The sequence below is a fragment of the Uliginosibacterium aquaticum genome, assembly GCF_012972705.2.
GTDB classification, from domain to species: Bacteria; Pseudomonadota; Gammaproteobacteria; order Burkholderiales; family Rhodocyclaceae; genus Uliginosibacterium; species Uliginosibacterium aquaticum.
This window is the reverse complement of record NZ_JABCSC020000005.1, coordinates 57226-111211: the sequence shown is the minus strand read 5'-3', so window position 1 is coordinate 111211 and position 53986 is coordinate 57226. Positions and strand designations below refer to the sequence as shown.

Annotated in this window: 63 protein-coding genes, 2 tRNA genes and 1 riboswitch (2 of these 66 running past the window's edge); of the genes, 35 read left to right on the top strand and 30 right to left on the bottom strand. The window is 62.1% G+C overall.

All coding sequences use genetic code 11. The annotated features are described in order from the left end of the window. The 3 genes from HJ583_RS17305 to HJ583_RS17295 form a co-directional block, all read left to right on the top strand. Window positions 1-171, top strand: the final stretch of a protein-coding gene (locus HJ583_RS17305) for a methyltransferase domain-containing protein (protein ID WP_170023084.1). It extends 582 nt beyond the left edge of the window; the window shows 171 of its 753 coding nt (coding positions 583-753); its start codon lies beyond the left edge, outside the window; it ends in the stop codon at window positions 169-171. Beyond that, window positions 168-836, top strand: coding sequence for a dethiobiotin synthase (gene bioD, locus HJ583_RS17300; protein WP_170023083.1), 669 nt, complete (start codon window positions 168-170; stop codon window positions 834-836). Before HJ583_RS17305 ends, bioD begins: the two co-directional genes overlap by 4 nt. A 122-nt stretch (window positions 837-958) precedes the next feature. Next, the gene (locus HJ583_RS17295; protein ID WP_170023082.1) at window positions 959-2122 is read left to right on the top strand and encodes a DUF2863 family protein; all 1164 of its coding nucleotides are present in this window, start codon (window positions 959-961) and stop codon (window positions 2120-2122) included. Window positions 2123-2158: 36 nt separating this feature from the next. Here HJ583_RS17295 and HJ583_RS17290 read toward each other — a convergent pair whose 3' ends face one another. Then, a complete protein-coding gene (locus tag HJ583_RS17290) occupies window positions 2159-2755 on the bottom strand; it encodes a hypothetical protein (protein ID WP_170023081.1) in 597 nt (198 codons plus the stop codon). Between the two features lie 115 nt (window positions 2756-2870). Between HJ583_RS17290 and HJ583_RS17285 the strand changes: the two genes are divergently transcribed. After that, window positions 2871-3224 (top strand): ArsC family reductase, encoded by a 354-nt coding sequence (locus HJ583_RS17285; protein WP_170023080.1) that lies wholly within the window; start codon window positions 2871-2873, stop codon window positions 3222-3224. Beyond that, window positions 3221-4078 carry an Hsp33 family molecular chaperone HslO gene (gene hslO / locus HJ583_RS17280; protein ID WP_170023079.1) on the top strand — a complete coding sequence of 286 codons (858 nt, stop codon included), beginning with the start codon at window positions 3221-3223 and terminating at the stop codon, window positions 4076-4078. Before HJ583_RS17285 ends, hslO begins: the two co-directional genes overlap by 4 nt. Window positions 4079-4125: 47 nt before the next feature. Here the strand turns inward: hslO and HJ583_RS17275 are convergent, their stop codons facing one another. Genes HJ583_RS17275 through gpmA form a run of 4 tightly spaced genes read right to left on the bottom strand, consistent with a single transcriptional unit; the run spans window position 4126 to window position 8052 of the window. Then, window positions 4126-4578, bottom strand: coding sequence for a hypothetical protein (locus tag HJ583_RS17275; protein WP_235943912.1), 453 nt, complete (start codon window positions 4576-4578; stop codon window positions 4126-4128). A gap of 49 nt (window positions 4579-4627) precedes the next feature. Then, a complete protein-coding gene (locus HJ583_RS17270) occupies window positions 4628-6061 on the bottom strand; it encodes a S41 family peptidase (RefSeq protein ID WP_170023155.1) in 1434 nt (477 codons plus the stop codon). A gap of 12 nt (window positions 6062-6073) precedes the next feature. Further along, the gene (locus tag HJ583_RS17265; protein WP_170023078.1) at window positions 6074-7252 is read right to left on the bottom strand and encodes a murein hydrolase activator EnvC family protein; all 1179 of its coding nucleotides are present in this window, start codon (window positions 7250-7252) and stop codon (window positions 6074-6076) included. 50 nt (window positions 7253-7302) lie between these two features. After that, window positions 7303-8052: a 2,3-diphosphoglycerate-dependent phosphoglycerate mutase gene (gene gpmA / locus HJ583_RS17260; protein ID WP_101943874.1), complete on the bottom strand. Its 750-nt coding sequence runs from the start codon at window positions 8050-8052 to the stop codon at window positions 7303-7305. On the opposite strand from gpmA, the gene HJ583_RS17255 reads away from it, so the two are divergent. From HJ583_RS17255 to HJ583_RS17235, 5 genes are read left to right on the top strand one after another with little or no spacing between them, the layout of a single operon-like run. Then, window positions 8026-8649, top strand: a complete 624-nt coding sequence (locus HJ583_RS17255) for a rhodanese-like domain-containing protein (RefSeq protein ID WP_328824940.1) — start codon at window positions 8026-8028, stop codon at window positions 8647-8649. The two genes, gpmA and HJ583_RS17255, sit on opposite strands and share 27 nt — an antisense overlap. Next, window positions 8646-8906 (top strand): glutaredoxin 3, encoded by a 261-nt coding sequence (gene grxC / locus HJ583_RS17250; protein WP_170023077.1) that lies wholly within the window; start codon window positions 8646-8648, stop codon window positions 8904-8906. The genes HJ583_RS17255 and grxC overlap by 4 nt, the downstream gene beginning before the upstream one ends. Before the next feature lie 39 nt (window positions 8907-8945). Continuing rightward, complete coding sequence (secB, locus tag HJ583_RS17245) at window positions 8946-9416, top strand: protein-export chaperone SecB (protein ID WP_101943879.1); 471 nt, start codon at window positions 8946-8948, stop codon at window positions 9414-9416. Between the two features lie 15 nt (window positions 9417-9431). Then, the gene (locus HJ583_RS17240; protein WP_170023076.1) at window positions 9432-9878 is read left to right on the top strand and encodes an SH3 domain-containing protein; all 447 of its coding nucleotides are present in this window, start codon (window positions 9432-9434) and stop codon (window positions 9876-9878) included. After that, window positions 9875-10882 (top strand): NAD(P)H-dependent glycerol-3-phosphate dehydrogenase, encoded by a 1008-nt coding sequence (locus HJ583_RS17235; RefSeq protein ID WP_170023153.1) that lies wholly within the window; start codon window positions 9875-9877, stop codon window positions 10880-10882. Before HJ583_RS17240 ends, HJ583_RS17235 begins: the two co-directional genes overlap by 4 nt. A gap of 65 nt (window positions 10883-10947) precedes the next feature. Here the strand turns inward: HJ583_RS17235 and HJ583_RS17230 are convergent, their stop codons facing one another. Next, window positions 10948-11616: a GntR family transcriptional regulator gene (locus HJ583_RS17230; protein ID WP_170023075.1), complete on the bottom strand. Its 669-nt coding sequence runs from the start codon at window positions 11614-11616 to the stop codon at window positions 10948-10950. Window positions 11617-11686: 70 nt separating this feature from the next. Between HJ583_RS17230 and uxuA the strand changes: the two genes are divergently transcribed. The 7 genes from uxuA (at window position 11687) to HJ583_RS17195 (ending at window position 18534) form a co-directional block, all read left to right on the top strand. Continuing rightward, complete coding sequence (gene uxuA / locus HJ583_RS17225) at window positions 11687-12757, top strand: mannonate dehydratase (RefSeq protein ID WP_170023074.1); 1071 nt, start codon at window positions 11687-11689, stop codon at window positions 12755-12757. After that, the gene (locus HJ583_RS17220) at window positions 12754-13608 is read left to right on the top strand and encodes an SDR family oxidoreductase (RefSeq protein WP_170023073.1); all 855 of its coding nucleotides are present in this window, start codon (window positions 12754-12756) and stop codon (window positions 13606-13608) included. Before uxuA ends, HJ583_RS17220 begins: the two co-directional genes overlap by 4 nt. 22 nt (window positions 13609-13630) lie before the next feature. Continuing rightward, window positions 13631-13900 carry a DUF2164 domain-containing protein gene (locus HJ583_RS17215; RefSeq protein WP_170023072.1) on the top strand — a complete coding sequence of 90 codons (270 nt, stop codon included), beginning with the start codon at window positions 13631-13633 and terminating at the stop codon, window positions 13898-13900. Between the two features lie 118 nt (window positions 13901-14018). Further along, the gene (gene uxaC / locus HJ583_RS17210) at window positions 14019-15419 is read left to right on the top strand and encodes a glucuronate isomerase (RefSeq protein WP_170023071.1); all 1401 of its coding nucleotides are present in this window, start codon (window positions 14019-14021) and stop codon (window positions 15417-15419) included. Window positions 15420-15560: 141 nt separating this feature from the next. Beyond that, window positions 15561-17471, top strand: a complete 1911-nt coding sequence (gene mnmC / locus HJ583_RS17205) for a bifunctional tRNA (5-methylaminomethyl-2-thiouridine)(34)-methyltransferase MnmD/FAD-dependent 5-carboxymethylaminomethyl-2-thiouridine(34) oxidoreductase MnmC (RefSeq protein ID WP_170023070.1) — start codon at window positions 15561-15563, stop codon at window positions 17469-17471. A gap of 8 nt (window positions 17472-17479) precedes the next feature. After that, a complete protein-coding gene (locus HJ583_RS17200; RefSeq protein WP_170023069.1) occupies window positions 17480-18025 on the top strand; it encodes an acyltransferase in 546 nt (181 codons plus the stop codon). Further along, window positions 18025-18534: a DNA-deoxyinosine glycosylase gene (locus HJ583_RS17195; RefSeq protein ID WP_170023068.1), complete on the top strand. Its 510-nt coding sequence runs from the start codon at window positions 18025-18027 to the stop codon at window positions 18532-18534. Before HJ583_RS17200 ends, HJ583_RS17195 begins: the two co-directional genes overlap by 1 nt. Before the next feature lie 47 nt (window positions 18535-18581). Here HJ583_RS17195 and HJ583_RS17190 read toward each other — a convergent pair whose 3' ends face one another. The 4 genes from HJ583_RS17190 to yjgA all read right to left on the bottom strand — a co-directional run bounded on the left by HJ583_RS17190 (window position 18582) and on the right by yjgA (window position 22307). Further along, a complete protein-coding gene (locus HJ583_RS17190; RefSeq protein WP_170023067.1) occupies window positions 18582-18842 on the bottom strand; it encodes a hypothetical protein in 261 nt (86 codons plus the stop codon). Between the two features lie 110 nt (window positions 18843-18952). After that, a complete protein-coding gene (locus HJ583_RS17185) occupies window positions 18953-21124 on the bottom strand; it encodes a patatin-like phospholipase family protein (RefSeq protein ID WP_170023066.1) in 2172 nt (723 codons plus the stop codon). Window positions 21125-21139: 15 nt separating this feature from the next. Continuing rightward, a complete protein-coding gene (gene mog, locus HJ583_RS17180; protein ID WP_170023152.1) occupies window positions 21140-21739 on the bottom strand; it encodes a molybdopterin adenylyltransferase in 600 nt (199 codons plus the stop codon). After that, on the bottom strand, window positions 21732-22307 hold the full coding sequence (yjgA, locus tag HJ583_RS17175; protein ID WP_170023065.1) for a ribosome biogenesis factor YjgA: 576 nt from the start codon (window positions 22305-22307) through the stop codon (window positions 21732-21734). The genes mog and yjgA overlap by 8 nt, the downstream gene beginning before the upstream one ends. Before the next feature lie 117 nt (window positions 22308-22424). Here yjgA and pmbA point away from each other — a divergent pair, with 117 nt between their 5' ends. After that, a complete protein-coding gene (pmbA, locus tag HJ583_RS17170) occupies window positions 22425-23774 on the top strand; it encodes a metalloprotease PmbA (RefSeq protein WP_170023064.1) in 1350 nt (449 codons plus the stop codon). A gap of 117 nt (window positions 23775-23891) precedes the next feature. On the opposite strand, the gene HJ583_RS17165 is transcribed toward pmbA, so the two are convergent. After that, complete coding sequence (locus tag HJ583_RS17165) at window positions 23892-24776, bottom strand: TraB/GumN family protein (protein ID WP_170023063.1); 885 nt, start codon at window positions 24774-24776, stop codon at window positions 23892-23894. A gap of 18 nt (window positions 24777-24794) precedes the next feature. Here HJ583_RS17165 and miaA point away from each other — a divergent pair, with 18 nt between their 5' ends. Beyond that, on the top strand, window positions 24795-25748 hold the full coding sequence (miaA, locus tag HJ583_RS17160; RefSeq protein WP_170023062.1) for a tRNA (adenosine(37)-N6)-dimethylallyltransferase MiaA: 954 nt from the start codon (window positions 24795-24797) through the stop codon (window positions 25746-25748). On the opposite strand, the gene HJ583_RS17155 is transcribed toward miaA, so the two are convergent. From HJ583_RS17155 to HJ583_RS17145, 3 genes are all read right to left on the bottom strand, one after another. Then, entirely contained in the window at window positions 25749-26672 is a 924-nt protein-coding gene (locus HJ583_RS17155) for a CobD/CbiB family protein (protein WP_170023061.1), read from the bottom strand. It lies immediately after the preceding gene. 75 nt (window positions 26673-26747) lie between these two features. Then, window positions 26748-27359: a CoA pyrophosphatase gene (locus tag HJ583_RS17150; protein ID WP_170023060.1), complete on the bottom strand. Its 612-nt coding sequence runs from the start codon at window positions 27357-27359 to the stop codon at window positions 26748-26750. A 4-nt stretch (window positions 27360-27363) separates the two neighbouring features. Further along, complete coding sequence (locus tag HJ583_RS17145; RefSeq protein WP_235943910.1) at window positions 27364-27978, bottom strand: retropepsin-like aspartic protease family protein; 615 nt, start codon at window positions 27976-27978, stop codon at window positions 27364-27366. A gap of 31 nt (window positions 27979-28009) precedes the next feature. Here HJ583_RS17145 and HJ583_RS17140 point away from each other — a divergent pair, with 31 nt between their 5' ends. From HJ583_RS17140 to HJ583_RS17125, 4 genes are all read left to right on the top strand, one after another. Continuing rightward, a complete protein-coding gene (locus tag HJ583_RS17140) occupies window positions 28010-28723 on the top strand; it encodes a type 1 glutamine amidotransferase (protein ID WP_170023058.1) in 714 nt (237 codons plus the stop codon). A gap of 51 nt (window positions 28724-28774) precedes the next feature. After that, a complete protein-coding gene (locus HJ583_RS17135) occupies window positions 28775-29236 on the top strand; it encodes an OmpA family protein (RefSeq protein ID WP_170023057.1) in 462 nt (153 codons plus the stop codon). A 48-nt stretch (window positions 29237-29284) separates the two neighbouring features. Then, complete coding sequence (gene pbpC / locus HJ583_RS17130; protein WP_170023056.1) at window positions 29285-31627, top strand: penicillin-binding protein 1C; 2343 nt, start codon at window positions 29285-29287, stop codon at window positions 31625-31627. Window positions 31628-31700: 73 nt separating this feature from the next. After that, a complete protein-coding gene (locus tag HJ583_RS17125; RefSeq protein WP_170023055.1) occupies window positions 31701-33221 on the top strand; it encodes a YiiX/YebB-like N1pC/P60 family cysteine hydrolase in 1521 nt (506 codons plus the stop codon). Between the two features lie 46 nt (window positions 33222-33267). Here HJ583_RS17125 and rnhA read toward each other — a convergent pair whose 3' ends face one another. After that, window positions 33268-33729, bottom strand: coding sequence for a ribonuclease HI (rnhA, locus tag HJ583_RS17120; protein ID WP_101943917.1), 462 nt, complete (start codon window positions 33727-33729; stop codon window positions 33268-33270). After that, the gene (locus tag HJ583_RS17115; protein ID WP_170023054.1) at window positions 33717-34463 is read right to left on the bottom strand and encodes a class I SAM-dependent methyltransferase; all 747 of its coding nucleotides are present in this window, start codon (window positions 34461-34463) and stop codon (window positions 33717-33719) included. The genes rnhA and HJ583_RS17115 overlap by 13 nt, the downstream gene beginning before the upstream one ends. Window positions 34464-34488: 25 nt before the next feature. Between HJ583_RS17115 and gloB the strand changes: the two genes are divergently transcribed. Beyond that, on the top strand, window positions 34489-35265 hold the full coding sequence (gloB, locus tag HJ583_RS17110) for a hydroxyacylglutathione hydrolase (RefSeq protein WP_217423491.1): 777 nt from the start codon (window positions 34489-34491) through the stop codon (window positions 35263-35265). On the opposite strand, the gene HJ583_RS17105 is transcribed toward gloB, so the two are convergent. After that, window positions 35266-35664, bottom strand: a complete 399-nt coding sequence (locus HJ583_RS17105; protein ID WP_170023053.1) for a response regulator transcription factor — start codon at window positions 35662-35664, stop codon at window positions 35266-35268. It abuts the gene before it with no gap. Beyond that, on the bottom strand, window positions 35661-36611 hold the full coding sequence (locus tag HJ583_RS17100; protein WP_170023052.1) for a diguanylate cyclase: 951 nt from the start codon (window positions 36609-36611) through the stop codon (window positions 35661-35663). The genes HJ583_RS17105 and HJ583_RS17100 overlap by 4 nt, the downstream gene beginning before the upstream one ends. Before the next feature lie 262 nt (window positions 36612-36873). Between HJ583_RS17100 and fliO the strand changes: the two genes are divergently transcribed. The 9 genes from fliO (at window position 36874) to HJ583_RS17055 (ending at window position 41900) form a co-directional block, all read left to right on the top strand. After that, entirely contained in the window at window positions 36874-37281 is a 408-nt protein-coding gene (gene fliO / locus HJ583_RS17095; protein ID WP_170023051.1) for a flagellar biosynthetic protein FliO, read from the top strand. Next, window positions 37271-38005, top strand: a complete 735-nt coding sequence (gene fliP / locus HJ583_RS17090) for a flagellar type III secretion system pore protein FliP (RefSeq protein WP_170023050.1) — start codon at window positions 37271-37273, stop codon at window positions 38003-38005. The genes fliO and fliP overlap by 11 nt, the downstream gene beginning before the upstream one ends. A 15-nt stretch (window positions 38006-38020) precedes the next feature. Further along, the gene (gene fliQ, locus HJ583_RS17085; protein ID WP_101943928.1) at window positions 38021-38290 is read left to right on the top strand and encodes a flagellar biosynthesis protein FliQ; all 270 of its coding nucleotides are present in this window, start codon (window positions 38021-38023) and stop codon (window positions 38288-38290) included. Window positions 38291-38300: 10 nt separating this feature from the next. Continuing rightward, a complete protein-coding gene (gene fliR / locus HJ583_RS17080; protein ID WP_170023049.1) occupies window positions 38301-39086 on the top strand; it encodes a flagellar biosynthetic protein FliR in 786 nt (261 codons plus the stop codon). 100 nt (window positions 39087-39186) lie between these two features. Then, entirely contained in the window at window positions 39187-39969 is a 783-nt protein-coding gene (gene minC / locus HJ583_RS17075) for a septum site-determining protein MinC (RefSeq protein WP_170023048.1), read from the top strand. A 29-nt stretch (window positions 39970-39998) separates the two neighbouring features. After that, window positions 39999-40817: a septum site-determining protein MinD gene (gene minD, locus HJ583_RS17070; protein WP_101943931.1), complete on the top strand. Its 819-nt coding sequence runs from the start codon at window positions 39999-40001 to the stop codon at window positions 40815-40817. A 1-nt stretch (window position 40818) separates the two neighbouring features. After that, window positions 40819-41079, top strand: a complete 261-nt coding sequence (gene minE / locus HJ583_RS17065; RefSeq protein WP_101943932.1) for a cell division topological specificity factor MinE — start codon at window positions 40819-40821, stop codon at window positions 41077-41079. 64 nt (window positions 41080-41143) lie between these two features. Further along, complete coding sequence (locus HJ583_RS17060) at window positions 41144-41764, top strand: trimeric intracellular cation channel family protein (RefSeq protein WP_170023047.1); 621 nt, start codon at window positions 41144-41146, stop codon at window positions 41762-41764. A gap of 51 nt (window positions 41765-41815) precedes the next feature. Continuing rightward, window positions 41816-41900: transfer RNA gene (locus HJ583_RS17055), tRNA-Leu, on the top strand. 91 nt (window positions 41901-41991) lie between these two features. Here the strand turns inward: HJ583_RS17055 and HJ583_RS17050 are convergent. The 12 genes from HJ583_RS17050 to HJ583_RS16990 form a co-directional block, all read right to left on the bottom strand. Beyond that, complete coding sequence (locus HJ583_RS17050) at window positions 41992-42378, bottom strand: (2Fe-2S) ferredoxin domain-containing protein (RefSeq protein ID WP_170023046.1); 387 nt, start codon at window positions 42376-42378, stop codon at window positions 41992-41994. Further along, window positions 42375-43379 (bottom strand): precorrin-3B C(17)-methyltransferase, encoded by a 1005-nt coding sequence (cobJ, locus tag HJ583_RS17045; protein WP_235943909.1) that lies wholly within the window; start codon window positions 43377-43379, stop codon window positions 42375-42377. Before cobJ ends, HJ583_RS17050 begins: the two co-directional genes overlap by 4 nt. Before the next feature lie 2 nt (window positions 43380-43381). Continuing rightward, window positions 43382-44476: a 5,6-dimethylbenzimidazole synthase gene (bluB, locus tag HJ583_RS19375; RefSeq protein ID WP_217423490.1), complete on the bottom strand. Its 1095-nt coding sequence runs from the start codon at window positions 44474-44476 to the stop codon at window positions 43382-43384. Beyond that, window positions 44473-45234, bottom strand: a complete 762-nt coding sequence (locus HJ583_RS17030) for a cobalamin biosynthesis central domain-containing protein (RefSeq protein WP_170023045.1) — start codon at window positions 45232-45234, stop codon at window positions 44473-44475. The genes bluB and HJ583_RS17030 overlap by 4 nt, the downstream gene beginning before the upstream one ends. Then, on the bottom strand, window positions 45231-46043 hold the full coding sequence (cobI, locus tag HJ583_RS17025) for a precorrin-2 C(20)-methyltransferase (RefSeq protein WP_170023044.1): 813 nt from the start codon (window positions 46041-46043) through the stop codon (window positions 45231-45233). The genes HJ583_RS17030 and cobI overlap by 4 nt, the downstream gene beginning before the upstream one ends. Beyond that, complete coding sequence (gene cbiE, locus HJ583_RS17020; RefSeq protein ID WP_170023043.1) at window positions 46033-47376, bottom strand: precorrin-6y C5,15-methyltransferase (decarboxylating) subunit CbiE; 1344 nt, start codon at window positions 47374-47376, stop codon at window positions 46033-46035. Before cbiE ends, cobI begins: the two co-directional genes overlap by 11 nt. Before the next feature lie 4 nt (window positions 47377-47380). Continuing rightward, complete coding sequence (locus HJ583_RS17015) at window positions 47381-48607, bottom strand: cobalt-precorrin-5B (C(1))-methyltransferase (protein WP_170023042.1); 1227 nt, start codon at window positions 48605-48607, stop codon at window positions 47381-47383. Next, on the bottom strand, window positions 48600-49280 hold the full coding sequence (locus HJ583_RS17010) for a precorrin-8X methylmutase (RefSeq protein WP_170023041.1): 681 nt from the start codon (window positions 49278-49280) through the stop codon (window positions 48600-48602). Before HJ583_RS17010 ends, HJ583_RS17015 begins: the two co-directional genes overlap by 8 nt. Continuing rightward, complete coding sequence (locus tag HJ583_RS17005; protein WP_170023040.1) at window positions 49277-50185, bottom strand: sirohydrochlorin chelatase; 909 nt, start codon at window positions 50183-50185, stop codon at window positions 49277-49279. The genes HJ583_RS17010 and HJ583_RS17005 overlap by 4 nt, the downstream gene beginning before the upstream one ends. Beyond that, window positions 50182-50991, bottom strand: a complete 810-nt coding sequence (cobM, locus tag HJ583_RS17000) for a precorrin-4 C(11)-methyltransferase (protein ID WP_170023039.1) — start codon at window positions 50989-50991, stop codon at window positions 50182-50184. The genes HJ583_RS17005 and cobM overlap by 4 nt, the downstream gene beginning before the upstream one ends. A gap of 2 nt (window positions 50992-50993) precedes the next feature. After that, window positions 50994-51659, bottom strand: a complete 666-nt coding sequence (locus HJ583_RS16995; protein WP_170023038.1) for an energy-coupling factor ABC transporter permease — start codon at window positions 51657-51659, stop codon at window positions 50994-50996. A 187-nt stretch (window positions 51660-51846) separates the two neighbouring features. After that, window positions 51847-52102, bottom strand: a riboswitch (cobalamin riboswitch). Between the two features lie 305 nt (window positions 52103-52407). Then, window positions 52408-52492: transfer RNA gene (locus HJ583_RS16990), tRNA-Leu, on the bottom strand. 91 nt (window positions 52493-52583) lie between these two features. On the opposite strand from HJ583_RS16990, the gene hpnC reads away from it, so the two are divergent. Together hpnC and hpnD are read left to right on the top strand one after the other, a co-directional pair. Beyond that, window positions 52584-53396, top strand: a complete 813-nt coding sequence (gene hpnC, locus HJ583_RS16985; RefSeq protein WP_170023037.1) for a squalene synthase HpnC — start codon at window positions 52584-52586, stop codon at window positions 53394-53396. A gap of 1 nt (window position 53397) precedes the next feature. Beyond that, window positions 53398-53986, top strand: the 5' portion of a protein-coding gene (gene hpnD, locus HJ583_RS16980; protein WP_170023036.1) for a presqualene diphosphate synthase HpnD. Its footprint extends 245 nt past the window's final position; 589 of the gene's 834 nt are visible here — the first part of the coding sequence; its start codon is at window positions 53398-53400; the stop codon falls past the right edge of the window.

Below are 53986 nucleotides of genomic sequence, written 5' to 3'. Positions count from 1 at the left end.
CTGCGGGACTTGCGCCAGCTCGGCGCCCACGCCCTGGGGTCTGCCCGCCGTCGCGGCATGCTCGGGCGCCAGGCCTGGCAGCGTCTTGAAACCGCCTACGAAGCACACCGCAACCCAGCCGGCTTGCCCGTGAGTTACGACGTGATTTATCTCGCTGCGAGCAAAGCATGAGCGCCTTCTTTCTTACCGGAACGGATACCGAGATCGGCAAAACCTTCTCGGCCTGCGCCCTGCTTCACGCCTGGCGCAACCAGGGATTCAGTGCTGTGGCTTACAAACCGGTTGCCGCTGGCGCAGAACTGATAGGTGGCCATTGGAGCAACGAGGATGCGCGCCGCTTGCTGGCCGCCTCCAGCCCAGGCTTCGTGCTTGAAGAGATCAACCCGCTGTGCCTGCGTGCCGCCATCGCACCGCACCTGGCGGCTGCCGAGGAAGGACGCGAACTCGCACTGAACGACATGCTTGCGGGATTCCACTCCCTGCAGGCACGCGCCCAGCGCGTACTGGTCGAAGGCGTGGGCGGCTTTCGCGTACCGCTCGGGCGAGACTTTGACAGCGCCGACCTGGCCGTGGCGCTGGGCCTGCCCGTGATTCTTGTGATCGGTCTACGTCTGGGCTGCCTGAACCACGCCCTACTGACAACGGAAGCGATCCAGGCACGCGGCCTGAGGCTCGCTGGCTGGATCGGCAACACCCTGGATCCGACGATGAACCGCCTCGACGCCAATATCAGCACGCTACATGAGCACCTGCGTGCCCCCTGCCTAGGCATCCTGCCTCACGCAGCCGACGGTGAGGCCGGCAGCGTGGCGCAGCATCTCCTTCCGCCCGCCTGAACCCAGGGTCTGTTGGCAATCACTCGCCGGATCGGCGGATGATTGTCAACAGACCCTGGGCACATGGCCAAACGGGGGGAATGCTAGACTTCAAGACTTTCCCTGCCCCGCATACCTCCTCCATGAAACGCTCACGCCTTGGCCGCCGCAGCGGCCTGCCCCGCGAAGCTGAAGAAATCCTCTGGCTGGCTAATGGCCTGGCCGAATCCGGCAGCCGCGCCGAAGACGCCGGCTGGGAGAACCCACTCCTGAGAGCCCTCGAAGCCCTGCTGCAAGCGGGCGATGAAGAAGTGCTCACGAGCACCCTGGACCACCTCTACAACACCAACCAGCGCGCTTACGATGTGCTCGCCGACTGCATCGAAACCAGCGCCGAGCAACTGCTCACGCCAGCCGGTGAAGTGCTGTTGCTGGCCGTTCCGGTACTGGCTTGGTCACGCTTCTCGATTCCGGCCAGTGCCATTCCGGCCAAGGTGTTGAACAATCTGCGGGTACATCTGCAAGCCCATGTACTGGCTCAGGGCGTGAAGCTCGGGCTGGCTGACGCGCTCTTCAGCCCGGATCAATTGCCTCAGGGTTATTGCGAAACCGCGCGCTTTACTGCGGCCATGATCGAAACGACCCTGGCTGAAGGCGTGCTGCAGATTGATCAGGAAACCCTGCCGGAAACCACTCGTTTCCTGTCGGATGTTCGTTACATTCTGGCCGCCGTTGAGGTACGCCCGGGTCAGCCTGTGTTCCGCTGGCAGGAAAAGGATGGCAGCAAGGAACAGGCTGGCGAACAGTGGCGCGCCCAGGGCGGTGCCTGCCTATTACCCCTTCTGGCCGGCTGCGCGATGGAACTGGTGCTACCCGATGCCTATTTCTCGGCCTGCCGACAGGCCGATCGCGCCTCACGCCCCTATTCGGTACGCGCTTCCGCAGCATTTTTGAGCACCACGCTGGATGTCGCACCAGGGGAATTGCGTGCGGTGGTAGCGCCGTTCTACGATCGTCAGATCGAGGAGTACCGCATCGGTTTTACCACCACCAAGGGCAAGAACGTAGTGCATGGCGTGGTATGGCCGCTGCTCGGACCAGAGGACGACTCGGCGGATGTACCTGGGCAGATCGATGCTGCGCTGAAAGATAGCGGCATCACTCGCATCGAGCACCTCGACAACCGCTTCTCGCTGGAATACTGCGATGACTGCGGAGCCCCGATGTATCCCTCGCCGGACGGCGATGCCGTGCACGCCGAGCTGCCTGAAGACAAGGCAGAGCAGATGCCCAGACACCTGCACTGAGCCCTGCCGGGTCCGCCCCAGGGCGGACCCTTGTGTTTATTCCATCCGGTCGGCGAGGTTACGACCGTTGATCCGCACCGTGGCAGTAGACAGGCCGCTGGCGTCAGTGCTGAGCGGGTCGATCATCAAGCTGCCAGATTCAAGCTGCTTTTGCAGACGCTGCTTGGCCATATCACTGCTATCCCCCTGCAAGCCAGCCACTTTGTATTTGCGACCCTGGTAGAAAAAGGTGTCTCCATCTACTGCGTAGGCACGGTCCGGGGCGCTCCGGGCCTTTACTTCAGTCTCTGGCCCGTCTGCTGCCGGTTTATCCAGCGCGTCCCGAGCGATCGGGCTGCTGAGCGTTTTTTCGACCGGCACGTTGCAAACCTTCCTGCTGGTCCAGCCCTTGGCCGTCCTGACCCTCTGCATTTTGCAGCCTTCAAGTGCAGCGCTCGTTCCAGCCGTTTTTCCGGCGGGCTTCCTGGCCCCAGCCTTCTTGCCCGTAGTCTTACCCGCGGGTTTGGCTGGCACCGGTTTGCTGGCGCTTTGCTTGCTGACCGGCTTTTTGCTGCTGGTTGTTGCTGCCGCAGCAGTCTGGGCAAACCCCGTGCACAGCAGGCCGGCAAACAGGACACAAAGCACTCGCTTCATCGTTTCTCCACTTCAGGCACATTCATCGTTTCCGGCATTTTCGCACTGATCACGTGCGAACATGGCGCACAGGTGAGAAAATCCATCCCCCGCAAAGTTCCCTTCCGCCTCTCCCATGCTCCGGATTTACGGCATCAAACAGTGCAGCAGCATGCAGAAAGCCTTCTCTTGGCTGGATGCACACAGCCTTCAGTATGACTTCCACGACTACAAGAAAAACGGCATCGACGCCGTCACCTTGCAAACCTGGTGTGCCCAGGCGGGTTGGCAAGTTTTGCTCAACACGCGCGGCACCACCTGGCGAAAACTCAGCGAGGACGAACGTCAGGATGTCGATGAAGCCAAGGCCATTCGCCTGATGCAAGCCAACCCCAGCCTCATCAAGCGGCCTGTCATCACCGGCGGCACACAACTGGTTGTAGGTTTCGACGAAGCCCGCCTTGCCGCAGCCCTGGAGCCTCAAGCATGACCAATGCCGTTACCCGTTTCATGCTCGATGCGCTGGATATCCGTGGTGCGGTCGTGCAGCTAGGAAGCACCTGGCAGCAAGTGTGCGCCGGTCGCCACTATCCACCGGCGGTGCAATCACTGCTCGGCCAGATGTGCGCGGTGACTGCAGTCATCGCTGCCAATCTCAAACAGGCAGCCCGGATCACCTTTCAGCTCAGCGGCCACGGCCCGGTTTCGCTGCTGGTGATTGACTGTAATGAACGCCTGAACCTGCGCGGCTACGCCCGCCACGAAGCGGCGCCTGTCGGGCCTGCCGGCCTACAGGAACTGCTCGGTGACGGCCGCCTGCTGATGTCACTCGACATGGAGGGGGCACGCCAGCCCTGGCAAAGTTATGTACCGGTCGAAGGTGAATCAATCGCAGCGGTTTTTGAGCACTACCTGGCACAATCCGAACAGCAACCCGCACTACTCGTGCTGTTCGCCAACCAAGAACAGGCTACCGGCCTGTTCCTGCAGAAGCTGCCCGGTGCAGATCTCAAAGATGCAGACGGCTGGAATCGCATTGTGCACCTTGCTTCAACCGTAAAAGCGGAAGAGTTGATGGAGCTTTCAGCTGAGGAAGTGTTGCTGCGCCTGTTTTTCGAAGAAGAGGTGCGTATGTTTGAAGCACGCCCGGTGACCCATGACTTCCCACCGGATCGCGACAAGATCGCTACCATGCTGCGCAGCCTCGGTCATGAAGAAATCGAACGCATCCTGGCCGAGCATGGCGAAGTACGTATCCATGATGATCTTTCCAATCATGAGTACATATTCAGCAGCGAAGAAGCACTGGCGCTGTTTAGTCCGGGCCGACCGACCCTGCACTGAGTGGCTTCAAACAACAATGAAAAAGGCCGTCACAAGACGGCCCTTTTTTATTTGAACTCGCGTAATTCAGGCGGTGTTTCGTCCCGATCTCCGTGTGGATGATGCTCCCAGGCTTTGACGTAGACCTGATTGGATTGCTTGATCAGACGCTGCGGCGCGGTTGCATTGCGGCTGCGCGTTTCTTCACAGAAATGGGTCAGCGAACGCTTGATCCGCGAAATCAGGCTGTCGTCGAGACGAAAGCCCTCAGCCTCCAGAGCCTGCTCAATACCACGCAGGGAGTAGTGCGCAAGGTCGTAACAAACATGCAGGCTCTCCGCGTGCACTCCAGGCTCCACATGCAGCCAAGGTTGGTTCTGCAGGAACAGCAAAGCCCTGGCGCTCTGGGCTTCCGGATACTGCGCAAAGCGTAGCTCGTGCTCGCACAGTGCCTCAGCCAGCGCGTTTTCGTGCAGATGCTTGCGTCCGGCAAGCTTGTAGGCAGTTTCGCGACGCATCATGCCCTCCGCCTTCAAATGCGGGCCAACCGACGGCTGACCCGGTATTCACTTACTTGGGCTGCGAGGCCTCAGCTACCGGCTCCGCGACTTCGGATTTCACCACAGCAACCGGTTTGCCCTTGAGCAGATTCATGGCCTGCTCAAATTGATAGTCCCCCGCGCCAGCAGGCTCAAAACGTGCGGGCGGTTCATCAGCGTCAGGCTTGCGACCATTCTTGGGCTTTGCTGCCGGGGCAGACCCAGCCGCAGCAGGGGCCGATTGCTCGGTGGGATTGGCAAGATGGCGCGTCAGATCGGCTTCACGATAGAAGGGCTCCGAAGAACCATTCGGCGTCTCATCGACCTGGAAGTCGGGATCGATACCCTTTGCCTGAATAGAACGGCCAAGCGGTGTGAAGTACTTGGCGATGGTCAGCTTGACGCCAGTCTGCCCCTGGATGATCGGAAAAATGGATTGCACAGACCCCTTGCCAAAGGAACGAATTCCCAGCACTTTGACGCGCTTGTAGTCCTGCAAGGCCCCAGCCACGATCTCCGAGGCCGAAGCGGAACCACCATTGACGATCACCACCATCGGCACGGTCTTCACACCCTTGGGCAGACTCTTGAGTGCATCCTCGCTGCCACGCGAATACTCGCTGGCCTCTGCGTGATACTTACGCCGCGCATCGGGGATACGCCCCTCCGAATACACCACCAGACTCTTGGCTGGCAGGAATGCGGCGGAGACTCCTACCGCCGCATCGATCAGACCACCTGGGTTGTTTCGCAGATCAAGCACCAGCCCCTTGAGCGGGCCATCCTTGTAAAGCTTATCCAGATGGCGAGCCAAGTCAGCCGTCGTCTGTTCCTGGAACTGGGCCACACGAACATAGCCATAGCCCGGCTCAATCAATTTGGACTTGACGCTTTGCACCTGGATTTCTTCACGCACCAGCGTGAACTCGAGCGGTTTTGTTTCACCCTTGCGCACAATGGTGATGTTGATCGAGGTGCCAGGCTTTCCACGCATGCGCTTGACGGCATCGGTCAAGGTCAGGCCGCGCACAGGGGTGTCATCGAGCTTGAAAATCAGATCACCAGACTTGATACCGGCACGGAAAGCCGGCGTATCTTCGATCGGGCTGACGACCTTGACCAGACCGTCCTCCATCGAGACCTCGATACCCAGGCCACCAAACTTTCCCTTGATCGAGATCTGCATGTCCTTGAAGGCTTCTTCATCAAGGAACTGCGAATGTGGGTCCAGACCCGCCACCATGCCGCTGATCGCATCGTTGATGAGTTTCTTGTCTTCGACCGGCTCTACGTAAAGCTGTTTGATGTGGTTGAACACATCAGCGAGGCTGCGCACCTCATCCACCGGGAGCTGCGGCGTTGCGCTGCCTTCGCGATTGGCGTTGGCCGCGAACTGCAGGCTCACCAGCACCCCCAGGCACATGCCGCACAGCACCAACCCCAACTGCTTGAATCTGCTCATCAGCTCTCCGTCAGACTATTTTGCCGCCATCCATTTGGCGGGATCTTGCGGTTGCCCGCGATGTCGTATTTCAAAGTATAAACCCGATTCTTCGAGGCCACCGCTGCTGCCCGCACTAGCCAGCACCTCTCCTGCCCGTACGTCGTCTCCCGGGTTCTTGAAGAGCGACTCATTGTTGCCATACACGCTCATGTAACCATTGCCGTGATCAACGATCACAAGGTTGCCGAAACCGCGCAACCAGTCTGCAAAAGCTATCTTGCCGGAGGCGATGGCGCGCACATCGGCACCACCGGCAGTCTTGATGAAAACCCCACGCCAGCTCGTGCCGCCCTCTGCACGCGGGCTGCCGAAACGCGCCTTGATGGTACCTGCCACGGGCCACGCCAGCGTCCCCTTACGCGCAGCAAATTCACCGCCCTCAACATCGCTGCCGGCCACGCGGGGAATCAGCTCTTCCTTGCCTGAAGGCTTGTTTGGAGCAGACTGAACGCTTCTGGGCGCAGGCGACGGACGGCTGCGGGAAATTTTCTCCAGTCCGCGCAGCAGCTTTTCCATGCGAACCTCATCGCGCTGCAAAGTCTGCATCTGCTTGCGCTGACCACGCAACTGACTGGCGATCTGCTCCAGCACCTCGCGCTGCTTGCGTCGCTCGCTCTGCAAGCCCTCCTGCTCGCCGCGACGCTGCTGTTCAAGACGCAGCAGTTCAGTGCGTCTGGTCTCGGCCTGGGCCACCACGCCAGCCAACTCCTGCATCATGGAGCGGGCGCGCTCGATCGCCACGATACGCTGCCGCGCAATCTGCTCGAGGTAATAGGCATCACGGGACAACTGATTTGGGCTATCGCCAGAAAGAAAGCGGCGAGCCCCTCCCTGGCCACCTTCAACATACATGCGGAACACGGCATCGCCCAATTGCTTGCGCAATACGGCAATCTCGTTTTCGAGCGCGAGCTGCTGCTCCCGCAGGCCTTGAATTTCGGCTTCAGCAGCCTGACGTAACAGGGATATTTCACGCAGGCGGCGCTGCGCGGCAGAAATGGCCTTGTCCGAGCCAGCCAGCTCGTCAGCCACCTCTTCCTTGTTCTCTTCACTGCGGGCAATTTCGTCCTGCAGGCTATGGATCTTCTCGCGCAGGGCGGAGAGCTCACTGCGCTTGCTGTCAGCCGGGGCCGCACGGACTCCGGCTGACATCAGGCAGGCGCCTGCCAGGCATACAGCGGCAAGGCCTGCTCGCCAAGTCATCAGGCCTTGGCCTTGCCCTGATTGGCAACTGCGTTCATTGCCGCCTCGATCACCGACGGATCAGCCAAGTAATAGCTCTTGATCGGCTTCAGATCAGCATCCAGCTCATACACCAGCGGCTGTGCAGTCGGGATATTGAGCTTGAGGATGGCCTCCTCGCTCATGTTGTCCAGGTACTTGACCAAGGCACGCAGGCTGTTGCCATGGGCTGCGATGACCACGCGTTTGCCGGACTTCACTACCGGTGCAATGGTCTCCAGCCAGTACGGAATGAAGCGCTCGACCGTATCCTTCAGACACTCGGTGCGCGGAAATTCGCCCGGCTTCATATCAGCGTAGCGCGGAGCCTTGTCTTCCATGCGCGGATCGTCCAAATCCAGTGCGGGCGGCGGCACATCATAGGAACGGCGCCACACCAGCACCTGCTCTTCGCCGAACTTGGCTGCGGTTTCAGACTTGTTGAGGCCTTGCAGCGCACCGTAGTGACGCTCATTCAGACGCCAGCTGTGTTCGACCGGAATCCACAGCTGATCCATCTGTTCCAGTACGCCATTCAGGGTCTTGTTGGCACGCTTGAGCATCGAGGTGTAGGCGATGTCGAATTCAAAGCCCTTTTCCTTGAGCAGCTTGCCGGCGGTAATGGCTTCTTCGACACCACGCGGAGTGAGATCCACATCGGTCCAGCCGGTAAAGCGATTTTCAAGGTTCCAGGTGGATTCACCGTGACGCATCAATACGATCTTGTACATGACGTTAGCCTATCAGAGGGAAGTGAAAACGGTCTCTCCGCCGCCCATAAAACGCGGGTTGCGGCAAAAGTGGTATTGTATCGGATCACTTGGCCCGCGACGCATTACCGCACGAGCGGATCGCGCGTGTTTTTGATCGCAGGCACGTTTTCCGGAATTTTGCAGAAAAGAACCATGGATTTCGTTTCACAAAACATCTTCCTGATCACCCTCGCCGTCATCAGCGGCCTGGCTCTCTTCATCCCCGTACTGCGCGACGCCCAGGCCAGCACCAGTCAGGTTTCGCCGGCTCAGGCCGTCATGCTGCTGAACCGCCAGAATGCGGTCATCGTTGACGTGCGCGAAACCGCAGAACTTGCGACAGGCAAGATCGAAGGTGCCCGCCACATCCCGGCTGGCGAGATCAAGGCCCGCAGTGGCGAACTGGATAAATTCAAGAACCGTCCGCTGATTCTCGTGTGCGAGAGCGGCGCGCGCTCTGGCCGAGCGCTGGCCGATCTTCGCAAAGCCGGCTTTGCCCAAGCCTACAATCTGGCCGGTGGCATCAAAGCCTGGAAGGAAGCAGGCCAGCCTCTTGCTGGTGGCAAACAGGCATGAGCAAGGTCGTCATGTATTCCACGGGCGTCTGTCCGTATTGCGTACGTGCCGAGCAACTGCTGCTGCGCAAAGGCGTCACTGATCTTGAAAAAATCAGGATTGATCTGGATCCGCAGCTGCGCGATCACATGATCGAGATCACCGGCCGCCGCACCGTCCCCCAGATTTTTATCGGTGCTACGCATGTAGGCGGCTGTGACGACCTGTATGCGCTTGAGCACGAGGGCAAGCTTGAAGCCCTGCTCAAGGACGCCTGACACTTACCCGTTTTAACTTCCACGCGGAAACTCCACATCATGGATCAGAACCAGCAACCCGTTTTCAAGATTGAAAAGCTCTACGTCAAGGACCTCTCGCTGGAAGTACCGAACGCTCCGGCCATCTACCTCGACCCGAATTCGCCTTCCGTAAATGTTGACCTCACCACCCAGGCGGCTGCCGTGGGTGAAGGCTTCTTCGAAGTGTCGATCACGGTAACCGTGACGGCCAAGATGGAAGAGGAAGAGAAGGTCGTCTTCCTGGTCGAAGCAACCCAGGCCGGCATTTTCCAGGTGCGCAACATCCCCGCTACAGACATCGAGCCTCTACTGATGATTGGCTGCGCCAACATCCTGTTCCCGTATGCCCGCGAAACCGTGTCGGACGCGGTCACCCGCGCAGGCTTCCAACCGGTGCTGCTGGCGCCGGTTAACTTCGAAGGCATGTACGAAGCTCGCCAGCAGGAACTCGCCGCTCAGCAGCCGAAGATCGAAGTGCCGATTCAGTAAGCAGGCTTTCAAAGCATGAAGCACGGATTCCTCAGACTGATCCTGGCCTGCAGCGCTGCCACCGTTTCCTTCACGGCGCCGGCGCTTGAGTACAAGTCCCTGGCCGACAATGCCATCTTGTATGACGCCGGCTCCACCAAGGCGCAGCCGCAGTTCATCCTGCTCAAGGGCACACCGGTCGAAGTGATCGTGACGGTGGACAAGTGGCTCAAGGTGCGTGAGCAAGGCGGTGGCATGGGCTGGGTCGAGCGCGGCAGCATCAGCGACAGCCAGCAAGTCATCGTCAGTGCAGCTACGGCGGAGGTACGCCAGCGCGCCGAGGAATCCGCACCGCTGGTCTTTCAGGGCAGCAAGGGCTTGTTGCTGGAAGTACTTGAAAAACCTGTCGGGGCCTGGCTAAAAGTCCGGCACCGCGACGGGCAGAGCGGTTACGTGTCGCTCAAATCTGTCTGGGGAATCTGAACGTGTCCCGTATTGCCGTACTCGGCGCAGGTGCCTGGGGCACTGCGCTGGCGAATTCCTATTGCTCTTCCAATCACAGCGTCACGCTGTGGAGCATCGAGGCCGATCATGTCGCCGAGATGCAGGCCGAGCGCGTCAATCGTCGTTACCTGCCGGACATCGCGCTGAATGAAACGCTCGCCATTACGGGCGACTTCGCTACAGCCTGCAAAGATGCCGATCTGGCCCTGATTGCCACGCCGGTGGCGGGGCTACGCCCTACGCTGAAACGTATCGCTGCCGAGTTTCCGGCCCTGCCGGTGCTGTGGGTGTGCAAGGGCTTTGAAGCGGGCAGCGGCAAATTGCCACATGAAGTGGCCGCCGAGTTTCTGGCACCAAGTACTGGCCGCGGTGCACTGACCGGGCCCAGCTTTGCGCAGGAAGTGGCCATCGGCCTGCCTTGCGCGATCACCCTAGCCTCGAACGATCTGGCTTTTGCACGCCATTGGGCTGGTGAGTTGATGCACCCTCGCCTGCGCCTCTACGCCAACGACGACATCGTCGGAGCCGAGATCGGCGCGGCGGTCAAAAACGTGCTGGCGATTGCCGCCGGCATCTCAGACGGGCTCGGCTTCGGTTTCAACGCTCGCGCCGCCCTGCTGACGCGCGGCCTGGCCGAAATTGCCCGACTCAGCACCGCGCTAGGCGGGCGCAGCGAGACCCTGATGGGCCTCGCCGGCATGGGCGATCTGATCCTCACCGCGACCGGCGACCTCTCGCGCAATCGCCGCGTGGGTCTGGCACTGGCCGAAGGCAAGCTGCTGCCGCAGATCCTGCAGGAACTCGGGCATGTCGCGGAAGGAGTGCTGACCACGGCCACCGTCGTGCAGCGTGCGCGCAGCCTGGGCGTTGAAATGCCGATCACCGAGGCTGTGCATGCCGTGCTTGAAGGGCGCCTGAATCCACGTGACGCCGTTGAGCAACTGATGACCCGCGAAGCCAGGCTGGAGAACGGCGCGGGCTGAGACTCGCCCAAACCATAAACGCAAAGCCCGGCCTCGGCCGGGCTTTGTTTTTGTGCGCCAAACTTTCAGAATTCAAACATCTCCGGATACTGCGCCGCCAGTTGCGGCAACTGCAGCAGGATCTCGGCCATGTGGGTGCGCACGGCCGCTTCGGCCGCATCTGCGTCATGCGCGGCGATCGCTTCGACTATCTCCCCGTGCTGGGCAATCAGGCGCTCTGCCGGACTCACATTGGTGTAGCTCAGATAGCGCACCCGGTCCATCTGAGCCTTGACCTGATCCACCACTCGCCAGGCGGCCTCGCGCCCTGCAATCAGGGCAATCTCATGGTGCATAGCTTCGTCGGCGGCGAGAAATTCGGCATTGCCGGAAGCTGCTCCCTGCGCCCGCAGCGTTGCACGCAGCCGCTCGATGGCCGGCTCATCGGCTTTCAGCGCTGCCTCACGCGCCACCGCCACTTCGATCGCCTCGCGCACAAAGCGCGCGTCCAGCACGTCTGCCATCACGATGCGTTTCACATAGGTGCCACGCTGCGGGCGAATTTCGACCAGATCTTCCTGCGCCAGACGAATGAAGGCCTCGCGCACCGGCTGGCGGCTGACGGTGTAGCGCACCGCAATCTCGGCTTCAGACAAGGCCGTACCCGGCTTCAGTTCGGCGCGCACGATGGCGTCTCGCAAGGCCTGGTGAAGCTGGGCGCCGATCGATGCGGCACGTTGCGGAATGCTTTTCATGATTTCGTTGACCCTCAAAAACTCGCTGCTATACTACCATACAAGTTAGTTGAGCCACAGGAGATACGCAATGAAGATGACCTTCCGCTGGTATGGTGAAACCGACCCGGTCAAGCTGGAATACATTCGCCAGATCCCCGGCATGTACGGCATCGTGTCGGCCATTTACGACGTGCCGGTCGGTGAAGTGTGGCCACTGGAGAGTCTGCACAAGCTCAAGGCGCGCATCGAGGGCGTGGGCCTGAAATTCGAGGTGGTCGAGAGTGTGCCAGTGCATGAAGACATCAAGCTTGGCAAACCCACGCGCGATCGCTTGATTGCCAACTACCAGCAGAACATCCGCAATTGCGCTGCCGTTGGTGTGAAGGTGATCTGCTATAACTTTATGCCGGTCTTCGACTGGACCCGGACCGAGCTCGCCAAAGAACTACCGGACGGTTCCACGACGCTTTCCTTTGACGCTGCGGCCATCGAAAAGCTGGACATTTCCAAGGGCATCTCCCTGCCCGGCTGGGACAGCAGCTATCAAGCCGACCAGCTACGCGCACTGCTCGATGAGTATGCTGCTGTCGGCGAAGAGCAGCTGTGGGCCAATCTGGAATACTTCCTGAAGGCCATCATCCCGATCGCCGAAGAAGTCGGCGTGAAGATGGCCATGCATCCGGATGACCCCCCGCGCCCGATTTTCGGCCTGCCGCGCATCGTCAAGAATCGTGACGATCTGGCCCGCCTGGTGAAGATCGTGGATTCGCCCGCCAATGGCATCACCCTCTGCTCCGGTTCACTCGGCGCGGATCTGTGCAACAACATCGAATCGCTGGTGCGCGAGTTCGGCGGCATGGGCCGCATCCACTTCGGCCACCTGCGCAATGTGGCAGTCGAGGCCGACGGCAGCTTCTTTGAGGCGCCGCACCTGTCCTGCACCGGTTCGCTTGATATGGCTCGCATCCTGCGGGCCTACCATGAGATAGGCTTTGAAGGTTATGTGCGCCCGGACCACGGTCGCATGATCTGGGGCGAAACCGGCAAGCCCGGCTACGGTCTGTATGACCGCGCACTAGGTGCCGTCTACCTCAACGGGCTGTGGGAAGCCATCACCAAGTTCGTTCCCGCCAATACTGAACAGAAAGATGCCGCATGAGCGCCGCTGATAATGCCCTACCCTTCTCGATTGACCTGAACAACAAAGTCGCCGTCGTCACCGGCGGTGCCGGCGTGCTCGGCGCGGCGATGTGCCGTGCGTTGGCTACCTGTGGAGCCAAAGTCGTGATCATCGGTCGCGATCTGGCCAAGGCCGAGGCACTGGCCAGCGAGATCGAAGCCACGGGGGGTATCGCCCAAGGCCTATCCTGCAATGTGCTGGACCGCACTGCGCTCGAAAACGCCGCAGCACACATCGCCAGTAGCTTCGGCCCTTGCGACATCCTGATCAATGGCGCGGGCGGCAACCATCCGAAGGGCATCACCGATCAGGAGTACCTGGACACCGAAGGCAGCGGCAGCAGCTTCTTCGATCTGGACATGGAAGGCTTCAAGTTCGTGTTCGATCTGAACCTGATGGGCACTTTGCTGCCCAGTCAGGTTTTCGCCAAACAGATGCTGGGCCGCGCGGGCTGCTCGATCATCAACATCTCCTCGATGTCGGCCCTAAAGCCCCTAACCAAGGTCGCGGCCTACAGCGGCGCCAAAGCGGCAGTGAGCAACTTCACCCAGTGGCTGGCGGTGCATCTGGGCCAGAGTGGTGTGCGGGTGAATGCCATTGCGCCGGGCTTCTTCATCACCGAACAGAACCGCAAGCTGATGCTGCAGGACGACGGCAACTACACCCCGCGCGCGCAGAAAGTGATCGCCCAGACGCCGATGCGTCGCTTTGGCGAAGCCAATGAGCTGATCGGTGCGCTGCTGTGGCTGGTGGAGCCCAAGGCCTCCGGCTTCGTCACCGGTTCGATCATCGCTGTGGATGGCGGTTTCTCGGCTTACGCCGGGGTTTGAACCCTCGCCTGCAGAGAGCCCCATGAGCATTGAGATTTCAAAGGAGGCCCGCCAGCAGGCGATTGCTTCGATCGAACGCTATTTCATGACCCACATGGAAGAGCCGATCAGCAATCTGGCTGCCGGAGGGCTGCTCGGTTTCTTCCTGGAAGAGATTGGCCCCCTCATCTACAACAAGGCGGTCAGCGATGTACAGGCGCAGATTCAGGCCCGGGTGGCGGAAGTCGACATCGAAGTGCATGAGGAAGCATTCGGCTACTGGCAGAAATCGGGCCACTCACGCAAAACTTAGTCAGACAACTTAGGGTAAATCCGGGCTTATGGCATAATTGGTCAGACAACATAATCAGCTTTTCGCTTGCGGCCCCGGTAGATCACAGCGGCCCTCGCGCACTTCAGGAGATCAAAGCATGGCCAAAACTTTCATGGACGAGAACTTCCTGCTCGAGTCCGCCACCGCACAGAAGCTCTACCACGAGTTCGCCGCGCCGCAACCGATCATCGACTACCACTGCCACCTGCCTCCCGAGCAGATCTCCGGCAACAAGCAGTTCAAGAACATCACCGAAATCTGGCTCGGCGGCGACCACTACAAGTGGCGCTTCATGCGCTCGTCTGGCGTCACCGAGGATTTCATGACCGGCAATCAGCCGGATGAGGCCAAATTCCGCAAGTTCTGTGAAGTGCTGCCGATGGGGGTGGGCAACCCGCTCTATCATTGGAGCCACCTGGAGCTGCAACGCTATTTCGGCACCAAGACCCTGGTTTCCGCCGCCAGCGCTGACGAACTGTGGAAGCACTGCAACAGCCTGATCGGCACGCCGGAGCTCTCCGCGCGTGGTCTGATGCTGCGCTCCAAGGTGCGCGTGGTGTGCACCACCGATGATCCTGTCGATACGCTGGAACATCACAAGGCCATCGCCGCCGACGGCTTCGAAGTGAAGGTGCTGCCCACCTTCCGCCCTGACAAGGCTTTCAACATCGACCGCGTTGGCTTCCAGGACTACATCCGTAAGCTCGCCACCGTGTCTGGTGTGGCGATCAACAGCTTTGCCGACGTAACCCGTGCGCTGGATGCCCGTCTGGACTACTTCGCCGCCCACGGCTGCAAGGTCTCGGACCATGCCATCGACGTCGCCTTCTTTGCCGAAGCGTCGGAGGCCTCGCTGTCCGGCATCCTCGCCAAAGCCATGAACAATGAGGCAGTGAGCCGTGATGAGGCCGACGCCTACAAGACCGGCATCATGCTGCATCTGGGCCGCCGCTACGCCCAACGAGGCTGGGCCATGCAACTGCACATCGGCGCGCAGCGCAACAACAGCGCCCGCCAGTTCCGCAACCTTGGCCCGGACACCGGCTTCGACTCGATCGCCGATGACATCATCGCCGCCAAGCTCTCACGCTTCCTCGATGCGCTGGATGGCGATGATCAACTGCCGAAGACCATCCTCTACAACCTGAACCCGATGCACAACGAAGTGCTGGCCACCATGATCGGCAACTTCCAGGACGGCAAGGTCGTCGGCAAGATGCAGTTCGGCTCGGGCTGGTGGTTCCTAGACCAGAAGGACGGCATGACGCGCCAGCTGACCGCGCTGTCGCAACTCGGCAACCTCGGCGCCTTCATCGGCATGCTGACGGATTCGCGCAGCTTCCTGTCCTACACCCGCCACGAATACTTCCGCCGCATCCTCTGCAACATGATTGGCGGCTGGGTCGAAAACGGCGAATACCCGCAGGACTGGGCACAGCTGCAAAAGATCATCGAAGGCATTTGCTACAAGAACGCCGAGGCCTACTTCCAGTTCTGATTCCTGTTCCGGACCGAAGCCATCTTTGGCAACATCTTGAGTCTGGCAATGGACAAACGTTTCATCCAAGCCCCGCCGTGTGCGGGGCTTTTTACTGTCCGCGCCTGCTAAACTTCCGCGACTTCCGAATCCCTCAAATCTGTGACACCGCTCCAGCCCGCCTCCCTGCAGTTCTCCGCCGAAGGCGTCCCGTTCTCCAGCGAGTATGGCGACGTCTACCATTCGGCCAGTGGCGCGCTGGCCCAGGCTGAGCACGTCTTCCTGGCCGGCAACGGCCTGCCCCTCCGCTGGCAGGGACGCGAAACTTTCGTCATCGTTGAAACCGGCTTCGGCCTTGGCAACAATTTTCTCGCCACCTGGCAAGCTTGGCGCGCCGACGCGCAAGCCTGTAAGCGCCTGCATTTCATCTCGGTCGAAAAACACCCCTTCACCGCAACGGACCTTACCAGCGGACTGGCGTGCTCCGGGGCCCCCACCGAACTGGCTGAACAGCTCTGCTCACGCTGGCCTTTGCCACTTCCGGGCATGCACCGGATCGAATTCGACGGCGGCCGTGTGATCCTGAGCCTGCTTTTCGGCGAGGCCGAGCAAGCCTTGCAGCAGATTGCTGGGCGCGCAAACGCCATCTTTCTGGACGGCTTCGCGCCGGCGAAGAATCCACAAATGTGGTCAGATGGGGTATTCCGGGCACTAGCCAGTCTGGCCGACAGCGACACCACCCTGGCAACCTGGTCCGTTTCCTCTGCCGTGCGTGAAGGTCTCACCCAAGCGGGATTTGTAGTCGAAAAGACTCAAGGCTTCTCCGGCAAACGCGAAATGCTGCGCGGTCATTATCGTGCGAACCGGCCGCCCTTGGCCGCAATCTCAGAACGTCGCGTACTGGTGATCGGAGCGGGGCTCGCAGGCTCGGCAATTGCCGAACGCCTCGCGGCACGTGGCTTCAGCGTCGACATTCTGGAAGCCCAGGAAGACATCGCGCAGGGCGCCTCTGGCAATCTGGCAGGAGCTTTTCGCCCGCTGCCGAGCAAGGACGACAATCTGCTCTCGCGTATCACCCGAGCCGGCTTTTTCTACGGTCTGCAGCATCTGGCCAGCTTGCAGGCGCGGGGCCATGAAGTTCTATGGGAACCCTGCGGCGTGCTGCATCTGGCCCGCAGTGCTGATCAGGAGCGTAAGCAACAAACTGTGTGCGAAAGCCTGGCCTTCCCGAGCGCTTATCTGGGCTGGGTGAATGCCGCCGAAGCCACCCTCAAGGCAGGCCATACCGCCTCATTCGGTGGCTGGTGGTTTCCACGGGGAGGCTGGATCCAGCCACGCAGTCTGGTCGCTGCAAATATCGCGGCAGGTAGTGCGCGCATCCGTCTACACGCGGGCCTGTCTGTCGCCAGACTGCGTCGCGAAGCTGGAGCGTGGCAAGCACTGGCCAGCGATGGCGCTGTCCTCGCTGCGGCACCGCAGGTGGTCCTCGCCAACGCCCACGATGTGCGCCGCCTGGCAGAAGCTGACTGGTTGCCGCTGCGCGCCGCACGTGGCCAGGTCAGTCATCTGCCGATGGCTCAGCTCGCACCGCTGGGTGTGGTGGTGTGCGGTCAGGGCTATATCACGCCAGGCATCGGCGGCCATGCCGCACTCGGCGCGAGTTTTGTCGTCGATGATTTCGACCTGGCCTTGCGTGAAGACGAACATGCCGAAAACCTCGCCAAGCTCGGCCGCATGCTGCCGGGCATGGCGGGCGAACTCGGCAGCACGGAGCTGGAAGGCAGAGTCAGCCTGCGCCCGGTGTCGCTGGACCGTTTGCCGATGGTCGGCCAGTTGCCCGCCGTGACCCATGGCGATGGCTTCAATCTGGATAGCCTGCCGCGCACCGAAGGCTTGTGGATGCTGACCGGCTTCGGCGCTCGCGGCCTAGTCTGGAGCAGTTTGTGCGGCGAATTGCTGGCCGCCCGCATGTGTGGTGAGCCTCTGCCGATCGAAAGCGAGCTGGCTGAAGCCATGGACCCGGCCCGTTTCGTGATCCGCCCGCCCACTCGACTCGCCTTCGGCACGGAATAGTCGCCAGCATGATCGCCCTTTTGCGCCGCTTCTATCGCCGTATCACTGGTCGTGATCCCTTGGCCCGCCTGATCGCGCGCGGGCTGAAGGTCGGCCGCAACTTCTACATGCAGGACGGCTGCACCATCGATGCCAGCCACTGCTGGCACATCCGCATCGGCGACGACGTCACCCTCGGCCCCAACGTCACCTTGCTGGCGCATGACGCCAGCACCAAACGTGCGCTGGGCCATGTACGGCTCGGCAAGCTCGAGATCGGCAGCCGGGTGTTCATTGGCGCCGGCAGCATCGTCCTTCCCGGCGTGAAGATCGGCGATGATGTGATCATCGGTGCGGGCAGTGTGGTGACGCACAACATCCCCTCGGGGCAACTGGCAGCCGGCAATCCCGCCCGGGTTCTGGGCAGCAGCGCCGATTATCTGGAGCGCCAACGCCAGTTGATGAGAAGCGCGCCGAATTTTGGCGAGGCCTACACCCTTCGCGGTGGGGTGAGTGCAGAGATGAAGGCCGAGATGAACCGTCGCATGGGAGACGGGCCAGGCTATATCGTGTGATGACCCGCCTGGAAGCGTTTCCTCCAATCGCCACACCAGAGGCGAAAATCCTGATCCTCGGCAGCATGCCGGGCGCGGCTTCCCTTGGCGCACAGCGCTACTACGCGCATCCGCACAACCAGTTCTGGCCGATCATGGCCAGCCTCCTCGGCTTTGACCCCACGCTCGACTACGCCAGCCGCTGCGACAGACTCAACGCAGCCGGCATCGCCGTGTGGGATGTGCTGAAGAGCTGCAACCGGCAAGGCAGCCTAGACTCTGCGATCGAGCGCGACAGTATCGTGGTGAACGATTTCAGCCACTTTTTCACGACGCATCCTAAGCTACAAGAGATCTTCTTCAACGGTTCGGCCGCAGAGCAGTTGTTCCGCAAACATGTGGCTATAAGCATATTGCCTGGGAGGCTACGCCTGCAGCGCCTGCCCTCGACCTCTCCCGCACACGCCAGCCTGCGACCGGAAGCCAAGCTGCAACACTGGCGCCAAGCCCTTCAGGCCGTCCGCCAATGAAAACGGGCAGCCGCAGCTGCCCGAATACACCTTGGCTGAAACCGGCCTTACTTGGCCGTATTCCAGGAAGCCCCCTTACCATCGCTGGTGAGCTTGCACTGCACCTTCACGCCAGACACGCTGGCCACCGTTCCCACGGCCTGGAAGTTGCCCAGATCGCCGTTGTAGCACTGGGGCGCGGCCACTGCGGGTGCGGCAGCGGCCACCGGCGCGGGCGCTACTGCAGCAACCGGAGCCGGTTGGGTTTCGGGGCTGCTGGCACAGGCAGCGGTCAACAGGAACAGCGAAGCAACAAGAATCGAACGCATGAAGAACTCCAGTGGTCATCGGACGGTGAATGCCCTGCGCTTGCCGGGCCAACCGTGATGATCCGCCTTGAGTATTACGGTTTCATGAAGCGTCACATGACTGGACTGTTTCAGGGCGTGCCGATGAACAGGTACCAGTGCGAAGGAGCATTGCGCACATGCCCCCAGCCAAGATACATCAGGCCGAAAGGTGTTTCGCCGCCGAAATAGACGGCATTGGCTTGCTGCCAGCCCGCGCGCTGAGTTTCGGTATAGCGGTAACCCATCCGGCCCATTTCCATGGTGGCCCCGAAACGTAGATCGCCGCGCATACCCAGTGGCATGCGCCCGACGATGCGCTCCACACCAATCAGACCAAAACGCAAGGAATCGCCCAGCATCTGATCGTTGTAAAACCCGGAGAGGTTCTTGAAGCCTCCCAGCTTGGCTGCATCGTACAAGGGCAGCTGCCCACTTGGAGAGTCCACCAAGCGCACCTGGCCATTCAGAACGAAATCATTCCACGTGTGAGCGGCTTTCGCCTCACCGGCGACCTTGCTGTAATTCTCGTTCAGCGATTCGAAATAACTGGCACTGAATGCCCAGCCCCGCTGCGGGAAATACAGGCGGTCGAACTGGTCCATGTCGGCGCGCAGCTCCCCGCCACTGGTCCAGGTGCGCGTGTTCGGCATGAGCGGGATGCCGGTATCAAACTCGTATTCGCTCATCCTGGTCAGCCAGCCCGCACGTAACTGACCGACGGATCCGAGAGCAAGCCCGCCTGCCACCCGCCCCTCAAAAGTACGCAGCTGATACTCGGAATAGCGTTTGTCGTTCTGGTAGATATCCTGACGTGTACGCCGGAACATCATCGCCGGCTCCACGAAGAAGCGCTGCAGGGGTTCGACAGGTTGATACCAATCCACACCAACGGCTGCGGTATGCCCCACCTCGCCAGTGAACAGCAGTTCTCCGCCCAGCGAATTCAACCAGGTCTTGTGATAGGCACCACGCAAGCTGAAGGTAGCATCGCTCCCCAGCACGCTATCCAGCCTCATGCCGAAACGCATGTAATCCGGACCCCAGGACTTCTCGACCGGCATCACTTTCAGGATGTTTTTATCTCGCTCGCTCTGCACACTGTAATCGACCGATTCGTAAGCCCCGTCGCCATAGACACGCAACAGGTCTTTCTCGATCATGCTCGGCTCCAGCTCCTTGCCATTTTTCTGTTTGAGATGGCGCGTAACCGCTTCCGGATGCACATATTTCAGTTCAGCGACCTGCACCTCGCTGATCGGCGCGCGCTCAGTGGGGCGCGCCTCAAACTGCGTCCGCCAGGCCACATAAGCGTCCTCAGATACAGCCAGGCGGCGCAGTTGCGGCACGATGGACTCGGCGGCTTTGCGGCCACGATCCGCGATTTCTGAATTACGTGGGAAATCCCCCGCACCGAGACCTTCAAGATCCGGCCGCAGATAGATATCGCGCTCCTTGTCGATGCTCGCGATGGAACGTGCCACGTTCTGTTCGGTGAGGATGTTGATCATCTGCGCCGACACACTGATCAAGGAGCCGACATCCTCAGCCTTGAGCAAGGGCGAGCCGACATTAATGGCGATCACGGTGTCCGCATTGCACAACGTGCGAGCCTCCTGCACCGGCAGGTTGTCCACCAGGCCGCCATCCACGAACTTGCGATCGCGATAAGTGACCGGCGAAAGCAGGCCCGGCACCGACATGCTGGCACGCATGGCCAGGGTCAGGCTCCCATCCCGAAACACCACCCGATCCCCGGTCCCGATATCCGTGGCGATGATGGCCAGCGGCATCGATAGCTTTTCAATCATCGGCTCGCCGTACTCGGCACGCACCACCCGGTTGAAGAACAACTTGATCTTCTGCCCGGCGACCACGCCAGGCTGATACTGCAGGCCCTTGCCGGTTACGCCGGTTTCCGAACCCGGCAGATAGCGCTGCGATACGACATGATTGCGATAACTGAGCTCCGAATAGGCCGGATTGTCCTGAAACATATCCACCCAGTCCGCCGAGGCCAGCATCTTGCGCATTTCATCCGGCTTCAGACCAACTGCAAAGGCCCCTGCAACAAGAGCACCCATGCTGGTGCCTGCCACGCAATCGATCGGAATCCGTTCGCGCTCGAGCACTTCCAGCACCCCGATATGGGCAGCGCCACGCGCCCCACCGCCACCGAGCACAAGCGCCACACGAGGACGAAGCTCGGCCGCTGATGCAACACATGAGAACAGGAGAGCAAGGGCAAGGATCAGGCTGCGCATGAGCAATTCCAGGACTTATGCTGCGCCGCTGGCGGTTGGCCGCTGCGCACTCTTCGGACGAAAAGCCTTGCAGACATCCGACCGGGTTTCGACATAGGGACCGCCGATCAGATCAAGGCAATAAGGCACTGCGGCGAAAATGCCTTCCACCAGCAATTTGCCTTCCGCGTCACGCAGACCTTCGAGCGTTTCGCGGATCGCCTTGGGCTGCCCCGGCAGATTGATGATCAGACTCTGGCCACGGATGACGGCAGTCTGCCGTGACAGAATTGCCGTCGGTACGAAATGCCGCGAGATCCGCCGCATTTCCTCACCAAAGCCCGGCATTTCCTTGTGCGCCACGGCCAGAGTGGCTTCCGGCGTTACATCACGCAGCGCCGGGCCGGTGCCGCCAGTAGTCACGATCAAATGACAGCCGGCCACATCAGCCAACTCGATCAGGGTCTGTTCGATTACAGCCTGTTCATCCGGGATCAATCGCTGTTCGGCTCGCCACGGAGAGTGCAGCGCAGCGGCAAACCACTCCAGCAGCGCCGGAATGCCCTTGTCCTCATAGACTCCGGTGGACGCCCGGTCACTGATCGACACGAGGCCGATGCGCAAACCCTCACTCACCGTGGTGACCTGCGTGATCATGCCCCTCGTCCTCACTATGGTGGTGCGGATGCTCGGTAGCGACTCCGCCCTCTTCCATCTCGCGCAGAATCTGGAAAATTTCGCGGTAGGCCTTCGGCGGCTTGTTCTCGCTGCGCTCCTTGATTGCATTACGGCGTAACTGGCGCATCCGGTGCAGATCGGCAGCCGGATAGAGGTTGCCGATTTCGGTCAGCATGGTCTCGTCTTCAAGAAAGCGCTCGCGCAATTTTTCGAGGCGATGCATGCGCGCCACTTCGGCGTGAGACTTGCCCTCGATCACATCCAGAGCGGCCTGGATCGGGCCGATTTCTTCGCTGCGCATTAACTTGCCGATGTACTGGAGCTGACGCGCGCGCGCACCGTTGGCAGTGAGGCGGGCCATCTCGACCAAGGCTTCGCGCAGGTTGTCGGACATCGGCACTTTCTTGAGGCGCGCCGGCCCGTATTCCGTGAGCTTCTTGCCCAGGTCCTGAAGGGCGTCCATATCGCGCTTCTTCTGCGACTTGGAGACGAAATAACTGTCTTCTGATTCTTCGTGCTTGTGCATATCGGGGTTTGGCGCGTCTGCTCACGCCGCCTTGCAGCAGCTGAAGTGCAGTGAGATGCGCCTGAAGAGGCCTTAAACGGTAAGATTATAGCCCCTCGCATCTGCATCCCCCTCCTCATGTCCAGGAAGAACAACAGCTTCAGCTATTCCCAGTCCGAACTTCACGACATTTCCCAGGACATCCTCGCCTACGCGGCTTCGCGTGGCGCCAGCGCCTGCGAAACCGACATTTCCGAAGGCTTTGGTCAGACGGTCACCGTCCGCTGTGGCAATCTAGAAACCATCGAGTACAACCGTGACAAAGGCATCGGCGTCACGGTCTATCAAGGACAGCAGCGCGGCCATGCCAGCTCATCGGACTTCTCGCGCGAGGCCTTACATGCCACCGTGGACGCTGCTCTGTCGATCGCCAGTTTTACCGCCCCTGATCCGGCCGCGGGCCTCGCCGACGAAGCCTTGCTGTGGCGCGGAAAGAAGATGGACCTCGATCTCTACCATCCCTGGCGGATTGACACCGACCAGGCCGCCGAAATTGCCCAGCGCTGTGAATCCGCTGCGTTTGCGGTCAGCCCTGAAATCCGTAACTCGGATGGCGCCAGCGTCTATGCCCAGCAATCCCAGTTCATGGCAGCCAACAGCCTGGGCTTCTGTGCCGGCTTCGCCACTTCCCGCCATTCTGTTTCGGTCGGCGTGATTGCCGGCGAAGGTGATTCGATGCAAACAGGTGACTGGTACAGCTCGATGCGCGATCCACAGGAGCTCGCCGATCCTGCCGCCATCGGCGACTACGCCGCGCGTCGCGCACTCTCACGCCTGGGATCGCGTCGCATCAAGACCTGTGAAGTCCCGGTGATCTTCGAAGCGCCGCAAGCCTGTGGCCTTCTGGGTAGCTTCGTGCAGGCCGTCAGCGGCGGCAGTCTCTATCGAAAGGCCAGCTTCCTGATGGATTCGCTTGGCAAACCAGTATTCTCCGCCAACGTCCATATCGACGAATTGCCGCATATCCCAAAGGCGCTCGGCAGCACCCCTTTCGACGATGAAGGCGTGGCAACGCGCGAGCGCAAACTGGTGGACGCCGGCGTGCTCAATGGCTATTTCCTCGGCAGCTATTCGGCCCGCAAGCTGGGCATGCAGACCACGGGCAATGCCGGCGGCTGTCACAACCTGATCCTGCGCGCCGGCGACAAGAGCCTTTACGAGCTGGCGCGCGAGATCGGCCGCGGCCTCTTGGTCACCGAACTGCTGGGCCAGGGCGTGAATTACGTTACAGGGGATTACTCCCGTGGCGCAGCCGGGTACTGGATTGAAAACGGAGAGATCTGCTACCCGGTGCAGGAAATCACCATTGCCGGCAATCTGCGCGATATGTTCCGCAACATCGTTGCCATCGGCAATGACACGATTGTCCGTGGTGGCAAACAATGCCCCTCGCTGGTAATCGGCAAAATGACCATCGCCGGGGAATAAGGCTGACAGGCGCTTAACAAAGCGCCTTCATCCTTCTTTTGAAACAATACGCCAAGACAGGCCTCCCGCCGCACTACAGCGCATGGCACGAAGTATTACTTCGGTGGCGGCCTGAAATCAGTCCCCGTCGCTCAGCTGGCGCAGCTTGAAGCCTTGCTGCGCCAGCAGGGCCGGCACCCCTTTGGGGCCGACCAGATGCGCTGCGCCAACCACCACAAAGAGTTTGCGTGAGGCGGGCAGGAATTGCTTCTGCAGCTTGTCGGCCATTTCAGCGTTGCGCCGATCCAGCAATTCATAAGTAATGCTCGAGCCTTTCGGCGCACCTTCTGCCGTCAAACGTTCAAGGGCGCTGGTATCGCCCCGCTGCCAAGCTTGGCGCATTTCCTCGAACATGCCGGGCAAACGGCCGGCATTCACCTGTTGCAGCAAGAGCTGCAGCGCCTCAAGCTGCTCGTGCTCACTGCCAGCAGAAGCCGCCGCAATCTGGCGTTCCACGCTTTCAAGCTCCAGCACCTTCTTGCCTTGCGCGCGAGCGCGTTCCAAGGCCCACAGATCGATCCCCTGTGAGACATCAAAACCGGCCTGCTGCGCAGCCTGCAGAGTGATGGTCAGACTCAGCATCCAGGGACGAAAGCCCGCCATCATGGGTGCTGGCAAGCCCAATTTTTCGAGACTGCGCTCCAGTACCTGCCATTGCCCGGCTGACATTTTCCGCTGCAGGCTATCGCCCGCCGGATACATGCCAGCTGTCAGCAAGCCCAGTTGGGCTTCACTGCGAGCCGGATCAAGTTCCAGCACCAGTGCATCACTGGCATCCAGGCGACGCGTCACACTGGCGCTCAAAGGAAAGCAGCTCGCCTTGCAGACGTGGATCGATCCGAACAAGTACACTGTGCCCTTCGCACTGCTGGCCTCCCACAGCATCAGGCGCTCACTTGCCAATGCGAAAGGGCTGCCTAGCAACCCGACCATCAATCCCAACACCGCCACAATCCTGTACATCCTTACGCTCCTGTCCTGATGTCCGATACCCGCCTGCAAGCTGTTCTCCTGATGGGCCCTACCGCCAGCGGCAAGACTGCCGCCGCCCTGCATCTGGCCCGTCAGTCGCCGATCGAGATCATCAGCGTGGATTCCGCCCTGGTGTTCCGCGACATGAACATCGGCACAGCCAAGCCGGACGAGGAAGAACTGGCGCAATGTCCGCATCATCTCATCGACATCATCACGCCGGAAGAAGCTTACTCAGCCGCGCGTTTTTGCAGTGATGCCCAGCGCCTCATCGGCGAGATCTGCGCCCGCGGCCAGCTGCCCGTGCTGGCTGGCGGCACCATGCTGTATTTCAAGGCATTGCTAGAAGGACTATCGGACTTGCCGCAGGCTGATGCCGCCCTGCGGCAGGAGATCGAAGAGCATGCTGCTCGTGCAGGCTGGCCAGCCCTGCACGCGGAACTCGCCCGCCTTGATGCGGCCGCTGCCAGCCGCCTGAATCCGAATGATGCCCAGCGCATTCAGCGCGCGCTGGAAGTTGTACGCCTGACCGGCCGCCCCCTGGCGGAGAGCTACGCCCAGCGTGAGAGCACGAGCCCAGCCATTGACTACCTGCCACTGGCGCTCCAGCCAGCTGAACGTAGCGTACTGCACACCCGCATCGCCCAGCGCTTCGATGCCATGCTGGATGAGGGCTTTGAAGAGGAAGTTAGGCAATTACGCACGCGCTATCGCCTGGACATCGAAATGACCTCGATGCGTTGCGTTGGCTATCGCCAGATGTGGGAATACCTCGACGGCGAAGTGGATGCCGCCACAATGCGCGAAAAAGGCATTGCCGCCACCCGCCAACTGGCCAAACGCCAGATCACCTGGCTGCGGCAATTCCGCGAAAACTGGAGCGGCTATCAGGAGTTCGACAGTCTCGATGCGCAACATCTGGCGCAACTCGAGGCGGCGCTCAGCGCCTGGCGCGAAACCTGATTAGGCAGCCAGGCGGGACAGACTCAGGAACACCAGCGCCAGCACGTTGAGCACCAGAGTGCGCCGCACGAGCCCCACAAAGCTCTGCAGATAGGCAACTTCAGCCTCGTCGCCCGCGCCCAGGAGCGGTCGATCCAGAATTTCGCCGCTCTCCTGCACCGGTTGGCCGACCTGCACACCCAGTGCCCCCGCACCCGCAGAGATGAGAATGCCTTCGTTGCGGTCCGGCCAGCTGCTTGCCTGGGTCCGCCAGCAGTGCGCGGCATCTTCAAAGTCACCCACAATGGCAAAAGCCATCGCGGTAATCCGTGCTGGCAGCCATTCGATCACCGCAAAGGCACGCCGTGCGAATGCACCGAAATCACCGATCTCCGGATCACTACGCGCGCCCCATTCGCGGTTGAAAAAATCCGCCATGCGATACAACACTGCGCCACTGGGCCCCGGCAGAAGCAGGAAACAGACAACAATCGCGAACACCTGACGATGAGCACCGACAATGCCCTTCTCGAGCGTGAGGCGCACGATTTCCTCGCTACTGCTCTGATCATGCAGATGGCCACGCCATTCACCGATCAGCTTGCGCGCATGCTGCAGATCCTGCGCTCGCAAGGCCGCATGGATGCGCGTGAAGTAGTGACTGCTGTGACGAAAACCCATCGTGCAATAGAGCAGCGCAATGTTGAAGAGCAGCGCGGCGAGCGGATGGATGGCATAGAGCAGAAAATGGATCAGGGCCGATAGCAGCACCGGCGGCAGCACCATCACACACCACGCAATCATGCCGTGGTGGGCTTTGCCATCGTTGAAGCGCCCTTCGAAGAAACGCCCTAGCGCGGCCAGCGCCGGATAGAGAAAGCGTGTCGCATTCAGCGGGCGGAACTGTTCAAGAACCAGCGTGAGGATGATCGCGAGCAGGGTCATCGGAAAACCAGCGGAAGAATCTCGGGAAAGCGCCTTGCCATCAGGGCGCAGGCGGGGAAGATAGCATAGGCCCCGTCAGCCCGCCCGGCCTTGTGGCGCTTTGGTCACATCATCGAGCAGGAAAGCCGCAAACATGGCCAGGATTCCTGCCGTGGCGCCCCAGATGAAACGCCCTCCATGCGGTACGGCATGAACACGGCGCTCGCCCTCACGCCAGCGAACGCGATGCAACTGGTAATTTTCGCGTTGCAGCAGGAATTCCAGCGGCACCTCGAAAACCTCGGCTACTTCGAAATCATCCAGGCGTAACGCGGGATCTCCGAGCAGCAGGCCAACGACCGGCGTAATGCGAAAACCACTCGGCGTCCCAAACTCCGGCAACACTCCAAGCACTTCGACGCAAGCCGGGTCGAGACCAATCTCCTCCTGCGATTCACGCAGGGCGGTCTGGATCAAGGAAGTGTCCGCCTCTTCACGACGGCCGCCCGGAAAACTGATCTGCCCCGCATGGTGATTGAGATGATCGGTACGCCGGGTCAGCAGTACCTGCAAGCCATTCTCGGCTGAGCGCACCGGCAACAATACGGCCGCTTCGGCCTGATGCTCGCTCAGAGGCCAGGTCTCATGCCAGGCAAACTCGGCCAGATGCGCAAACCGTGCGCGCAGGGCAAGGATGTCGTGAGCCATACCGTCAGTAACGTTGGGTCAGCACCATGGTGCTGCCATCCCGGCGCATTTCCATCCGGTTCAGAAAACTCATCCCGAGCAGCACATAAGGCATATCTACCTGCATCACGGCGCCCTCAACATCGTTGAGGAGAATGTCACCGATTCGCACATTGCGGATCCGTACCCGCCACATCGGCACCACACCATTGGCAGTACCGGCCATACCCGGCTCGCCCTTGCGAAAATCGATACCGGCAGCCATTGCGGTAGACGCCCCCATCGCGACCGAAGAGGCTCCCGTATCAACCAGGAAAGTCACATTGGCGCCATTGATGCTGCCAGAGGTGCTGAAGTGCCCCCGGACATCAGAGACCAGCGTCACCTGCTTGGCAGCACTGTTTCGCTCACCCACGCTGACGGGAGAGTCGCCCATCCGCAAGCGCGAGCGCTGGCCGCGAATCTCGATCTCGGCGGTATCGCTGCTCACACTCAGGAGCTTCACATCGCCAACGAGCTGCCCCACGGCAAGGGTACGCGGAGCACCGCCATCGATCACCAGCAAGGCCTTGCTGCCCAACACCCCCACCAAAGCCACCTCGGCTGCCACCGCATGCCCAGCCAAAATCGCTAGAATCATTGCCATTGCGCAGCGCAGCATCGTCATCATCATGAAACCCATCGCAGTATTCCAGCACAGCCCGCTGGTAGGGCCCGGCCATTTTGCCAGCTTCCTCGACGCCCGCAAGCTGCCCTGGCAGCACATTCGCATAGACCAGGGCGCAACCGTGCCGGATTCAGCTGCGCCCTTTGCAGGTTTGTGCTTCATGGGCGGCGAAATGAGCGTGAATGATGAGCTGCCATGGATCACGCAGGAGCTGGCCCTGATCCGCGAAGCCGTAGCCCTGGACATCCCGGTTATCGGACACTGCCTTGGCGGGCAGCTGATGGCCAAGGCACTCGGCGGCACGGTGACACGCAATCCGCAGCGTGAGATCGGCTGGGGCCGGGTAGAGCTTGCGGTCAACGCCACCGCTCGCCACTGGCTGGGAGAGTTGTCGGACTTTGACAGTTTTCACTGGCACAACGAGACCTTCACCCTCCCGGCTGCGGCTGTGCCACTTTTCTCCAGCGCCTTCTGCGCCAATCAGGCCTTTGCCCTGGGGCCACATCTCGGCATGCAATGCCATGTGGAGATGACCGAAAGCCTGATCACAAGCTGGGCTGCAGAATGGTCCCATGATCTAGCGGTGGAGCCCACCTCTCCCGCCCCGGTGCAGAGCCGCAGCGCCTTGCTCGCCGAGCTACCAAGCAAGCTGCCGGCGATGCGCGCCGTTGCCGAACATCTGTATGAGCGCTGGCTCCTGAATGTGCATACGAAATGAGTTGCGCGTATCCTTCGCGTCTTCAAAAAAAGAATTTTTCCCGGAGAGAACATGGAGAAAGATGAACAGATCGGGCTCGTCGTACTGATTGGCGGCCTGGTACTGGCCTGCGTGCTGGCAGTGATCAGTTTCGGTGTCTACACCACCTCACCCGGCTACCGGAATGTATCGGTCAAAACCCAAGCCGGCATACCGCAGGGCGAGCCGGTGGCACGCATCTACTTCAATCTCGGCAGCGACGAATTGCCCGAAGAGGCCGGTGGAGCCATCCAGACCCTGAAGGAAAAAATCGCGGCCAATCCGAAGGCGCAGGTGCTGATTTCCGGTTTTCACGATCCCTCCGGCGATCCAGTCAAGAACGCTGAATTGGCCAAGGAGCGCGCCATGGCAACCCAGAAAGCCCTGATCGGGGTCGGCGTGCCGGCAGAGCGCATCGTGCTGCGCAAGCCGGAGCAGCTCACCGACACCGCTGATATGCAGGAAGCACGCCGCGTGGATATCCACCTGCAATAAACCGCATCGCTCTGAAGCAAATGCCGGCTCACGCCGGCATTTCTTTTCATGCCCCACTTCCTGCACCTGCGCACCCTTCTTCGTCAAAGCCTCGCCTGGCTGCGCCGCCATCCGCTGCGCGGTGGCCTGGCCCTGCTGCTGACCCTCGGTCTCCTGGCGGATCAGCTCTTCCCTTTGCCGCTGCCACGTAACGAATCCGCTCAGGTCGTACTGGCCAGCGATGGCAGCAGTCTGCGCAGCTGGCCCGGGCGCGACGGCATCTGGCGCCACCCTGTTGCCATTGAGGCGGTCTCGCCGCTTTATCTGGAAGCCCTGCTGGGCTACGAGGATCGCTGGTTCCACTACCATCCGGGTGTAAATCCGGCCGCCCTGCTACGCGCCGCCCTGCAATGGGCAAGGCACGGCCACATCATTTCGGGTGGCTCCACGCTGAGCATGCAGGTAGCCCGCATCATCGAGCCGCCAGGTCGCAGCCTTGGCGGCAAGCTACGCCAGATCCTGCGCGCGCTGCAGCTTGAATTGCATTTCTCGAAGCGTGAGATTCTAGGCTTGTATCTGAATCGTGCTCCGATGGGCGGCATCGTTGAGGGCGTGGAAATGGCCAGCCGGATGTATCTGGGCAAGCCATCCTCACATCTAAGTGCCGCCGAGGCCGCCCTACTGGTCGTACTGCCCCAGGCTCCCTCGCGCCTGCGCCCGGACCGCTTCCCTGCAAAAGCCCAGCAAGCACGCGACAAGGTGCTCAAGCGGATGGCGGAGCTTGGCGTATGGACGCCAGCCGCGGTGGAGGACGCCCGGATCGAACGTGTCGGTGTGAATCCGCTGCGCGCGCGTTGGGTAGCGCCGCTGGCCGCCGAGCGTCTACGCCAGTTATATGCAGGCGGCCATGCCCCGCTCATCCGTTCTACGCTAGATGCAGAAACCCAGAGTACGGTCGAGCGTCTGCTGCTGGATCGCGTTGAACAACTGCCACCACGTGTGTCGATGGCGGTGCTGGTGATGGAGACGGCCAGCCTGGAGGTGCGTGCCTACGCAGGTTCGGCAGACTTCAGCGATGCCCAGCGCTTCAATCATGTGGACATGGTGCGTGGCCTGCGCTCGCCTGGCTCCACTCTGAAGCCCTTCCTGTATGCGATGGCGCTGGATGAAGGCCTAGTCCATTCCGAAAGTCTGCTCAGCGACGCACCGCAATCCTTCGCTGGCTACGAGCCGGGCAACTTCCAGGCTAACTTCTCAGGTCCGGTCAGCGTGGCCGAAGCCTTGCAACGCTCACTCAACGTGCCGGCAGTCGACCTGCTCGACCGTCTTGGCCCGCAGCGCTTCGCTGCCCTGCTCCATAACGGAGGGCTGCCACTGCGCTTGCCTGCCGGCAGCGAACCGAACCTGTCGATCATCCTGGGCGGCGCCGGCGCACGCCTGGAGGAACTCGTCGGCGCTTACCGTGCCCTGGCCGCCGGCGGGCTCAGCGGCCAGCCTCGCCTCACCCCTGAGGCACCCCGCATCGAGCGGCGCATCATGAGCGAGGGCGCGGCTTTCATCGTGCGCGACATCCTCGAAACCGGCGGCCATCCGGATCGCCCCTTTCACGAAGGCGCGACTCATCGCCTGGCCTGGAAGACCGGCACCAGCTTCGGCTTCCGCGACGCCTGGGCGATCGGGGTGAGTGATTCCCATACCGTCGGCGTATGGGTGGGACGCCCGGATGGCACACCTAATCCGGGTTTCTTCGGCGCCAACATCGCCGCCCCACTGCTGCGCGAGCTGATTGCCGCCCTGCCCGCTGGGCCTGCCACGCCGCGCCAGCGGCCCGCCAGCGTCAGCACCGCAACCATCTGCTGGCCGCTGGGCACCGCGCTTGATGCCACACCGGCGGAATACTGCCCTGAAAAGCGCACCGCCTGGATACTGGCCGGTGCCATCCCGCCGACCTTGCCGGAACGCGATGCCCGCCCGGGCCTGGTCGAAACGGCCTGGATCAACCCGCTCAACGGCCTGCGCACCAGCCCGGCCTGCCAGCCAAGTGCCCAAACCCGCGAGATCCTGCGCTGGCCCGCGCATCTCGAACCCTGGCTGAGCCCGGCCCGCCAGTCAGTCCTCGAATGGGACCCTGCTTGCCGTCAGGCACTCGGAGTCGGCCCCTTACGACTACACGGCATTGCCAGCGGCGCACGCCTGCGGGCTACTCCAGGCAGGCGCGAAGCCGAGCTGAGCCTGCATGCCAGCGGCGCAAGCGGGCGCGTGTATTGGTTGCTTGACGGTGCCTTGCTGCGCCCGGCCAGCACTGACGGCAATTTGTTGCTGCGCCTGAGCACCCCGGGCGAGCACCGCCTCAGTGTGGTCGATGATGCCGGCCGCCACGCCAGCGCGCATTTTGAATTCCGCCGCGATTGATCCGACGGGCAAGGCTTGGCGAGTCGTGTGCCAGCGGCTTATGCTTCTTCGCCCCGATGCTGGAGACCTTCTCGTGCGCCTGCCCCACCTACCCTGCCTGATCCTTGCCTGCATCAGTCTGCTCAGTCTGCCAGCCGCCGCTGCAGCGGCCGGGAGCTGCGCTGCACAGGAGATCGAAACGCTGCAGCCACTCGCTGCCGACGCCGTCCAGGCCGTATTCCGCGAGCGCATCGAAGCCTTCCAGCCCTTGGCGGAAGAGGCCCTCGCCGAGCGTGAAAAACTGATCCGCGGCGCCATCGTCCTGCGTGACAAGCGCGAACGCGGCGAGCCCCTGAGTGGCGCCAATCTCGAAAACATTCGCCTCGCCACCCTCGCCCATATCAAGTTGCGCGAGCGCCTGCTGCAGATAGCCGAGCACAACGAATGCTGGCTCGAACCGCTCGCACCTGCCTTGAGAACACGTGCGGAATTCCAGCGCGCGCGCAATGAAGGCGTAATGATGGCACTGGCCGCAGCCCTGCTGCTCTACGACAACTACCTGCTCGCCGTATCCCTCTATGAACAGGACGGCGCCCTTCGGCGCATCGTGGACCAGGCCGACCCAGGCTGGGGTCTGTCGCCCGGGCAGATGCGCGAAGCGCAGCGTGGCTACCATTCGGAAGCCAAGCGCCAGCGTGTACGGCGCGCCATCGAACATTACCAGCGCGAGATCCGCCCTCAGCGCGACAGTCTGCCCAGTAGCGAAGAGCGTTACCTTGCCGGGCTGGTCGAACAGAGCCCTTCCTTCGTCCGGATACAGGAAAGCAGCGTGGCCGGACGCGTACTCAATCGCATCGGCCTCTTCAACCAGCTCACCGGCGACCAGGTGCGCCGCCTTGGAAAAGACGGCATGGGCATGTTCTCGATGCTCTTCGGCAACGCCATTGGTGTGATCGAAACCCGCCAGGGCTATCTGCACGAAAATCAAAGCGCACGCACCCAATTACTCAGCCAGCTCAAGGCGGGTGACATCCTCCTGGAGAAGACGCCCTTCCGCCTGACCGACGCTTTGATCCCCGGCTACTGGGGGCATGTCGCAATCTGGGTCGGTAACGAAGCGGAACTGCGTGAACTGGGCGTATGGGATCACCCCGTGCTGCGCCCCCACCAGGCCTCCATCCGCAACGGGCGCTCAGTGATCGAGGCGCTGCGCCCCGGCGTGACCGCCAGCACCCTGGCGCATTTCATGAATGTGGACGATCTGCTCGCCCTGCGCGATCCAGCAGCCAGTCGCGAAGCTCAGGTCCAGCGCGTGCTGCGCGCCTTCCGCCAGATCGGCAAACCTTATGATTTCAATTTCGACGTCGAAAGCACTGATCGCATCGTCTGCTCAGAACTGGTCTATCAGGTCTTCACCGAGATGAGCTGGCCGACCTCACGCGCCATGGGGCGCGCCACCATCAGCCCGGATCAGGTAGCCGAACGCGCGCTCGATGGCCAGGGCCTGCAGGTGGTGGCCCTGTATCAGGCAGGCAAGCCAATCGAACAGGATCCGGCACGCCAGCTCCATCGTTTGATGCGCGGGCGCGAGCCCGCGAAAGTCGCACTGCGCTAGGATCTGTCGGCATACATTCGGCAGATCGAATGTATGCCGACAGCCCCTAGACCGGCTCTACGGCCTTGCCACTCTTGCGCACCGCCTCCACCCCGAGGCGGGCCAGCTCGTCGCAGCGCTCGTTTTCGGTATGCCCAGCGTGGCCTCTGACCCACACCCATTCCAGCTGGTGGCGCGCCGCCTCTGCGTCCAGCAGGCGCCACAGGTCCTCATTTTTCACCGGCTCCTTGCCAGCAGTTTTCCAGCCGCGTTTCTTCCAGCCCTGCAGCCACTCGGTCATCCCCTTTTGCACATACTGGGAGTCGGTGTGCACGCGCGCCGTCACCGGCCGCTTGAGTGCAGCCAGTGCCCGAATTACCGCCAGCATTTCCATGCGGTTATTGGTCGTGGCGGGCTCGCCACCCCACAGCTCCTTCTCGTGAGTACCCGCGCGCAGGATGGCGCCCCAGCCGCCGGGGCCGGGATTGCCCGAGCAAGCGCCATCGGTAAAGATTTCTACATGTTCCATTCTGAATCCTGGTGTGGGTTTTTCTGTGTCACCACAGCCATGCCTTTCTTGCTTGCCTTCAGCTGACGCCAGCGCGGCATGATCAGACGCAGCCCCTGCACCCGCTTCACGGCATGCAGCACATAGGCCCCGCCAGCGATCGGCCAGCAATGACGGCCAGCCGCTTCCATGAATGACCAGCGCCGCAGCCACACTTCGCTCGCCAGGGGCGGCGCGTAGCAGCCGTATTGCAGATCATGCACTTCGAGGCCCAGCAGGCTCAGCCAATCCTTCAGGCGCGACACCGACAGATACTGGCCGGTCCACGGGATTTCACCCATGTGCCCCGAGAAACTGCGCCGCAGACCCCACAGGCTCAGCGGATTGAAGCCACTGACCAGCAGGTGGCCTTCGGGCAGCAGCACCCTTTCCACTTCGCGCAAGACCTGATGCGGGTGACTAGCGAACTCCAGCACATGCGGCAGGATCACCAGATCCAGGCTTTGCGAAGCAAAAGGCAGCTCTTCGACGGCTGCCTGCAGCGCACCGGGCTCGCCCGGGTCACGACAGACATTGCAGTGCAGACGGTGCGGCATACGGTTGGCGCGCAGGAAGCCCTGCCCGCACAATCCGATCTGCACCGCATTGAAGCCGAAAATATCCGCCACACGCTGATCGAACTGGCTTTGCTCCCAGGCTTGCAGATAAAGCCCACGCGGCGTTTCGAACCATTGACCGAGATTGCTCAGCGACATGCGGCAAGCCTCGTAGAATAAAGGCATGGAGAAGATGACCCTGCGGATTGTTCCCGTTTCTGCCCTGCGCGACAACTATATCTGGGCACTGTGCAGCGGCACGTGCTGCTGGCTGGTCGACCCGGGCGAAGCAGCGCCAGCCGAGGCCTTCCTCGCCCGCGAAGGACTCGTCCTGGGCGGCATCCTGCTCACCCATCGCCATGCTGACCACCAGGGCGGCGTAGCCGAGCTGCTGACGACGAGATCCTGCCCGGTTCTGGGGCCACTCAGCCCAGCCATCCCGACAGTGACCAACCCACTGCGAGGCGGTGAAATGATTGAACTGGCTGGGCTGCCCGGCCTGGCCGAGATCTTTGCAACCCCCGGCCATACCGAGGAACACATCGCCTATCTATGGCAAGGCGCACTGTTCTGCGGTGACACGCTTTTTGCCGGCGGCTGTGGCCGTTTGCTGGGCGGTACCGCACCTCAACTCCATGCGTCACTGCAAATGCTGGCAAACCTACCCGGCGACACCCGCATCTGCTGCGCGCATGAATACACGCTGTCCAATCTGGCATTTGCGGCCGCCGTCGAACCTACCAACCTCGCAATCACCCGACGCCGCGCCCACTGCGAAACACTTCGTAGCGAAGCTCATCCAACCGTCCCGTCACACCTGCGGGACGAGCTTGAAACCAATCCATTCCTGCGCTGTGATCAGCCTGCGGTACGGCAAGCCGCTGAAGCCCGGGCAGGTCACTCCCTTGAGGAGCCACTGGAGGTGTTCTCCACCTTGCGAGGCTGGAAAGACAGTTTCTAATCACCCTCGGGGCTTGCGCCCGGTTGCACCTTCGATGGAGGCAATCACTTTGGCGCCGTTGAAGGGTTTCACGAGGTAGCCACAAGCACCGCCCTGAATAGCGGACTGAACGGTGTCGCGATCCGTCGAGCCGGTCACCATGAGCACCCGCACATCCGGCATCTCGGCCTTGATCTGGGCCAGCACCTCGATGCCCGATATGTTCGGCATCATCACGTCCAGGCACACCAGCCCCGGGCGCAGCTTGCGCACCAGCGCCACCCCCGCCTCCCCATCCTTGGCCTCCCCCACTACGTCAATACCCTCCGCGCGCAGGATGCTGCGCAACATGGCCCGAGTGGTGTCGTTGTCATCAATGATCACCACGCTCAGGCCGGCAAAACGGTTTTGCAGGCTCATTGCTCTTCTCCCGAATAAGGCATAACACGATTACGCCCCGATTGCTTGGCCTGATAGAGCGCGCTATCGGCGTCTCCCAGAAGTTGTTCGGCGGTGCCACGCTCACGACGCGGGATGGTACAAGCGACACCAATACTGATCGAGACCAGCCCCAGCTCCGCAACTCCGTGTGGAATGGCCAGCGCCTCAACGCCCAGCCTCAACTCCTCCGCAACCTGCAGCGCGCCGTCCAGCGCAGTATCCGGCAGGATCACCGCAAACTCCTCTCCGCCGTAGCGCGCAGCCATATCTGCAGGACGTCGTGCGCCCTCCTTGAGCACAGCCGCCACGCTGCGCAGGCATTCGTCTCCAGTCTGATGACCATAGAAATCGTTGTACTGCTTGAAGCTATCCACATCGCACATCAGCAAGGACAAGGGCGCAGCCGAGCGCACGCCGCGTGCCCATTCGCGTTGCAGAAATTCATCGAACTGACGGCGATTAGAGATGCCGGTCAGCCCATCCACCGAAGAGAGTCTCAGCAGTTCGCGATTGGCCTCGTCCAGGCGGCGGGTGAGCACCACCAGCGAATAGCGCATCTGGGCAATACGCTGCATGGCCCGGACCTTGGCATTGAGCACGATCTCGGAGACCGGCTTGACCAGATAATCATCGCCACCCACGGCAATGCCACGCTCAAGGTCTTCATCATTGGTACGTGCCGTGAGGAAAATGATGGGCGTCCATTCACCATCGCGCTCAAGCTGACGCATGCGTTTGGCCGTTTCGTATCCATCAATGCCGGGCATGATCACGTCCAGCAATACCAGATCTGGCCGGTGCTCCTTGAACAGCTCGATGCCCGTCGCACCATCCGCAGCCGTCAGAGCCTCGATACCCATCTTGCGCAGCTGATGGCTGATCACGGTAGAACTGGTAAGCGTGTCGTCGATAACCAGTGCTTTCATCTGCTTGAATATTCCGCCCCGAAAATTGGCTGCCGACCCGCCCGGACCTGACAGCAGGACAAGGTCGACGCCATTCGCCGGAATCCCTGCTCCCTCTCCTGTTTTCGGACAGAGACCTGACATTCTTTAGGGCTCTTTACAGCCCGAACGGCATTCGCAAGGCAAGTCGGCAGAATTTGCCGCCCTTTTCCGCGGCTTTTCCGCTGCTGACTCCAAGCCCGGCCGCCCTAAGCTGCAGACATTCCCACTTCGTCTGCACATCGTGAGCCTGCGCCTGCTCGTCCTCTTACTCCTGCCAAGCCCGGCTTTTGCCGCTGATGCGCTGCCGACACCTGCCACCAGCCTGCTGCAGATGCTGCTCGGGCTGGGCGCCACCCTACTGGTGCTGCTTGGCGCGCTGATCATGCTCAAGCGCCTGCAAGGCCGGCGGCCCGGCCAGGGCAGCCTGATGCACATCCGCAGCGCAATCTCGGTGGGCACGCGCGAGAAAGTCGTATTGCTGGAAGTCGGCAAACAGGTGCTGGTGCTGGGCGTCACGCCTGGCCGCATCAACGCCCTGCATAGTCTCGATGCCAGCGATCTTCCCCCGGCCACAACGCCAGGTCCCTTGCCCGGCAGCGAGTTTGCCGGACGCTTGCGCCAGATGCTGGAGCGTCGCCATGAAAGCTGAACGCGCGCTCGCCCTGCTGCTCCTGATCCTGCCGGCGCTGGCCCAGGCCCAGGGCATTCCGGCGCTCACCAGTACGCCTTCGGGGGGGGGCGGCACGACTTACAGCCTGCCGGTACAAACAGTCCTGATGCTCACGGCGCTGAGTTTCCTGCCGGCGGTGATCCTGATGATGACCTGCTTTACCCGCATCATCATCGTCCTATCCCTGCTACGCCACGCCATGGGCACCCAGACCACCCCCCCCACCCAGGTCCTGTTGGGTCTGGCCTTGTTTCTGAGTTTTTTCATTATGTCTCCGGTACTGGACAAGGTGTATGACGAGGCCTACCGGCCACTGGCGGAAAACCGCATCCAGTTCGACGAGGCGGTGCAACGCGCGTCCGTGCCGATGAAGGCCTTCATGCTGGCGCAGATCCGCGAACCGGACCTGTCGCTCTTCGCTCAGCTCGCCAAAGTGCCGAAAGTGGACAAGGCCGCCGACCTACCGATGCGGGTGATCGTGCCGGCCTTCGTCACGAGCGAACTCAAAACAGCCTTCCAGATCGGCTTCATCATCTTCATCCCCTTCCTGATCATCGACCTGGTCGTGGCCTCGGTGCTGATGTCGATGGGCATGATGATGATGTCGCCTGTCATCGTCAGCCTGCCCTTCAAGATCATGCTCTTCGTGCTGGTGGATGGCTGGAATCTGCTGATTTCGTCGCTGGTGCGAAGTTTCGGCTAGCGCAAGGAGACCGCCATGACCCCAGCCACCGTAATGGAAATCGGCCGCAGCGCACTCGAAGTGGCGCTGATCGTTGCTGCTCCAATGTTTGCAGCCGCCCTGATCACTGGCCTGATCATCAGCATCCTTCAGGCCGCCACCCAGATCAACGAGCAGACCCTATCCTTCGTGCCAAAGCTGATCGTGATGTTCGTCACCCTCATCCTGGCCGGCCCATGGATGATCACCATGCTCACCGACTATATCCGCCGTCTCTACGGGGCCATCCCGAGCCTGATCGGCTAGCTCCCGCATCATGCTGACGATCACCGCAGCCCAGCTCGATGCCTTGCTGCTGGCCTGGATGTACCCGCTCGCCCGGGTGCTCGGCATGGTCAGCGCAGCACCGATCTTCAACAGCCGCGCCACGCCACTACGAATCCGGCTCGCCATTGGTGTGGTTCTCACCGTTGCCATCGCCCCGATGCTCCCCCCCCCGCCGGCCATGGCTCCCGGAAGCTGGGCAGGCATCGCACTTTTTGTGCAGCAGATCCTGATCGGCAGCGCCATGGGCCTCACCATGCGCATCGTGATGGCCGCGCTGGATATCGCCGGCGAAATCATCGGCCTGCAGATGGGCCTCTCCTTTGCCACCTTCTTCGATCCGGACACTTCCGCGCAGACTGCCGTGCTCGGCGAATTCCTCGGTCTGCTGGCGATTCTGGTATTCCTCGCGCTCAATGGCCACTTGCTGCTGGTCGACGTTCTGATCCGCAGCTTCGAGCTGGCCCCCATCGGCGGAGTGAAGCTGACCGACAAGCCCTGGCTGGGACTGCTGCGCGTAGTCACCCTGGCGTTCTCGAGTGGCCTGCTGCTGGCCTTGCCGATCATCGCTGCGCTTCTCATCACCAATATCTCACTGGCCGTACTCACGCGCGCTGCGCCGCAGCTCAACATCTTCGCCATCGGCTTCCCGGTCACCTCCACAGTCGGGCTGATCGTGATGATCGTCTCGCTTGAAGCCCTAGCACCGGCCATGCAGCTGGTTTTTGAACGCGGTTTCGAGCTGGTCGGGCAATTCCTGCGGGCCCTGCCGGGATAAAGTCACAAACGCGGGTATGCCGTTTGCAGATCCGGCTTGCCGGCAAGCCCCCCAAAAAGTAGACTCGGGCGCTTGATTACAGCCGGATTTCATGCCGTTCATGGCAAAACCCATTGAATTCAAGGCCGGTACGCTCACCGCGATGAGCGCCGTGCTGCGCGAAGTCGACAACGTTCGCCTGGCCGACGCCCTGCAAGTGATGCTGGGCGGCATGGGCGAATTTTTCGCCGGCGAGCCTACGATCATCGATATCAGCCAGGCCAAGAGCCTGCCGGACCGCGTGGACTGGAGCGGCCTGCAGAGCCTGCTGCGCCGCTATGGTCTGCAGCCCGTAGCCCTGCGCGGCGCTCCCGAACATCTGCACGATGCTGCCCGCCGTGCCGGCCTCGCGGTACTCGGCGATGAAGCCGCCAAGCTCAAAGCAGCCACGACCGTCCATCCCGTTGCGGCGCCCGTGGCAGAAGTGATGGCCGAGCCGGCAGTGGGCAGCACCGGTGCAGCACCAGCACCGGCAGATTCCCTGCCCCCGTCCGTCGGCACCATGGTGGTTGACCGCACCATCCGCTCTGGCCAGCAGATCTACGCCAAGGGCGCCGATCTGGTGATCCTTGGGGCGGTCAGCAATGGCGCGGAAGTCATCGCCGACGGCAGCATCCACTGCTACGGCCCCCTGCGTGGCCGTGCCATCGCCGGCGCGGCCGGAAATCGTCAGGCACGCATTTTCACCACCAATTTCGGCCCCGAACTCATCTCGGTGGCAGGCGTATTCCGCACCTTCGAAAAAGGCATTCCCGCAGCAATCGCCGGCAAACCGACGCAGGCGCAGCTGCGCGGCGAGGACGACAAGGCCGCACTCGTGCTCGATCCGCTCAAGCTCGACTGAACACAACAAACAAACCAGGGAGAAACCCAGTGACCACCCGCATCATCGTCGTAACCTCCGGCAAGGGAGGGGTGGGCAAGACCACCACCAGCGCCAGTTTCGCCTCCGGCCTCGCGCTGCGCGGTTTCAAGACCGCCGTGATCGACTTTGACGTCGGCCTGCGCAACCTGGATCTCATCATGGGCTGCGAACGCCGCGTGGTGTATGACTTCGTGAACGTCATCCAGGGCGAAGCCAATCTGCATCAAGCCCTGATCAAGGACAAGCACTGCGAAAACCTCTTCGTGCTGCCCGCCTCGCAGACCCGCGACAAGGATGCGCTCTCCGAAGAAGGCGTCGAAAAGGTACTCAAGGAGCTCGAGCACATGGGTTTCGACTACGTCATCTGCGATTCGCCTGCCGGCATCGAACATGGCGCCATCATGGCGCTCACCTTCGCCGACGAAGCCCTGATCGTCACCAACCCGGAAGTCTCCTCGATCCGCGACTCCGACCGCATCCTCGGCATCCTGCAGAGCAAGAGCCGCCGCGCCAAGGAAGGCCGCGAGGCCGTCAAGGAGCATCTGGTCGTCACCCGCTACTCAGCGCGCCGCGTTGAAGAAGGCGAAATGCTTTCCTACAAGGACGTGCAGGAACTCCTGCGGGTTCCGCTGCTGGGCGTCATCCCGGAGTCCGAAACCGTTCTTCAGGCATCCAACTCCGGTGCTCCGGTGATCCACACCAAGGAATCCGAAGCCGCCGAAGCCTATCAGGACGTCGTTTCCCGCTTCCTCGGCGAAGAGCGCGAAATGCGCTTCGTGACCTATGAGAAGCCGGGTCTGCTCAAGCGTATTTTCGGAGGAGCCTGAGATGAGCTGGCTTGAAAAGATTTTCGGCGGCACCCAACCGAAAACGGCTCAGCTTGCCAAGGAACGCCTGACCCTGGTGATTGCCCACCAGCGCGCCGACGAAGCCGGCGCACCGGACTTCCTGCCTGAACTGCAGAAAGAACTGATCGCGGTGATCTCGAAATACGTCAAGGTCAACGCCGACGACATCAAGGTGCAGCTGGAGAAAAAAGGAAATTACGAGGTGCTCGAGGTCAACATCGTGATGCCTGAGGCACACTGATCCCTGCTCCCTGCCACACCCATGCTGCCCGGCACTGCCGGGCAGTTTCATTTACGGCCATGCCATGGACAACCTGATTTCCTTCGACTGGCTCTATCTGATCGGCACGGTCTCGTTCTCGATCTCCGGCTACCTGATCGGCGCCCACAAGCAGTTTGACATTCTCGGCATCACCATCCTGGCGCTCCTCACAGCGATTGGTGGCGGCCTCCTGCGCGACGCCCTGATCGGCCGCATGCCCCTCGTCTTCATCAACGCCAGTCCAGTCATGGCCTGCTTTGCCACCCTGAGCGTCGCCTGGCTGATCAAACTGCATCGCCACAGCCAGCTCTTCCTGCGCCGCGCCTTCATCATTGCGGACTCAATCGGCTTGGTCGCCTTCAGCATTGCCGGCGCTCAAGTCGGCATCGGGCTGGAGCTGAACCTGTTCGGCGTCGCCTTCCTCGGCTTCATCACTGCGGTGGGCGGAGGTCTCGTGCGCGACATGATGGTGAATGAAGTCCCCTTCATCCTGCATCGCGACTTCTACGGCACGGTCTCCATCCTTGTCGCAGTCATGCTCTACGGCGCGGCACATCTCGGCGCGGCAGACCGGGTCACCCACTGGGCCCTGTTCCTGTTCGGACTGGCCCTTCGCCTGATAGCACACAGCCGTGACATGAGCCTACCAAGGGCCGACAAATAATCCCCTGCAAAGCCAGCCAGACCAAGCTTTCGGGTTAGAATTCGGCGCCCTGCCCGGGTGGTGAAACTGGTAGACACAAGGGACTTAAAATCCCTCGGCGCAAGCTGTACGGGTTCGATTCCCGTCCCGGGCACCAAGCTTAAAAACGCATCGCATCAGGTCATGACTGTAAGCCCGCAAACAGCGGGCTTACAGCTTTGCTCCGGAAGACCCCAGAGGCCTCCTCTCTACTCCATGAGCTCACCACCTCCGGCAGGCGGGGAACACGGGCCTTGGTGGAACACCAGTTCGCTGACGGAGCGGCCACCCGCGAGATGCTCAGTGATGATGCGATCCATGTTCTCCGGCGTGACCTGGTAATACCAGGTGCCATCTGGCTGCACACACAGGATCGGCCCGCCTTTGCAGGCCGCAAAGCAGCTGACCCGGCTGCGCTTGACGCGCAGCGGCCCGCTATCGAGCCCGGCAGCCTTGAGTTTCTCGCCCAGGCTGTCGAACAAGGCTTGTGCTGCGCCATCCTGCGCACAGCGGGGGCCGGTGCACACCAGCAGGTGGCGTCCATAGTCAGCAATGCGCGGTTTCACCACGACCGTATCCTTCTCCTGGCTACTCATTCACCGCCCTCCTCTGAGACGGCCTCAAGCGCCTCCGGTAGCGGCTCGGCGAGCGTGTCGCGCAGGTATTCGAGTGGCAGGCGATGGCGCCGGGCCAGCTCCTCCAGTGAGATACCGTCTGCCACATCCGCCTGCAAGTTCTGCAGCCAGCCGAGCAGCCCGGTCGACAGCGAACGCCCGGCCTTCTCTCCTTCGTGTGTGCAGCCTTGCGCAAGATCGTATTTGTTGGCATAGCCGCGCGGCGTGACCATGCAGCCATGACGCACGAAGGTGCTGCTGTTGCCGATCAGCACCGTGCTGAGCATGCCGATGTCAGCGTCCACCATCTGCGCCAGGGTCGTGAAAACGATGTTTTCGCGGCGCCGGTAGGCACTCTTGACGATGGCCACCGGCGTTTCAGGCCGCCGATGGCGCAGGAACAGGCGCTGCGCCTCGGTGATCTGGCGTGTGCGTCGTCCGCTGCGGGGGTTGTACAGCGCCACCACGAAATCGGCGGCAGCGGCGGCGTCCAGGCGTCGCGCGATGACCGGCCAGGGGGTGAGCAGGTCCGACAGGGAAATGGCACAGAAATCATGGGTCAGCGGCGCCCCCACCCGGGCCGCACAACTGTTGATCGCCGACGCCCCCGGCACGATTTCGACCTCGATGCCCGAGTCCGGCGTCCATCCGGCCTGAAACAACACCTCGTAGGTGGGCCCGGCCATGCCGTAGACGCCGGCGTCTCCCGAGGACACCAGCGCCACTTTCTTGCCCGCGCGCGCACGCTCCAGCGCCTCGATGGCGCGATCGAGCTCTTCGGTCATGCTCTTGCGGATGACTTCCTTGCCTTCGATCAGATCGGCCACCAGCTTGATGTAGGTGACGTATCCAATGATCGTATCGGCCTCGGCGATCGCCGCCCGGGCACGGCCAGTCATGTGTTCCACGCTGCCAGGGCCGATACCCACCAGCATGATCTTGCCGGCGCCCGTAGCGCCCTCGGTTTGAATTGCGGACTGCATCACTACTCCTGCTTCAATGGCCCGGCAGATGCACAGGCATCCGCCGCGGAATCTTCGGAAAATGCCCAGCGGTTCTCGCCGAACAATGCGGCGGCATCGCGTGGCTGGCGCCAGTCGGCAAGGCTCAGCATCGGTGCCGGATAAAAGCTCGCCACCGGGCCGATGCACAGCAGGCCCAGAGCCTGGGCGCCCGGCGGCAACTGCAACAACCCGGCCAGCTCCGCCGGCTCGAACAGCGATACCCAGCCCAAGCCCAGGTTCTCTGCGCGGGCGGCCAGCCACAGGTTCTGCACCGCCGCGCCAACCGAACACCAGGCCATTTCCTGCGGCATCGTGCGGCGGCCGAACACGGTGCCGTCATCCGGCGCCAGCAGCACTACCCACAGCTCGGCGCACTCGCGCACGCCCTCCACCTTGAGCGCACGGAAGGCCTCTTCGCGTGCTCCCAAGGCCTGCGCAGTGCGCTCGCACTCGGCGCTCACGCAGTCAGCCAGGCGTGCGCGCAATGCATCGTCGCTGATGCGCAGCACACGCCAGGGCTGCATCAGGCCAACCGAGGGTGCCTGCATCAAGGCTGCGGCCAGGCGCTCGCGGGTTGCCGCATCGATGCTGCAGCCGCTCTGGAAATGACGCATGTCGCGCCGCGCAGCCAGCAGCGCATGTGCCGACTGGCGAGCCTGATGATCGAAGAGGATGCGCTCGGCACCTACTGCGGCCACCGAGACCGTGGCATTCCGCCCATCCGCCCCCTTCACGCGATGCTTCTCGACCCGCAGGGCTCGCGCATCGGCAGCCTGCGCCGCGAGCAAGGCCGCCGCTTCGCTCACCGAGGGTGTGCCGGTGTAATGCCGCACCGTTTCCGAGGGATTGGGCACCTCCACTTCGGCCAGCAGCGCCGGCGGATAGAAGCACAAGGGCCAACCGCGCGCCTGTGCCAAAGCCAGCAGCCCGGCTTCGTCAGCCTTGAGCGTGATGCTGGCCAGCGCCACGACTTCATCGGCCACGGCGCCGGCCATCTCGAGGGCCTCATCCACCGCACGCTCAAGTGTTGCCTGCGGCGTGCCGCGATCGCAGCCCAGACCGATGGCGACTTTCATGCGCCCCCCAGCGGCGGGCGATAGACCACCAGCCGCTCGCTGAGGGCTTCCCACTGCGCGGGCGCGATCTCGCCATGGGTCACCCACAGCACGGCGCCATAGCGCTCGAGCGGCACATCGGCAAAACGCGGATACAGATGGATGTTGGGCGGCACCGGCGTGGGCCGGGTCCACCAGTGCGGGGAGCCAGCCTCCTGCACGAAGGCCACGGGTTCCTCATTGACTACCGCTGCCGACACCCGGGTGATATTGATTTTCGGAGCCTCAACGCGCCAGCCAAGCTCGCGGCCAAGGATGTCGACCGGAATGGTCTTGCCTACGTCGGAAGCGGTGGTCAGTACCGGCGCCGCGCCCAGCAAGGCGGCGATGGTCTCGGCCATCGCGTTGGCGCCGCCCACATGGCCCGAGAGCACCGGAATCACGAACTGGCCAGCGTCATCGATCACCAGCACGCCAGGGTCTTCATCCTTGTTCTTGAGGTGCGGGGCGATCAGGCGCACCACGGCGCCGAGCGAAACAAAGAAAACGATCTGGTCGTAACCCGCAAACAGCGCTGCGATTTCGTCGCGAAACGCGCCGGTGTAGCTGTGCACGCGATTCGGCAAACCTTCCAGCGCTTCACCAAACTTTGCCGCCACGCACAGCTCGGCCAGCGGCAGGGCTGCGGCGAGCCTGGCGGCCTGGGCCGCACCATGGCGGGTGATCGCCACCAGCACCAGCCGCGGCAATACCGGAGACACAGAATCCATCGTGCTCATGCCGGCGCCCCAGCGGCTTGCGCCTGGCGAGTGTTTTTCTTCAGGCAGCCCCGGATTCGCTCGCCACGAATCCGGTGCGGGCTATGCACCAGCATCAGCGACAGATAGCTGACTGTGCTGCCACGCAAAGCGAGCATCTCCTCTCCACGCAGGATGCGTTCGTCAGGCGCCCCGCAGCGTTCGATGAGGCTGGCACCCGCGAGCAGCTCACGCGCCTCCAGCCAGTCGAGGAGATCTTCGATCAGGGGTTTGACCTTGAGCAGCACCAGCGAATCGAAATCGTCCAGCAGACGATCGATCGCGCTCACACCATAGGCGGCGGGCACGATGGCCACCGTATCGTCCTGCTCGCACAAGGGGCGAGCCAGTGCCGCACTGGCGGCGCTGAAGGAATTCACCCCCGCCACCACCTCCACCGCCAGGCCTTCCTCGCGCGCCCGCAAACTGCGCACCAGATGGCCGAAGGTCGCATAGGTACTGGCGTCCCCCTCCACCAGGAACATCACATCCTGCCCGGCCCGCAGACGCGGCAGCACGTAATCAGCCGCACGTTCCCAGCTGCGCACCAGCTTCTCGGCATCATGCGTCATCGGAAACAGCAGCGCCTGATGCTCAGCCGGCGGCAGCAGGCCAGCCCGCCCAACAATGTCGTAAGCATAGCTGGGCGACTTGCTGCTGCGCGTGGGATAGACCCATAGCGCATCGCGCCTCTCCAGCAACTGCCAGGCCCGCCGCGTGATCAGGCCAGGATCGCCCGGGCCCAGGCTGAGCCCGTATAGCGTGCCCATGCGTGAAGCTTCATTCACCATCCATCATTTCCTTGTCCATTTGCGCGTCGCCCTGCCGGGCGCACACGATCCACACCGGGTTCTCTGCCGCCATCCTGTGCATGGCGAGAATCGGTTTGCTGCGCGCCGCCTGCAGTTGCAGCACATCCCAGACGGCGCCTGCTGCCGTCAGGGTCTGGGTCGCAACAGTGAGGTTTTCCAGGGTCACGAAATTCATCACCAGCCAGCCGGCTGGGCGCAGGCGCTGCAGACACAGGCTGATCAGCGCAGCCAACTCGCCGCCGGAGCCGCCAATGAACACCGCATCCGGGTCTGGCCACTGATCGAGATACTGCGGCGCCCGCCCCTGCACCAGGCTGTGATTGCTGACCCCGAAGGCTGCCCGGTTCTGCGCCGCGATCAGGTAGTCATCCGGATTTTTCTCGATCGCCCACACATGCCCCTGCGGACACAGACGCGCAGCTTCCAGACCCACCGAGCCGCTGCCGGCGCCGATGTCCCACACCAGGCTATCGGCCCGTAACTGCATGCGAGCGAGTGATACGGCCCGCACCTCCTGCTTGGTGATCAGGCCCTTCTCCGGCTGGCGCTGGGCATAGGCCGCGTCCATCAGGCCGAAACGCACCAGCTGGCGACGCTCGCGCACTCGCCACAGCAACAGCACATTGGGGTCTGCAAACTGCATCCTGGCTGCATCTGCTGGGCGCAGATCAGCCTGTACCCGCTCGCCGGCCTGGTTCAGGCGCTCAGCCACGGCCAGCTCGAAATCCTCACCCAGTCCCTCCGCCAACAGCAGCCGGGCGACCCGATCCGGGGTATTGGCGGGGCTGGTCAGCACCAGCAAGCGATCATGCTGGCGCAAAGCCTGCGCCAGTTCATACAGGCCGTGGCCAGGTGGCGCACCCGGCAGCCACTCGCCGGCATCGCGGGCATGGATCGATACGATGCGGGCATCCGCCCAGGGCAGGCCAACACGTGCGCAGGCCAGCTGCAGAGTGGATACATTGGGCATCACCTCGATGGCCTGCAGACACAAGCGCGCCGCCAGGTAAGCCGCGATGCCATGGCACAGCGGATCGCCGGTGGCGAGCAGGACCACCGCCTGATTCGCCTCACGGGCGAGGCGAATGCGCTCCACAACCTCGGGCAAGGCGCCCAGCACATGGCGCTCGGCATCGGGCGCGATTTCGTCCTCGAACAAAGCCAGGGTTCGCGGTGCGCCAATCACCAACTGCGCGGCACGCAGGTGGGCCAGCGCGGGAGACGCCAGGCTGGCCGCGCCATCATCCAGCACCCCGATCACGCGGCACGGCAAGGGATCGCGCGCCACGGTATTACACGACACGTCATTCATGGTTTCAGTCCTGCTCCTCGTCATCGGCCGCTACTGGCTGCAGCGGCAGATTGGCCAGCTGCGGATCGGCGGCGGCGGAGCGCGCTGCGCAGATTTTCTGGCCATCGAAATCACATACCAGCACCTGCAGCGAGAAGCGGCCGGCGTAGCGCCCCACCTGCGGGTCGCACAAGGTATGCACGGTGCGTTCGGCCAGCGCCTGATGAAAGGCAAGATGCAGCCCGCGCTCGGCCATGCGCTCAGCCGCGAAACGGGCGGTCGGATTGGCTTCAATCTCCGCGCAATCCTCGGCACTGGCGCCAATCCCGGCGGCCAACCCGGCCAGCAGACGGGTGTCCACCTCGGCCCGGTTGGCGTGGGTGATGGTCTCGCCCTGGGCGATCTTGGTCAGTTTGCCCACCATGGCGGCGATCACCACCTGGCGGATGCCGCGCACAGCGGCTTCGTCCAGCGCATAGCGCAGGAAGTCCCCCATCTGCACAAAGGCGCCCGGCGCCAGATCGGCGTATTCACGCATGGCAAACTGCTCGGTGCGCCCGCCCGTCGTCAGCACCACGATCGAGCGCGCGTTTCGCTGGCCGAGGCTGGCCGCCAGTTGCACGCCCTGCACCACGCTCGCGCGCCAGGCTGCAGTGCTGTAAGGCTTGACGATGCCGGTGGTACCGAGAATCGAGATGCCGCCGAGAATGCCCAGACGCGCATTGTGTGTCTTGCGCGCCATCTCCTCGCCGCCGGGCACCGAGATGATCACGCGCAGCCCGTCCTGTGCCAGCAGGCTGCCCGCCACCTCTCGCAGATTGGCCTCGATATTGGCGCGCGGCTTGGGGTTGATCGCAGCCTCCCCCACCGGCAGCCCCAGCCCGGGCAGACTCACCACACCCACCCCTGCTCCACCGGTAATCTCGATCCAGCCGGCACGCCCGGGCAGGCGCTGCAGCTCGGCCGTGAGCCGTGCGCCATCGGTACAGTCCGGGTCATCACCCGCAAACTTCACGACGACTGCCCGCGCCAGCATGACGCGGCCATCCTCGCCGGGCGGCTGGCAGTAAGGCTCACAAACGGCGAACTCCACACGCTGCGCATTCGGCAATTGAGACTCGATGCGCGCGGGGATCACCCCCAGCATCAGCCCATGAACCGCCGCCCGCGCCGCAGCGGCAGAGCAGGCACCGGTCGTGAAACCGGTACGCGTGCCGCGCGGTTTGGGCGAGGCGCCCGTGGCCTCACTCATGCTGGGCTTTCTGCCTGGCCTCGGCCAGTGCCAGCAAGGCATGCAGTGCCGCCACCACCAGTGTGGAACCGCCTTTGCGGCCCCGGATCACGATCCACGGCACAGCATCGATTTCCGCCATCAAGGCCTTGGACTCTGCTGCGGCCACAAAGCCCACCGGCATTCCGATGACCAGCGCGGGACGCACGCCTTCTTCGCGGATCAGGCGCACCAACTCGATCAGCGCCGTGGGCGCATTACCGATGCCGACAATAGCCCCTTCCAGCAAACCCAGGCGCTGCGCCTTGCGCATGGCCTGCACGGCCCGCGTCGTATCCGCCAACTGGGCGGCGGCGATCACATCCGGATCGCTGATGAAGTGATGCGGCTGAATGCCAAAGTGCGCCAGACGCGGCCGCGAGAGTCCAGAGCAGATCATCTCGACATCCGCCACCATCGCGGCAGCACCGCCCAGCATTGCAGCGATGCCCGCCTCCACCGCCTGCGGATGGAAGGCCGTCAGGCCGTTGAACTCGAAGTCGGCATTGGCGTGAATCATGCGGCGCACGATGGGCCACTGCTCAGCGCTGTAGGCATGCGTGCCGACCTCTGCATCGATGATCGCGAAGCTATCGTGCTCAATGAGCTGACCGGCGCGCGTGAGCTGCTCGGTGACGGTATTCACACTGCTCATCCGGCGTGCTCCGCATGCAGTGGCTGCGCGCCGGGGGTCACAAAGCTCAGCGGCTGCGGCGCATGGGTATGCTCATGCGAGTGGCCATGCCCCATGTCATGCGCCAGCTCACGATAGCTGCAGCCATCGCAAGGCAAGGTGCTCTCGGCGCGCCCCGCCTTGAGATCTTCCACCCGCTGCTCAAGCAGGGCAAAGATCTCGGGCTCGAAACCGAAATGCTCGCCACAGGCAAACCGGATCTGCGGATACTGGCTGCGCAGATGCGCCACCTGGCGATGGATGCGCTGCATCAGCGTGCCAGTGTAAAGGTAGTAAGGCAGCACCACGATCTGGGTCATGCCCAGCAAGGCCTGGCGCTGCACCACCCGCTCCAGGCGGGGCCAGGTGATGCCGGTGAAAGCCAGATCCACCAGCTCGTGATCGCCCTCCTCCTGCAACCAGCGCGCCATCTTGGCCATGTCGCCATTGGCGGCGCGATCGGAAGAACCACGGCCGAGCAGGATGATGCCGGTGGTGGTCGGGTCCGGTACGTCGAGCTGCTGCATGCCGGCGCGCAGACGATTCTTGAGGATATCCAGGATCGGATCGCACGCGCTCAGATGGGGGCCATACAGGAACTCGACCCCCGGGCAATGTTCGCGTGCATGCTCGATGGCTTCCGGGATTTCCATCTTCACATGCCCGGCTGCATTGAGGATCAGCGGCAGCACGAAGACGCGCCGGCTCTGTGCTGCCGCCGCGAGCAAGCCATCATGCAGCGATGGCGGAGCAAACTCGATGAAGCAGACCTCGATCCGCCATGCCGGCTGGCGGCTGCGCCACTGGGTAACAAAATCGCGGATTTCGGCGTTGCCGGATTCCTCGCGCGAGCCGTGGCCGACGAGGAGGATAGTCGTGGTATTCATGCGCTGGCCTTTCTGAATCGATGGGTGAAGCGCGGGTCGTAAAGTTTGGAGCGTGCGAGTTCGGGCCATTCGCGTGCGCCCAGGGTGGGGCTTGCGATCACCATGGCCTGGCTCACGATGCGGGCTTCACGACACTGTTGTTTGATGGTGGCGAGCGTGCCGCGCAGGATGATTTCCTCACCCGGCCAGCTCGCCTTGTGCACGACGAGAATCGGTGCATCCTCCGCCCAGCCCGCTGCGCGCAAGCCCGCTTCGAGCTTGTGCATCAGGGTGATGGACAGGAAGATGCACAGCGTGCAGCGATGCGCCGCCAGCGCGGCGAGGTCCTCACCGGGAGGCATCGGTGTGCGCCCTTCGATACGCGTGAAAATGGTCGTCTGGGTGATCTCCGGCAGCGTGAAGCTTTCCACCGCCGCCGCCGCCGAGGCCATTGCCGACGAAACTCCGGGCACCACGCCCACCGGAATGCCCAGCGCATCCAACGGCCGCACCATCTCGATCAGCGTGCCGTAGAGCGCCGGGTCTCCCGTCTGCAAGCGCACGACCACAGCATGGCGTGAGCTCTGTTCTACGAGCCATTCGGACATCTGCTCCAGCGTCATGTCCTTGCTGTCGGTGATCACACACGCGGGCGGCGCCCAGCGCGTAGCGGCCTCGCTGACCAGCGAGCCGGCGAACAAGATCGCGCCGGCCACTTCGATCAGGCTACGGCCCTTGACGGTGATGAGCTCAGGATCGCCCGGGCCGGCACCAACAAACCAGACCGTGCCGGGCTGGCCGGCAGGCATCTTTGCGACAACTGACATCGTCAGGCCGCGCTGCGCTGAACCAGCTTCTCATCCAGGCACAGACGCGCCCAGGCCGGCGCGGCAGCCTGCCCGACACCTCGCGACAGGAGGCTGACAATGCCCCAGGTAAACACCGGCTCCAAGAGCACCAGCGTCACATAGCTCGCAGCGAAGTGAGCCCACTCCACGAGTGGCGTCACCACCAGTCCCTGGCTGAGCCAGAAACCCACCATCAAGGTGATGCCTGAGTAATAGAAACCATCCAGCTTGAGCAGGGACGCGATCTCGCCATTACGGGCTGCCTCAGTCAGGCGGCGGCCAATGCTGAAGTGCACTGCCAGCAGCGGCAGCATCAGCGAGAGCGCATTAACGCCCAGATGCAGCAGATCCTGCGGTTCGAAAATCAGCCCCTGCGCTAGCAGCCCCAAGGCGAAGCCGAACAGCGTTGGCAGGAAACCGAACAACAGGTAGATCGGCATGGCGCCAACAAAATGCAGTTCAGACGGCCCCACCGGCAGGTGATACATCTGCATGAACAGCGAGAAAAAGCCTGCCGCCAGCAGAGTGCGCAGCCACAGCGCCGGACGCCGCAGCAGGCCCGGCAACTGGCTGACCAGTAGCGCGCTGGCGACGACATTGGCACCGAGAATTGTGGAAGCGGCCAACTGGCCCGGTTCGATATGCATTACGACTCTCCTTTGCGCCCCCACCGGGCGCTGCGTAGTGGATGAAACGACGCGGGCCGGAACGGCCAGGAGAGAAAGAAGGGATGTACATCATGAGCTGCGGCCCGCGCTGAAGTACACCGGACGGGCACAGACAGGGACGCAATGAGGCCCCTCATGACATGCACCCCATCGCCCACCGCAACGGCCTGCGTCAATGCATCAGGCAGGTCTCCGGGCTTGCGAGTGGTGGCCCAAGGCACACCGGAATGAACCGCCTTCCCATACCCGACTGGATACAGTGGCCAGATCAGCAGCAGCGTGCTGACCGGTTCATTCTTGACTCGCTTACCGTTGCGGGGGCAGCGCCGGAATTGTCGCAACCCGAAGGCTGCACGCACCGGCTTCCCATTTCACCTGCACGTGCATGACGCAGAGCAGGAACCTGAAGCTGCGCCAAGTGTAACGACAAAGCGCTGCTTTCTGAAAGCACCCGATGTTGCTGCGGACCTACCGAGCCCGGCGCTAAGCCGCGGCGAGACAGATCCGTCCGCGCTCGTGGGCAAGCCGCTCGGCAGCCTGGACAGGAACTTGTCGCAGTAGAGCTCGCCGCCACGGGTCACGCCGCGGACTGGCAAAATTCTGAAGTGGGCTTCGCTCATGATGCTGGCCGCGCACACTTAGCCTTGAATGAGCACACAGCCCGCAGGCAAGCTTGAACGGCTCACAAACATCAGCCGTGAAGTACTGCACGCCGTGAAAAACCTAGTGGTGCCCAGGAAGGGACTCGAACCCCCACGTATTGCTACGCCAGAACCTAAATCTGGTGCGTCTACCAATTTCGCCACCTGGGCCTTGAGGGCGCTGCGAGCGCAGCGCACCGAAAGGAGGGGCGGATTATAGCCCGGCCGAAGCCTGCTGAGGGCAGCTATACTCGCAGCCCTCATGAGTGTTGATCATTACGAGAACTTCCCGGTTGCCTCCATCCTCCTGCCACGCCATCTGCGTGAGCCGGTGGAGGCCATTTATGCCTTCGCCCGCACAGCGGACGATATTGCTGACGAAGGCGATGCCTCACCTGCAGAGCGTCTGGCCAGCCTCGCCAGATACCAGCAACAGCTTGATCAGATAGAAGCCGGCAGCACACCGGACGAGCCGCTGTTTGCCCGTCTGGCGCTGAATGTGCGCCAATGGGCCCTGCCGGTCCAGCTTCTGCGCGATCTGCTCGATGCCTTTGCGCAGGATGTGGTCAAGAAGCGCTATGCCGACTTTCCGGATTTGCTCGACTATTGCCGCCGCTCTGCCAACCCGGTCGGGCGGCTCCTGTTGCATCTCTACGCGAAAGCTACAGATGAAAATCTGCGCCGTTCCGACCTCATCTGCTCCGCGTTGCAACTGATCAACTTCTGGCAGGACGTCGGTATCGATTGGCGCAAGGAGCGCGTCTATCTGCCACAAACAAGTCTTGTGCAGTTTGCGGTAAGCGAAACGCAAATTGCTGCCGCAGATTGCGATGCGGCCTTTCGGGCGCTGATGCAACATGAAGTGAAGCATGCCCGTGCCATGATGCTCGAGGGCGCTCCGCTCACAGCAGCACTACCAGGCCGCGTCGGCTGGGAATTGCGACTGGTGGTTCAAGGCGGACTGCGCATCCTCGAGCAGATCGAAGCCGTGGATTACGATGTGTTCCGCCAGCGCCCGGAGCTGGGCAAGCTGGACTGGCTGCTGCTCGCCTGGCGGGCTCTTTGGATGAAATGACATGACTCCCGACGAATATTGCGAACAGAAAGCTGCCGCCAGCGGCTCCTCCTTCTACTACAGCTTCCGTTTCCTCACCCCGGATCGGCGCCGTGCAATCACCGCGCTGTATGCCTTTTGCCGTGAGGTGGACGATGTGGTCGACGAGACCCACGATCCGGATGTGGCAGCCCGCCAGCTTGACTGGTGGCGCAGCGAGGTCACGAAGATCTACGCCGGTACGCCGGAGCATCCGGTCGGCCAGGCATTGAAGGACGTGGTACAGCAGTTCCGCCTGCCGCAGGAGCAACTGCTCGAAATCATCGACGGCATGCAAATGGATCTGGAGCAGGCGCGCTACGCTGACTTCAAGGACTTGCAGCTCTACTGCTATCGGGTAGCCAGCGTGGTAGGCCTGCTTGCGGCCGAGATCTTCGGCTACACGAATCGCCAGACGCTCAAATACGCCCACGACCTGGGCATTGCCTTCCAGCTCACCAATATCATCCGCGATGTGGGCGAAGATGCCCGCCGCGGACGCATTTACCTGCCGGTATCCGAGCTGGAGCAATTCAATGTCCCAGCGAAAGACATTCTCGATGCGCGCAACA

Bases quoted from the DNA above. Each gene is read 5' to 3' on its own strand.
- bioD (WP_170023083.1), top strand. From the start codon at position 168: ATGAGCGCCTTCTTTCTTACCGGAACGGATACCGAGATCGGCAAAACC.
- HJ583_RS17295 (WP_170023082.1), top strand. From the start codon at position 959: ATGAAACGCTCACGCCTTGGCCGCCGCAGCGGCCTGCCCCGCGAAGCT.
- HJ583_RS17290 (WP_170023081.1), bottom strand. From the start codon at position 2,755: ATGAAGCGAGTGCTTTGTGTCCTGTTTGCCGGCCTGCTGTGCACGGGG.
- HJ583_RS17285 (WP_170023080.1), top strand. From the start codon at position 2,871: ATGCTCCGGATTTACGGCATCAAACAGTGCAGCAGCATGCAGAAAGCC.
- hslO (WP_170023079.1), top strand. From the start codon at position 3,221: ATGACCAATGCCGTTACCCGTTTCATGCTCGATGCGCTGGATATCCGT.
- HJ583_RS17275 (WP_235943912.1), bottom strand. From the start codon at position 4,578: ATGATGCGTCGCGAAACTGCCTACAAGCTTGCCGGACGCAAGCATCTG.
- HJ583_RS17265 (WP_170023078.1), bottom strand. From the start codon at position 7,252: ATGTCAGCCGGAGTCCGTGCGGCCCCGGCTGACAGCAAGCGCAGTGAG.
- gpmA (WP_101943874.1), bottom strand. From the start codon at position 8,052: ATGTACAAGATCGTATTGATGCGTCACGGTGAATCCACCTGGAACCTT.
- grxC (WP_170023077.1), top strand. From the start codon at position 8,646: ATGAGCAAGGTCGTCATGTATTCCACGGGCGTCTGTCCGTATTGCGTA.
- secB (WP_101943879.1), top strand. From the start codon at position 8,946: ATGGATCAGAACCAGCAACCCGTTTTCAAGATTGAAAAGCTCTACGTC.
- HJ583_RS17240 (WP_170023076.1), top strand. From the start codon at position 9,432: ATGAAGCACGGATTCCTCAGACTGATCCTGGCCTGCAGCGCTGCCACC.
- HJ583_RS17230 (WP_170023075.1), bottom strand. From the start codon at position 11,616: ATGAAAAGCATTCCGCAACGTGCCGCATCGATCGGCGCCCAGCTTCAC.
- uxuA (WP_170023074.1), top strand. From the start codon at position 11,687: ATGAAGATGACCTTCCGCTGGTATGGTGAAACCGACCCGGTCAAGCTG.
- HJ583_RS17220 (WP_170023073.1), top strand. From the start codon at position 12,754: ATGAGCGCCGCTGATAATGCCCTACCCTTCTCGATTGACCTGAACAAC.
- HJ583_RS17215 (WP_170023072.1), top strand. From the start codon at position 13,631: ATGAGCATTGAGATTTCAAAGGAGGCCCGCCAGCAGGCGATTGCTTCG.
- uxaC (WP_170023071.1), top strand. From the start codon at position 14,019: ATGGCCAAAACTTTCATGGACGAGAACTTCCTGCTCGAGTCCGCCACC.
- HJ583_RS17200 (WP_170023069.1), top strand. From the start codon at position 17,480: ATGATCGCCCTTTTGCGCCGCTTCTATCGCCGTATCACTGGTCGTGAT.
- HJ583_RS17195 (WP_170023068.1), top strand. From the start codon at position 18,025: ATGACCCGCCTGGAAGCGTTTCCTCCAATCGCCACACCAGAGGCGAAA.
- HJ583_RS17190 (WP_170023067.1), bottom strand. From the start codon at position 18,842: ATGCGTTCGATTCTTGTTGCTTCGCTGTTCCTGTTGACCGCTGCCTGT.
- HJ583_RS17185 (WP_170023066.1), bottom strand. From the start codon at position 21,124: ATGCGCAGCCTGATCCTTGCCCTTGCTCTCCTGTTCTCATGTGTTGCA.
- yjgA (WP_170023065.1), bottom strand. From the start codon at position 22,307: ATGCACAAGCACGAAGAATCAGAAGACAGTTATTTCGTCTCCAAGTCG.
- pmbA (WP_170023064.1), top strand. From the start codon at position 22,425: ATGTCCAGGAAGAACAACAGCTTCAGCTATTCCCAGTCCGAACTTCAC.
- HJ583_RS17165 (WP_170023063.1), bottom strand. From the start codon at position 24,776: ATGTACAGGATTGTGGCGGTGTTGGGATTGATGGTCGGGTTGCTAGGC.
- miaA (WP_170023062.1), top strand. From the start codon at position 24,795: ATGTCCGATACCCGCCTGCAAGCTGTTCTCCTGATGGGCCCTACCGCC.
- HJ583_RS17155 (WP_170023061.1), bottom strand. From the start codon at position 26,672: ATGACCCTGCTCGCGATCATCCTCACGCTGGTTCTTGAACAGTTCCGC.
- HJ583_RS17150 (WP_170023060.1), bottom strand. From the start codon at position 27,359: ATGGCTCACGACATCCTTGCCCTGCGCGCACGGTTTGCGCATCTGGCC.
- HJ583_RS17145 (WP_235943910.1), bottom strand. From the start codon at position 27,978: ATGATTCTAGCGATTTTGGCTGGGCATGCGGTGGCAGCCGAGGTGGCT.
- HJ583_RS17140 (WP_170023058.1), top strand. From the start codon at position 28,010: ATGAAACCCATCGCAGTATTCCAGCACAGCCCGCTGGTAGGGCCCGGC.
- HJ583_RS17135 (WP_170023057.1), top strand. From the start codon at position 28,775: ATGGAGAAAGATGAACAGATCGGGCTCGTCGTACTGATTGGCGGCCTG.
- pbpC (WP_170023056.1), top strand. From the start codon at position 29,285: ATGCCCCACTTCCTGCACCTGCGCACCCTTCTTCGTCAAAGCCTCGCC.
- rnhA (WP_101943917.1), bottom strand. From the start codon at position 33,729: ATGGAACATGTAGAAATCTTTACCGATGGCGCTTGCTCGGGCAATCCC.
- HJ583_RS17115 (WP_170023054.1), bottom strand. From the start codon at position 34,463: ATGTCGCTGAGCAATCTCGGTCAATGGTTCGAAACGCCGCGTGGGCTT.
- gloB (WP_217423491.1), top strand. From the start codon at position 34,489: ATGGAGAAGATGACCCTGCGGATTGTTCCCGTTTCTGCCCTGCGCGAC.
- HJ583_RS17105 (WP_170023053.1), bottom strand. From the start codon at position 35,664: ATGAGCCTGCAAAACCGTTTTGCCGGCCTGAGCGTGGTGATCATTGAT.
- HJ583_RS17100 (WP_170023052.1), bottom strand. From the start codon at position 36,611: ATGAAAGCACTGGTTATCGACGACACGCTTACCAGTTCTACCGTGATC.
- fliP (WP_170023050.1), top strand. From the start codon at position 37,271: ATGAAAGCTGAACGCGCGCTCGCCCTGCTGCTCCTGATCCTGCCGGCG.
- fliQ (WP_101943928.1), top strand. From the start codon at position 38,021: ATGACCCCAGCCACCGTAATGGAAATCGGCCGCAGCGCACTCGAAGTG.
- fliR (WP_170023049.1), top strand. From the start codon at position 38,301: ATGCTGACGATCACCGCAGCCCAGCTCGATGCCTTGCTGCTGGCCTGG.
- minC (WP_170023048.1), top strand. From the start codon at position 39,187: ATGGCAAAACCCATTGAATTCAAGGCCGGTACGCTCACCGCGATGAGC.
- minE (WP_101943932.1), top strand. From the start codon at position 40,819: ATGAGCTGGCTTGAAAAGATTTTCGGCGGCACCCAACCGAAAACGGCT.
- HJ583_RS17060 (WP_170023047.1), top strand. From the start codon at position 41,144: ATGGACAACCTGATTTCCTTCGACTGGCTCTATCTGATCGGCACGGTC.
- HJ583_RS17050 (WP_170023046.1), bottom strand. From the start codon at position 42,378: ATGAGTAGCCAGGAGAAGGATACGGTCGTGGTGAAACCGCGCATTGCT.
- cobJ (WP_235943909.1), bottom strand. From the start codon at position 43,379: ATGCAGTCCGCAATTCAAACCGAGGGCGCTACGGGCGCCGGCAAGATC.
- bluB (WP_217423490.1), bottom strand. From the start codon at position 44,476: ATGAAAGTCGCCATCGGTCTGGGCTGCGATCGCGGCACGCCGCAGGCA.
- HJ583_RS17030 (WP_170023045.1), bottom strand. From the start codon at position 45,234: ATGAGCACGATGGATTCTGTGTCTCCGGTATTGCCGCGGCTGGTGCTG.
- cobI (WP_170023044.1), bottom strand. From the start codon at position 46,043: ATGGTGAATGAAGCTTCACGCATGGGCACGCTATACGGGCTCAGCCTG.
- cbiE (WP_170023043.1), bottom strand. From the start codon at position 47,376: ATGAATGACGTGTCGTGTAATACCGTGGCGCGCGATCCCTTGCCGTGC.
- HJ583_RS17015 (WP_170023042.1), bottom strand. From the start codon at position 48,607: ATGAGTGAGGCCACGGGCGCCTCGCCCAAACCGCGCGGCACGCGTACC.
- HJ583_RS17010 (WP_170023041.1), bottom strand. From the start codon at position 49,280: ATGAGCAGTGTGAATACCGTCACCGAGCAGCTCACGCGCGCCGGTCAG.
- HJ583_RS17005 (WP_170023040.1), bottom strand. From the start codon at position 50,185: ATGAATACCACGACTATCCTCCTCGTCGGCCACGGCTCGCGCGAGGAA.
- cobM (WP_170023039.1), bottom strand. From the start codon at position 50,991: ATGTCAGTTGTCGCAAAGATGCCTGCCGGCCAGCCCGGCACGGTCTGG.
- HJ583_RS16995 (WP_170023038.1), bottom strand. From the start codon at position 51,659: ATGCATATCGAACCGGGCCAGTTGGCCGCTTCCACAATTCTCGGTGCC.
- hpnC (WP_170023037.1), top strand. From the start codon at position 52,584: ATGAGTGTTGATCATTACGAGAACTTCCCGGTTGCCTCCATCCTCCTG.